Annotated in this window: 54 protein-coding genes and 2 pseudogenes (2 of these 56 cut by a window edge); 21 read left to right on the forward strand and 35 right to left on the reverse strand. The window is 33.7% G+C overall.

Annotation, left to right across the window (positions count from 1 at the left end; translation table 11 throughout):
- From AAGU22_RS06945 to AAGU22_RS07005, 13 genes are all read right to left on the reverse strand, one after another.
- On the reverse strand, positions 1 to 273 hold the 5' end (the start) of the coding sequence (locus AAGU22_RS06945; RefSeq protein WP_458721464.1) for a prephenate dehydrogenase/arogenate dehydrogenase family protein. It extends 687 nt beyond the left edge of the window; only the first 273 of its 960 coding nucleotides appear in the window; the start codon lies at positions 271 to 273; its stop codon lies beyond the left edge, outside the window.
- Between the two features lie 48 nt (positions 274 to 321).
- Complete coding sequence (locus AAGU22_RS06950; protein WP_458721465.1) at positions 322 to 1,836, reverse strand: aminotransferase class I/II-fold pyridoxal phosphate-dependent enzyme; 1,515 nt, start codon at positions 1,834 to 1,836, stop codon at positions 322 to 324.
- Positions 1,837 to 1,846: 10 nt separating this feature from the next.
- A complete protein-coding gene (gene aroC / locus AAGU22_RS06955; RefSeq protein ID WP_458721466.1) occupies positions 1,847 to 2,956 on the reverse strand; it encodes a chorismate synthase in 1,110 nt (369 codons plus the stop codon).
- A 101-nt stretch (positions 2,957 to 3,057) separates the two neighbouring features.
- On the reverse strand, positions 3,058 to 4,536 hold the full coding sequence (locus AAGU22_RS06960; protein ID WP_458721467.1) for a 3-phosphoshikimate 1-carboxyvinyltransferase: 1,479 nt from the start codon (positions 4,534 to 4,536) through the stop codon (positions 3,058 to 3,060).
- A gap of 507 nt (positions 4,537 to 5,043) precedes the next feature.
- Complete coding sequence (locus AAGU22_RS06965; protein ID WP_458721468.1) at positions 5,044 to 5,217, reverse strand: hypothetical protein; 174 nt, start codon at positions 5,215 to 5,217, stop codon at positions 5,044 to 5,046.
- Entirely contained in the window at positions 5,210 to 5,890 is a 681-nt protein-coding gene (locus AAGU22_RS06970; RefSeq protein ID WP_458721469.1) for a shikimate kinase, read from the reverse strand. Before AAGU22_RS06970 ends, AAGU22_RS06965 begins: the two co-directional genes overlap by 8 nt.
- A gap of 1 nt (position 5,891) precedes the next feature.
- A complete protein-coding gene (locus AAGU22_RS06975) occupies positions 5,892 to 6,788 on the reverse strand; it encodes a shikimate dehydrogenase (RefSeq protein WP_458721470.1) in 897 nt (298 codons plus the stop codon).
- Positions 6,789 to 7,322: 534 nt separating this feature from the next.
- Positions 7,323 to 8,045, reverse strand: coding sequence for a type I 3-dehydroquinate dehydratase (gene aroD / locus AAGU22_RS06980; RefSeq protein WP_458721471.1), 723 nt, complete (start codon positions 8,043 to 8,045; stop codon positions 7,323 to 7,325).
- Between the two features lie 82 nt (positions 8,046 to 8,127).
- Positions 8,128 to 8,916 (reverse strand): twin-arginine translocase subunit TatC, encoded by a 789-nt coding sequence (tatC, locus tag AAGU22_RS06985; RefSeq protein WP_458721472.1) that lies wholly within the window; start codon positions 8,914 to 8,916, stop codon positions 8,128 to 8,130.
- 103 nt (positions 8,917 to 9,019) lie between these two features.
- Positions 9,020 to 9,895, reverse strand: a complete 876-nt coding sequence (locus tag AAGU22_RS06990; protein ID WP_458721473.1) for a DNA-methyltransferase — start codon at positions 9,893 to 9,895, stop codon at positions 9,020 to 9,022.
- Positions 9,896 to 9,988: 93 nt separating this feature from the next.
- Positions 9,989 to 11,176 (reverse strand): 3-dehydroquinate synthase II, encoded by a 1,188-nt coding sequence (locus tag AAGU22_RS06995; protein ID WP_458721474.1) that lies wholly within the window; start codon positions 11,174 to 11,176, stop codon positions 9,989 to 9,991.
- Positions 11,139 to 11,930 carry a 2-amino-3,7-dideoxy-D-threo-hept-6-ulosonate synthase gene (locus AAGU22_RS07000; protein WP_458721475.1) on the reverse strand — a complete coding sequence of 264 codons (792 nt, stop codon included), beginning with the start codon at positions 11,928 to 11,930 and terminating at the stop codon, positions 11,139 to 11,141. Before AAGU22_RS07000 ends, AAGU22_RS06995 begins: the two co-directional genes overlap by 38 nt.
- Positions 11,931 to 12,007: 77 nt before the next feature.
- Positions 12,008 to 12,805: an NAD+ synthase gene (locus tag AAGU22_RS07005; protein WP_458721476.1), complete on the reverse strand. Its 798-nt coding sequence runs from the start codon at positions 12,803 to 12,805 to the stop codon at positions 12,008 to 12,010.
- Positions 12,806 to 12,942: 137 nt separating this feature from the next.
- Between AAGU22_RS07005 and AAGU22_RS07010 the strand changes: the two genes are divergently transcribed.
- The 7 genes and pseudogenes from AAGU22_RS07010 (at position 12,943) to AAGU22_RS07040 (ending at position 21,132) form a co-directional block, all read left to right on the forward strand.
- The gene (locus AAGU22_RS07010) at positions 12,943 to 14,130 is read left to right on the forward strand and encodes a citrate/2-methylcitrate synthase (RefSeq protein WP_458721477.1); all 1,188 of its coding nucleotides are present in this window, start codon (positions 12,943 to 12,945) and stop codon (positions 14,128 to 14,130) included.
- 70 nt (positions 14,131 to 14,200) lie between these two features.
- Complete coding sequence (purM, locus tag AAGU22_RS07015; RefSeq protein ID WP_458721478.1) at positions 14,201 to 15,289, forward strand: phosphoribosylformylglycinamidine cyclo-ligase; 1,089 nt, start codon at positions 14,201 to 14,203, stop codon at positions 15,287 to 15,289.
- 388 nt (positions 15,290 to 15,677) lie between these two features.
- Entirely contained in the window at positions 15,678 to 16,052 is a 375-nt protein-coding gene (locus AAGU22_RS07020) for a hypothetical protein (protein WP_458721479.1), read from the forward strand.
- A gap of 52 nt (positions 16,053 to 16,104) precedes the next feature.
- Positions 16,105 to 17,622: pseudogene (locus tag AAGU22_RS07025) on the forward strand (elongator complex protein 3); the annotation flags it as partial.
- A gap of 5 nt (positions 17,623 to 17,627) precedes the next feature.
- Complete coding sequence (gene lysS, locus AAGU22_RS07030) at positions 17,628 to 19,337, forward strand: lysine--tRNA ligase (protein ID WP_458721480.1); 1,710 nt, start codon at positions 17,628 to 17,630, stop codon at positions 19,335 to 19,337.
- Positions 19,338 to 19,390: 53 nt separating this feature from the next.
- A complete protein-coding gene (locus AAGU22_RS07035; RefSeq protein WP_458721481.1) occupies positions 19,391 to 20,731 on the forward strand; it encodes a hypothetical protein in 1,341 nt (446 codons plus the stop codon).
- A gap of 62 nt (positions 20,732 to 20,793) precedes the next feature.
- On the forward strand, positions 20,794 to 21,132 hold the full coding sequence (locus AAGU22_RS07040; protein WP_458721482.1) for a hypothetical protein: 339 nt from the start codon (positions 20,794 to 20,796) through the stop codon (positions 21,130 to 21,132).
- Here the strand turns inward: AAGU22_RS07040 and AAGU22_RS07045 are convergent.
- Positions 21,129 to 21,515 (reverse strand): DUF6659 family protein, encoded by a 387-nt coding sequence (locus AAGU22_RS07045; RefSeq protein WP_458721483.1) that lies wholly within the window; start codon positions 21,513 to 21,515, stop codon positions 21,129 to 21,131. The two genes, AAGU22_RS07040 and AAGU22_RS07045, sit on opposite strands and share 4 nt — an antisense overlap.
- A gap of 914 nt (positions 21,516 to 22,429) precedes the next feature.
- Between AAGU22_RS07045 and AAGU22_RS07050 the strand changes: the two genes are divergently transcribed.
- Together AAGU22_RS07050 and AAGU22_RS07055 are read left to right on the forward strand one after the other, a co-directional pair.
- Positions 22,430 to 22,996 carry a hypothetical protein gene (locus AAGU22_RS07050; protein ID WP_458721484.1) on the forward strand — a complete coding sequence of 189 codons (567 nt, stop codon included), beginning with the start codon at positions 22,430 to 22,432 and terminating at the stop codon, positions 22,994 to 22,996.
- Between the two features lie 932 nt (positions 22,997 to 23,928).
- A complete protein-coding gene (locus AAGU22_RS07055; protein ID WP_458721762.1) occupies positions 23,929 to 24,519 on the forward strand; it encodes a nitroreductase family protein in 591 nt (196 codons plus the stop codon).
- Between the two features lie 242 nt (positions 24,520 to 24,761).
- On the opposite strand, the gene AAGU22_RS07060 is transcribed toward AAGU22_RS07055, so the two are convergent.
- A complete protein-coding gene (locus AAGU22_RS07060; RefSeq protein WP_458721485.1) occupies positions 24,762 to 25,328 on the reverse strand; it encodes a hypothetical protein in 567 nt (188 codons plus the stop codon).
- Between the two features lie 365 nt (positions 25,329 to 25,693).
- Between AAGU22_RS07060 and AAGU22_RS07065 the strand changes: the two genes are divergently transcribed.
- Positions 25,694 to 25,930, forward strand: a complete 237-nt coding sequence (locus tag AAGU22_RS07065; RefSeq protein WP_458721486.1) for a hypothetical protein — start codon at positions 25,694 to 25,696, stop codon at positions 25,928 to 25,930.
- A gap of 141 nt (positions 25,931 to 26,071) precedes the next feature.
- On the opposite strand, the gene AAGU22_RS07070 is transcribed toward AAGU22_RS07065, so the two are convergent.
- The 9 genes from AAGU22_RS07070 to AAGU22_RS07110 all read right to left on the reverse strand — a co-directional run bounded on the left by AAGU22_RS07070 (position 26,072) and on the right by AAGU22_RS07110 (position 36,097).
- Complete coding sequence (locus AAGU22_RS07070) at positions 26,072 to 27,055, reverse strand: NAD(P)/FAD-dependent oxidoreductase (RefSeq protein WP_458721487.1); 984 nt, start codon at positions 27,053 to 27,055, stop codon at positions 26,072 to 26,074.
- A 53-nt stretch (positions 27,056 to 27,108) separates the two neighbouring features.
- Positions 27,109 to 27,339: an Lrp/AsnC ligand binding domain-containing protein gene (locus tag AAGU22_RS07075; protein ID WP_458721488.1), complete on the reverse strand. Its 231-nt coding sequence runs from the start codon at positions 27,337 to 27,339 to the stop codon at positions 27,109 to 27,111.
- 98 nt (positions 27,340 to 27,437) lie between these two features.
- Complete coding sequence (locus AAGU22_RS07080; protein WP_458721489.1) at positions 27,438 to 28,274, reverse strand: TIM barrel protein; 837 nt, start codon at positions 28,272 to 28,274, stop codon at positions 27,438 to 27,440.
- Between the two features lie 60 nt (positions 28,275 to 28,334).
- Positions 28,335 to 29,771, reverse strand: coding sequence for an alkaline phosphatase family protein (locus AAGU22_RS07085; RefSeq protein ID WP_458721490.1), 1,437 nt, complete (start codon positions 29,769 to 29,771; stop codon positions 28,335 to 28,337).
- A gap of 1,447 nt (positions 29,772 to 31,218) precedes the next feature.
- Positions 31,219 to 31,755 (reverse strand): hypothetical protein, encoded by a 537-nt coding sequence (locus tag AAGU22_RS07090; protein WP_458721491.1) that lies wholly within the window; start codon positions 31,753 to 31,755, stop codon positions 31,219 to 31,221.
- A 131-nt stretch (positions 31,756 to 31,886) separates the two neighbouring features.
- The gene (locus AAGU22_RS07095; RefSeq protein ID WP_458721492.1) at positions 31,887 to 32,822 is read right to left on the reverse strand and encodes a UbiA family prenyltransferase; all 936 of its coding nucleotides are present in this window, start codon (positions 32,820 to 32,822) and stop codon (positions 31,887 to 31,889) included.
- A 33-nt stretch (positions 32,823 to 32,855) separates the two neighbouring features.
- A complete protein-coding gene (locus AAGU22_RS07100) occupies positions 32,856 to 33,692 on the reverse strand; it encodes a sugar phosphate isomerase/epimerase family protein (RefSeq protein WP_458721493.1) in 837 nt (278 codons plus the stop codon).
- 165 nt (positions 33,693 to 33,857) lie between these two features.
- The gene (locus tag AAGU22_RS07105; protein WP_458721494.1) at positions 33,858 to 35,045 is read right to left on the reverse strand and encodes a 6-bladed beta-propeller; all 1,188 of its coding nucleotides are present in this window, start codon (positions 35,043 to 35,045) and stop codon (positions 33,858 to 33,860) included.
- A gap of 452 nt (positions 35,046 to 35,497) precedes the next feature.
- Positions 35,498 to 36,097, reverse strand: coding sequence for a hypothetical protein (locus AAGU22_RS07110; protein ID WP_458721495.1), 600 nt, complete (start codon positions 36,095 to 36,097; stop codon positions 35,498 to 35,500).
- Positions 36,098 to 36,571: 474 nt separating this feature from the next.
- On the opposite strand from AAGU22_RS07110, the gene AAGU22_RS07115 reads away from it, so the two are divergent.
- Together AAGU22_RS07115 and AAGU22_RS07120 are read left to right on the forward strand one after the other, a co-directional pair.
- A complete protein-coding gene (locus tag AAGU22_RS07115; RefSeq protein WP_458721496.1) occupies positions 36,572 to 36,718 on the forward strand; it encodes a hypothetical protein in 147 nt (48 codons plus the stop codon).
- 246 nt (positions 36,719 to 36,964) lie between these two features.
- A complete protein-coding gene (locus AAGU22_RS07120) occupies positions 36,965 to 37,138 on the forward strand; it encodes a hypothetical protein (protein WP_458721497.1) in 174 nt (57 codons plus the stop codon).
- 524 nt (positions 37,139 to 37,662) lie between these two features.
- Here AAGU22_RS07120 and AAGU22_RS07125 read toward each other — a convergent pair.
- Positions 37,663 to 38,448, reverse strand: a complete 786-nt coding sequence (locus AAGU22_RS07125; protein WP_458721498.1) for a hypothetical protein — start codon at positions 38,446 to 38,448, stop codon at positions 37,663 to 37,665.
- Between the two features lie 225 nt (positions 38,449 to 38,673).
- Positions 38,674 to 39,102: a hypothetical protein gene (locus tag AAGU22_RS07130; RefSeq protein ID WP_458721499.1), complete on the reverse strand. Its 429-nt coding sequence runs from the start codon at positions 39,100 to 39,102 to the stop codon at positions 38,674 to 38,676.
- Positions 39,103 to 39,757: 655 nt separating this feature from the next.
- Here AAGU22_RS07130 and AAGU22_RS07135 point away from each other — a divergent pair.
- Both AAGU22_RS07135 and AAGU22_RS07140 read left to right on the forward strand, forming a co-directional pair.
- Positions 39,758 to 40,015: a hypothetical protein gene (locus tag AAGU22_RS07135; RefSeq protein WP_458721500.1), complete on the forward strand. Its 258-nt coding sequence runs from the start codon at positions 39,758 to 39,760 to the stop codon at positions 40,013 to 40,015.
- Between the two features lie 412 nt (positions 40,016 to 40,427).
- Positions 40,428 to 40,946, forward strand: a complete 519-nt coding sequence (locus AAGU22_RS07140) for a hypothetical protein (protein WP_458721501.1) — start codon at positions 40,428 to 40,430, stop codon at positions 40,944 to 40,946.
- Between the two features lie 635 nt (positions 40,947 to 41,581).
- On the opposite strand, the gene AAGU22_RS07145 is transcribed toward AAGU22_RS07140, so the two are convergent.
- The 3 genes and pseudogenes from AAGU22_RS07145 to AAGU22_RS07155 form a co-directional block, all read right to left on the reverse strand.
- Positions 41,582 to 42,061: a DUF2299 family protein gene (locus tag AAGU22_RS07145; protein ID WP_458721502.1), complete on the reverse strand. Its 480-nt coding sequence runs from the start codon at positions 42,059 to 42,061 to the stop codon at positions 41,582 to 41,584.
- Between the two features lie 802 nt (positions 42,062 to 42,863).
- Positions 42,864 to 43,420 (reverse strand): annotated as a pseudogene (locus tag AAGU22_RS07150) (NAD-dependent epimerase/dehydratase family protein).
- 599 nt (positions 43,421 to 44,019) lie between these two features.
- Complete coding sequence (locus AAGU22_RS07155; RefSeq protein ID WP_458721503.1) at positions 44,020 to 44,829, reverse strand: TatD family hydrolase; 810 nt, start codon at positions 44,827 to 44,829, stop codon at positions 44,020 to 44,022.
- A gap of 69 nt (positions 44,830 to 44,898) precedes the next feature.
- On the opposite strand from AAGU22_RS07155, the gene AAGU22_RS07160 reads away from it, so the two are divergent.
- The gene (locus tag AAGU22_RS07160) at positions 44,899 to 45,969 is read left to right on the forward strand and encodes an alcohol dehydrogenase catalytic domain-containing protein (RefSeq protein WP_458721504.1); all 1,071 of its coding nucleotides are present in this window, start codon (positions 44,899 to 44,901) and stop codon (positions 45,967 to 45,969) included.
- A gap of 194 nt (positions 45,970 to 46,163) precedes the next feature.
- On the opposite strand, the gene AAGU22_RS07165 is transcribed toward AAGU22_RS07160, so the two are convergent.
- Complete coding sequence (locus tag AAGU22_RS07165; RefSeq protein WP_458721505.1) at positions 46,164 to 46,553, reverse strand: hypothetical protein; 390 nt, start codon at positions 46,551 to 46,553, stop codon at positions 46,164 to 46,166.
- A gap of 113 nt (positions 46,554 to 46,666) precedes the next feature.
- Here AAGU22_RS07165 and AAGU22_RS07170 point away from each other — a divergent pair, with 113 nt between their 5' ends.
- Entirely contained in the window at positions 46,667 to 47,440 is a 774-nt protein-coding gene (locus AAGU22_RS07170; RefSeq protein WP_458721506.1) for an SIMPL domain-containing protein, read from the forward strand.
- A 557-nt stretch (positions 47,441 to 47,997) separates the two neighbouring features.
- Positions 47,998 to 48,417 carry a Trm112 family protein gene (locus AAGU22_RS07175; RefSeq protein ID WP_458721507.1) on the forward strand — a complete coding sequence of 140 codons (420 nt, stop codon included), beginning with the start codon at positions 47,998 to 48,000 and terminating at the stop codon, positions 48,415 to 48,417.
- A 297-nt stretch (positions 48,418 to 48,714) separates the two neighbouring features.
- Here the strand turns inward: AAGU22_RS07175 and AAGU22_RS07180 are convergent, their stop codons facing one another.
- Positions 48,715 to 48,885: a hypothetical protein gene (locus tag AAGU22_RS07180; protein WP_458721508.1), complete on the reverse strand. Its 171-nt coding sequence runs from the start codon at positions 48,883 to 48,885 to the stop codon at positions 48,715 to 48,717.
- 131 nt (positions 48,886 to 49,016) lie between these two features.
- On the opposite strand from AAGU22_RS07180, the gene AAGU22_RS07185 reads away from it, so the two are divergent.
- Entirely contained in the window at positions 49,017 to 49,259 is a 243-nt protein-coding gene (locus AAGU22_RS07185; protein ID WP_458721509.1) for a hypothetical protein, read from the forward strand.
- Between the two features lie 380 nt (positions 49,260 to 49,639).
- Here the strand turns inward: AAGU22_RS07185 and AAGU22_RS07190 are convergent, their stop codons facing one another.
- Positions 49,640 to 50,437, reverse strand: coding sequence for a protease inhibitor I9 family protein (locus tag AAGU22_RS07190; RefSeq protein WP_458721510.1), 798 nt, complete (start codon positions 50,435 to 50,437; stop codon positions 49,640 to 49,642).
- Positions 50,438 to 50,820: 383 nt separating this feature from the next.
- Positions 50,821 to 51,105, reverse strand: coding sequence for a hypothetical protein (locus tag AAGU22_RS07195; protein WP_458721511.1), 285 nt, complete (start codon positions 51,103 to 51,105; stop codon positions 50,821 to 50,823).
- Between the two features lie 329 nt (positions 51,106 to 51,434).
- Between AAGU22_RS07195 and AAGU22_RS07200 the strand changes: the two genes are divergently transcribed.
- A complete protein-coding gene (locus tag AAGU22_RS07200) occupies positions 51,435 to 54,320 on the forward strand; it encodes an Ig-like domain-containing protein (RefSeq protein ID WP_458721512.1) in 2,886 nt (961 codons plus the stop codon).
- A 455-nt stretch (positions 54,321 to 54,775) separates the two neighbouring features.
- On the opposite strand, the gene AAGU22_RS07205 is transcribed toward AAGU22_RS07200, so the two are convergent.
- Both AAGU22_RS07205 and AAGU22_RS07210 read right to left on the reverse strand, forming a co-directional pair.
- Positions 54,776 to 55,060 carry a hypothetical protein gene (locus AAGU22_RS07205; protein ID WP_458721513.1) on the reverse strand — a complete coding sequence of 95 codons (285 nt, stop codon included), beginning with the start codon at positions 55,058 to 55,060 and terminating at the stop codon, positions 54,776 to 54,778.
- Between the two features lie 536 nt (positions 55,061 to 55,596).
- Complete coding sequence (locus tag AAGU22_RS07210; protein WP_458721514.1) at positions 55,597 to 56,343, reverse strand: hypothetical protein; 747 nt, start codon at positions 56,341 to 56,343, stop codon at positions 55,597 to 55,599.
- 248 nt (positions 56,344 to 56,591) lie between these two features.
- On the opposite strand from AAGU22_RS07210, the gene AAGU22_RS07215 reads away from it, so the two are divergent.
- Together AAGU22_RS07215 and AAGU22_RS07220 are read left to right on the forward strand one after the other, a co-directional pair.
- The gene (locus AAGU22_RS07215) at positions 56,592 to 57,044 is read left to right on the forward strand and encodes a universal stress protein (RefSeq protein ID WP_458721515.1); all 453 of its coding nucleotides are present in this window, start codon (positions 56,592 to 56,594) and stop codon (positions 57,042 to 57,044) included.
- Between the two features lie 304 nt (positions 57,045 to 57,348).
- Positions 57,349 to 57,671, forward strand: the beginning of a protein-coding gene (locus tag AAGU22_RS07220; RefSeq protein WP_458721516.1) for a cysteine hydrolase family protein. It continues 427 nt past the right edge of the window; the window shows 323 of its 750 coding nt (coding positions 1-323); its start codon is at positions 57,349 to 57,351; its stop codon lies beyond the right edge, outside the window.

Genomic DNA, 57,671 nt, shown 5'->3' on the forward strand with positions numbered 1-57,671 from the left:
GATCTTAAGTGTTTCCTTTATAGGAGTGCACAAAATGATAATGTTTGAATCTTCAACAAATTTTGTGATACTTTTGGAAGTATACACATTCAGGTCTTTTGAGATATCAATGTATTCAACCTTGTTGGGATCAACTAGAAAGATCTTTTCTACCTTGATCGTTTTTTTGATTAAGTCTCGATCTTCAGATTGCTCCTTACGTAAATTAATAAAATAATCAAAAAACCATTTTCCCATTCTCCCGGCAGCTCCAACTATCAAAATGTTTGACATTTTAGTTTTTTCAGTTCAAAAAGGACATTATAGCCGATACAGTAGTAGTTAGAGTTTATTAACCAAATCACGAATAATTTCCAAACCTTCGATCATTTTCTTTTCCTCTAAACAAGTTGACAATCTTACGTAATCAGAATAATTTGATCCGAATCCACTTCCTGGTGCAACTGCTACTCCATGATTTAATAATCGCTCTACTAGTTTCAAGTCAGTTAACTTCAATTCACTGTTGATTTTTGCAAAGACATACATTGCTCCCTCAGGAAGTGTGAATTCGAATGGTAATTTTTTCAAATATTTACACATTAATTCTAATCGCCTTTTCATTATCTTGTTATTTTCCTCGGGATCAGAATCCAGCGCTTGTAATGCGCATAATTGCATTGGTTCTGCTACCGAGGTTAGAGCCAATGCCTGTATTTTTATGAGCTTGTTTATCAACATGTTATCTCTAGAATATACAAAACCGACCCTAAATCCAGTCATTGCAAAAGTTTTTGAAAACGAACCAACAAGTATTGATTTATCGTAGTCAAAATTTACAACGCTGCGATAAGGTTCATAAGCATAATTAGAATAAACTTCATCACTGAGTAAATAAATTTCTTTTTTGCGAGCTACGTCTATTATATTGTTGTAGGATTTTTTACTCAGGATTTTGCCTGTTGGATTATTAGGATAATTTAAGCAAATTATTTTTGTATTGATATTAATTTGACTTTCTATTTCAGAAATATCGGGCTCCCAGTTTTGTTCCAAATTAGTCTTTACTACTCTATTTTTAACACCCAGGTAATTTGCACAATCATGACAAGCCGGCCAAGCCGGCTCAATTGTAATTATTTCATCACCTGGTCTCAACAATGCAGAAAATGTACAAAATATCCCGAACCTGCCTCCCGGTGTAACAATTATCTTGTCATGACTCACTGGTTCGAAAATATCAAAACCGTTTTTTGCTGAAAAACTAGAAATATGTTTTGACAAACCTGTCCGCAAATCTTTGATACCAGCAGTCTGCGTATAATGAAACTTGCGCATTTCATAAATCTTAGTTAATTCATCCTTAACTTCTAAGGGAGGTAGAAAATCAGGTTCTCCTACCTCCATGTGAATTATTCTATGTCCTTGTAATTCTAGATTTTTTGCTGCATTAAATACATCTAAGTGAGACTTAATTTCAAATTTGCGAACCTTATTTTGATCCTTCAAATGTGGTGACTGGGCGAATTGAACCTGAGAATTGGTTATAGGATTATTTTTTTCTTGTCCAACCTTTATTTTACTTTTTTCCAAATTCTGGATTCTGATTGATTCGTTAATTAACATGTTAACAATTCTTCCAGAAAATTCTGGATCTAAATTTAAACATTTTGAGTTGCTAAACAAATAACTCTTGATCCCTAATTCCACTTTATCGTCGATAATGTCAAGATCCAAATTGGTTTTTATCGTCCCGATTTTCCTTGCAATTTCCATCCTTTGATTGACAAGCTCCATAATCTGGTTCGTAATTTCTTTCATGTCATTTCTTAAGATATTAACTTCTTCTATCGACATTTTCGAATCCCTATTGTATTACTCTTGGTATCAGATTAGATTTAAAGCAACAATCTAGCAATATGATGGCAGCGATGCTATCTACTACGGGAGGAGCTCTTGGAACTACGCACGGATCATGTCTACCTGTTACAATCAACTGAGATTCAGTCATATCCTTCAAATCCACAGTATTTTGGGGTCGTGATATAGAGGCAGCTGGTTTGAATGCAACCCTAAATACAATTGGCATCCCATCAGTAATTCCACCTAATATTCCTCCAGATTTGTTAGTTTTTGTAATAATGCTACCGGTGGATTTATCTACCACAAATGAATCATTGTTTTCGGAACCTTTCATCGTTGAACCTCGAAATCCAGATCCAAATTCAAGTCCTTTTACAGCTGGAATGCTAAAAATACCTCTTGATATCTCCGACTCTATCGACTCAAAAATCGGCTCTCCTAATCCTACTGGCACACCTCGTACTATGCATTCATTTATGCCTCCTAATGAATCGCCCTCTCTTCTAGCAGACAATATCAAATCCTTCATTCTCCCAGCTGCTTCTTGATCAGGACAACGTACATCGTTCAAATATCTATTTTTAGAGAGTGAATCAAAGGGTATTTCAGCAGATTCCATAGTTATATCCCCAATTGATTTGGTGTAGCTGATTATTTCAATATTTAGAGATTCCTTTAATATTTTCAAGGCTACTGCCCCGCCCATCACAATAGTCGCGGTCAATCTTCCTGAAAATCGTCCGCTTCCCCTGAAGTCATTAAAGCCACCATATTTCATGTAACCCGTATAGTCAGCATGACCAGGTCTAGGTTTTGACATGAATTCATCATATGATCGAGAATCAGAATCCCTGTTCCAAATAATCATGCAAATGGGAGCACCAGTCGTGAACCCTTTAAAGACACCCGAAAGTATTTCAACTGCATCAGTTTCTTTTCTTTGAGTGGTAATGATTGATTGCCCAGGCTTCCTTAAATCGAGTAACGGCTGAACATCTGCTTCCGATAGACGTAGGCCTGCTGGACAACCATCTATAATAGCTCCTATGCATTTGCCATGACTTTCACCAAAACTTGACACAGTAAAGTAATTTCCAAGCGTATTTGAAGGCATGAATAAATTTTTAGTTGTAATTCTGATATATTATTATTTTTAATATTTATCCTGCTGCTGATAAATCATTCTTTTTCACCGACAAAGCATACTCGATAATTTCAAGTTAATACATACTCAATTTGAGCTCCAATTCCCTTTAACTCACTGATAAAATTTGGAAAAGAAACATCAACTGAATCTGCACCATCAATAATCGAGTGCTCCGTAGATAGACTAGCAATCGTAAACGCCATAAAAAGTCGGTGATCGTCAAAAGAATTGATTGCTGCATTTCTCAATTTATCTGGGGGGCGAACAGTGATTGAATCGTTATCTTCCTTTATGTGAGCTCCAAATTTAGTTAGTTGAGATGAAATATTAGAAACCCTGTCAGTTTCTTTATATCTTGCATGCGAAACACCAGTTATTGTTGTTTTATTCTTAGCTTTTAGTGATAGAATTGCTACTACCGGGAGTAAATCAGGCGTCCCAACTAAATTAAAATTCCCTCCATCCAGTTTGGTCGACCCATCTATTTTAACGACTCCTTTGTTCCTATGGACCTCAATTCTGCCTCCCATTTCTTTGATAATGTTGATTATTTCCATATCTCCCTGTGGCATTGTAAAGTCCAAATTCTTAATCATCATCACACCTTCTGACATTATGGCCGCGGACATTAACAATGCAGCAGTCGAAAAATCCCCTGGTACCCGAATAGTTTGGGATTTATAGTCATTTTCGACAGGCAGTTTATATTCCTCAGAAATTGTTTTGGCTACTTTGGATACATTTGAATCCCCTAAGTCACCAACTAAATGACTTGAGAATAATCCATTTGATGAATTCTCCACTTTGACTCCAAATTTTTTCATTATAAATATAGTTGAATCTATATATGGTTTGGAAACTTGGTTGCCTAACACTTGGATGGTAATTGGTGTTTGAGAATATATGCCAGAAAGAAGTATTGATGATATGAATTGGCTAGAAATTTCTCCATTAATCTGAGTAGTACCTCCTTTCATACCACCACCCTTCACAACAATCGGAGGAAAGTAGTTTCGATTTGTGGAAAAACAATTGACCCCCAGCTGATTTAACGCTTTGATTAGATCTCCCATGGGTCGTTTTCGAAGACTCTTATCACCTGTCAAAACGCTATAGCCGTCATTTACCAATGAGCACATCGAAGTAGCTATTCTAATTGTTGTACCGGAATTGTCTGCGAATAATATATCATCTGGTGTTCTAAAACCTCTTCTACCTCCATTACTTTCCACTATGAGATCCTGTGTACTGGTCTGATTACCCCCTCCCCTGTTTAAGCCACTATGGGGACTTGCAGGATAATTAGCGAGCCTATCGATATTAGAATCCACACGATCATTAGAATTTTTATCCAAAGAGTTGAAGCTTACTCCTAGCATTTTAGCACATTCTATCGATGCAAGGGTGTCTCGGGAAACTAATACATTCTCTATGTGGGACCTACCGGAGGCAAGGCTCGATATCAATATTGCTCGGTGACTATAACTTTTACTTGGAGGACAAATAACCTCACCGGATAATTGAGATTTTTTTACTTTTATTTCCACCTAAATGACCTGCTATCTTATTCACAGAAAATTAATATCAATATTGCTATTGTTAATGGCCTAGCTCATACATTCCCTAGATTATTATGGATATATTGAAACCTTGACCATTTTAAATAATATGCCAGGGTGGGTTTACTTCCAGTTATCGAGGATCTGGTAGTAATGATTCAACTTGTTTGCATATAACACGGAGTTTGAATTCTGATTTAATCAAATAATCTATCCTCTAATTCCTATCTTTTAGAAAGCAATGAGTTGAATAATCCTCTAATTTATTCTTAAGAAGATGTGCTAAAGAATATCTCATTTGCTTGCCTGTCTGGTTGTTTTCTACATACAAATTCAACTCAATTAGGTTCATATAATTTTACTTTCCTTTGCTGTAGTAATACCACCAGTATATATGGTTAGTTTATTGAATCGGCTGTACTTGCAATCTGCCAAATAGGCCATTCAGCACAACCAAGACCTCGAACCTAGATCTAAATACAATATCAAATATTATTATTCAACTGTCGCTTTGGTGTTGTTGACTTTTGCTAAGATTATTTTTCCATCAAATTTTTCCATCGAATTCACTAAATTTTCAACATTATCCTTGTACAATATCGCAGCAATCGCTGGTCCATTTCCCGAATGACTAATGCCTAAACAGTGGTTTTCGAAGGCATTAATCATTGGTGCGTAATTGTTGTATAGTACCTGAGTTTACTAGGACACCGTTGAGATTCATTGCTTTCCAATAATCTCCTTTCAGGGCCAGTCTAAAGGCGTGGTTGAACAAGTCTTTATGAATTCTTAACTTAGGAACTTCACCTCTCGCAACGCCTGCAGGTAGATAAATAACCACAGCAAGATCGTTATTTACCACGTCCCTTTTTATTATTTTCTTATAATGATTATCAGTTAAGATTACCCCACCATAGTAACAAGCACATGCATCGTCAAATGCCCCAGTCATGCTCACCTTTGCCCATAAAGACGAATTGACTGCGGTGCTTAATACAGCTCTGTCATAGATCTGATCATCCAATAACTTGTAACATGCAAGGGATATAGCATTTGAGACCGCACTAGAGCTCTTCAGGCCCCAACCAGCAGGTATTTCAGAAACAAGGTTGATTGATATAAAATGATTTTTTATGATGCTAGCTGGTAGTATACTCCTGATAATTTTATTTGCCAGTTTATCATTTACAAAATTTCTGGATATACCATGATGTCCTTCCTCAAGTGATATTTTTACCCTGACTTTTTGCGAAATACCAAATGTACAGCCCTTTCCTGTTGCAATGGCATTTACAATAGATACGGCACCAAACATAGTAACAGAGGCAGAAGAATTTTTCATCTTAATTTGGTTCACCAAATATACCAAGTAATGCCTTTCTCATAACTTCCCTTGGTGCATTCACTCCTGTCCATATTTCAAATGATTTATAACCTTGGTTTAGTAACATTTCGTATCCAAATATTACCTTTGCATTGGCGCTCTTTGCACACTCCAATAAATCAGTCATAATTGGTTTGTAAATTATGTCAAAAACTATTGATCCATTACCCACAGATTCTGAGCTTAATAGACTTTTTTCATTTTTAAGACCTACTGAAGTAGTGTTAATAATCAATTCACAATGCGAGGAAATTTCAGATAGTTTTTTATCATCTGAATACTCCATGGGAATACAACTTAATCCCAAGGTGCTGCCCAATTCAATGACTTTTGACAGTTTTTGTTGATCTCTATTCACAATATATACTGACTTTATGCCTTTTTTTCTGGATAACCCCACTAGTGCAGCCCTACTTGATCCTCCCGCTCCAAGAATTAAGATTTCTGCACCTTCAAAATTTGATAATCTTTCTTCTATGGGGGCCATTAATCCGTAAATATCTGTGTTGTAGCCCACAAAAATTCCATCTTCGTTTTTGACAGTATTGACTGCACCAGCCAGTGAAGCATCATCACTTAACTTGTCAATATATTTTATGATTTCTACCTTGTGTGGAATGGTGACGTTGAACCCGGCTACATTAATATCGCGTAATGATTCCACCGATTCTTTCAATTCGTTTACTTTTACCTTAAACGCAATATATGAATAATTTAGATTCAGATACTTAAACGCAGCATTATGCATTAATGGGGACAATGAATGTTCCACTGGATCTCCTATAATACAAAAAGTCTTTGAAGATTTATCTACGGCTACTTGCCGATTAGATGTATCCACTCTAGGACTACTCATGACTCTAATCAGAATAGTTTTTAAAGCATATTTATTCTAAAGCAAAATATCTTAATCATCTTTTCACTCTATTAATTCTTGCAGAACTTTTTTTAGTCATTTTTCAATTTAACATATCTTGTATGCTCTTCTTAGCACCATTAAATGAAATGATTAATTTAATTAGGAATTTTAATTTGCTATTTTGAGCTATAAAAGAGCGTTAGCAGGTGGCAATAACCAGCAATTTTATTTTTGTATTATACGTTGGACAAGGCGTAATTCTTTTGATCGATTATTTTCTTTCTACATCAAGAAAATCTAAAGCATCATCAGAATGATATTTATTCTCTAATGCTTTTTTGAAAAATTAAGTTTTTGATTTCTCTTGATTCTAATTTGTTGCGGTAATTCAAGTGCTAATGAAACCATTTATGAAAACTATAACTGGTTGTAGAACGATATCCATAACTTGCATTTTGCAAGTTAAAAACATGTAAAATGGAAAAATAGGAAATTAATAAAAGAAAATTTCTAATATACCATTATTCTTTATCAATCCAGTTTATTTTTAAACAAATCATAAATTGATTTCATTTGGTTTACTGACAATTGACCTGGGGCCAAGGCAGTGCCAATGGACGCATACGTAAAGGGGGCATCCCCGACTATAGTGCAAAAAATTCTACTTAATACTCCCATTTCACCCATTGCGAAAGCGATCAATTTAACATGAGTATCAATTGATTGATAAATACTTAAAATCTTGATCGAGTCGTCTATGGATGTTGCGGTAGTAACTATTTTTACAAATGGGCTGTAAATATGCATATTTTTTACTTGTTCTAAAAGGTGATCAATTTCAGGAGTATAAGAAAAATTATGCCAACTTACTAGAATTCTAGTATTTTCATTTTCAACCAGATCAGCAATAGAGTCGTTACTTGAAATTAATTTGTATTCTATATCTACAAAGAGTGGTTTTCTATGGATAAATTTGTATATTATTTCAGCTCTTTTTTTAGTATCATTAGAAAATTTCCCACCTTCATTCTCTGGTCTGATTGTATAAATGCATTTGTCCTGATATGTTGACAAAATATCTAGATAATGATCTAAGTTTTCGAAACTACTAAGGTAATCAAATCGGCACTCAATTATATCTGCTCCCTTCTTTAATGCCTCATTTATTTTATTTACGGTTAAAGTCAAATCTTTGCTGTCATCAAAGTCCTTCGTAACAGGGATCGATGCACATAATTTTCTATTGATAGACAAGTTTAGATAATTAATGAACTAGCATGATAACTTTATGTCTTTCTCAGTAATCACATATTTTAGATAAGGCTTGAAGTATCTCTTATTTGTAAATCTCTTTTAATCTTATTATTGCTATCCCAATTAGATAAAGAGCCAGCATTGGTCCTGTGATACACCACATCGTTATTCCACTACCATCAGGAGTAATTACCGCACCAAAGATGATCATTATCAGCAATGCATACTTAAGATTCTTTATCCAAAATTTTAAACTTACAAGACCACTTGCTGATAGGATAAACATAACCAGAGGTAATTGAAAGGAGATCCCAAATGCTATAAAAAACTGTAGGACAAAATTAATGAAATCCGAGATGTTTAGAAATGTAAGGACACCAATTGTTTGTCCATATTCATACAAGAAAGTTAGAGTGATTGGAATGGCCAAATAAAAAGAGAAAGCCATTCCGCTTATGAAAAGAACTGATGTCGGTAGTAGATATATCAAGAAGGCTTTTTCCCTACTTTTAAAAGACATCGCAGGGCTGATGAATCCAAAAACTTCTCTAACAATCAAAGGGATTGAACAAGATACTGAAATAAGAATTGCAACATAGATTTGCGCGTAAAGGGCTTGTCCTGGCGCTGTTTGAATCAAATCGACACCGTTCGGGATCAGGTTGTTGCTTAGGAATAAAGTCACCTGACTTGCGATATTATTATAGACCGTCGGGACTATGAAATAAAAGGAATAATTATTCACAGTCACCAAGTGAATGCCAAAAACTGTACATGTAATCATTATTGCTATTGTAATAATTAAGATCCTTAGAAATCGATTTCGTAGTTCTTTTACATGATCAATGAACAGCATATCGCCATGTGCCATTTACCTTAGACTATTGTACAAAAAAAAGTAAAAAATATAAACTATACTTAATCTAACCTGTTGAAAAAGTTCTAATCATGAAATTGTCCTTTTTGTTTCAATTCTATACAACATGCGATGCTATTTTTTTCCAATTTGCTATGAGGGCTTCAGGTCTAATGTGTAAATCCTCGTTCAAAATTCTTTTTTTTGCCAAGTCGACATATTCCTGCTTAATATCTATACCAAGAAAATGTCTATCAAGATTGTAGGCCACCTTCGTAGTTTGACCACTCCCATTAAATGGATCAAGCACTATGTCACCATTATAAGAGTAAATTTTAAGTAAACGATAAGGTATTTCCTCGGGAAAAGGACATGGATGTTCGATATAACCTGGGGGTACCGGAGCTATATGCCATACGGAATTTGCTATTTCTTTGGTCCACTCCTCATGTGTAGCCGGTAGGATTTCTCTTCTTTGATTCCTGCCGCTCTTCACGTCACCCTTTCTTAATACTAAAATGAACTCATGCATAATATTTGCCCTATAGTATTTTGGATAGGGGTTTATGACAAACGAACCATACCTATTAGTTCCTCCAGTTACTTTGTGCCAAATTATTTCTTCATGAAGACTCCAGTTTCCCCCTGGTGTCACTAATTTGGAAAGTAACAAATGGGGCAATGGTATTAATGTCCCATTAACAACTTCGTTAGCGATTACAATACAGCAATAACCACCTTCCTTGGTTACGCGATATACCTGGTCATTAAAAATAGTAACCATATTTTCTAAATATTCATCTAAACTGACCTTTTGAATCCCTCTATAATACTCTGTATTTTTTTTTGAGGTGTGTAAATCATAGTCTATGGCATTCCCGTAAGGAGGAGAGGTCACAGTCAACTGGATACTTCTACAGGGAACATTTTTTAATATCTTTTCACAGTTACCTAGTAAAATTTTATCGTATAGAGATTCGGACCTGATTAGCACAAATTCTGATTTTGGACAAGGTCCATAATCACATTACTCTAAAAATTTATACAGATTGATAAAAACATTTAACAAAATCACAAACCAGTTTTATCATTTCTCGAGGATGTACTCTTTTGAAACTTCCATGCCGAAATGTCTACCTACGGATGGAATGGAAAATACCAATATCTTATCACCCCGTTTTGCATGAGTGACTGGCAATATTTGACCTCTCTCATTCAAAAATCTGATAGTTTCAGCATTTTGAACTATAATGGTTCCCATTTCATCATCATTGATTGCTGCTCTAAATAGTCGTAACGGTCGAGATTCTATTTTAGCTCTCCCAACACCGACCATTCGAGCCTCCCCCTTGGTGTTTACTATTAATATCTGACTTCCAGATTCAAGTTCAGACAAATACTTTGTTGTCCCATCTGGAGTTATAGTGTAGCAGTGTACTGCACCAGCGTTCACTCTAAAAGGACGAGGTGATGTAAAAGATGAACCTATTGATTCGTTGTGGATCAGGAACAAAAAATTCGACTTGTTTCCAACCAGCATTCCCTCCCCCTCGGCCAGCATAGATACCGTATCTATGCACACTCTTTCTCCCATTCCCACCTCCTGCACTTCTCTTATTTCCGCAATTTTTATTTGAAACGAAGATTTCTTGATGATATTTCTTGCTCTAACTATTTCCTCTTCGCTATTTGTTGACATTAGTACTCCGTCTACCCCCAATTCTAAAACGGTGAATAGAGTTTCGACTTCCTCTATGGATTTTGCGACAGCGAATATTTCGGCCCCGGTATTTTGGAGAGAAGCTATAACATTTTCAAGTGGTATTACCCTCCAATCATCCAAGTCTATTATAACAAATGACAAATGAAATTTATCTATTAAACGCTTCAATTCATCTATATCCTGATTGCTGGTAACCTTTTTGTAAACTCCAGTTTTCCTGCCTCTAGTCAGATTTCCTGAGTTGATTTGGTCAAGCCGTTGCTCTGATTCAACAATCATATAATCCGCATCCTTGGAATTAAAAATAGTTTTAAATTTAGTTGAATTTTGGTCCAGTCCTTCAAGCTCCAATGAAGGATCGATATAAATCAAATCAATTTTGTCTTTTATCCTGGTAATAAAACTAGCAAATTCATCAAATTCATTTCTTCCACCTAATTCAGGGATACTAGAAAGATCAGAATTAGAATAGAATAATGGTTTTAATATTATTTTCTTGGCTTTTTGTTTATTCTTACTTTCTTCCGCCTTTCTTGGATTTGATTCTGCCATAGTGCTTGTTCTCTATAATAATAGCATACAAAGCTTTTATTATTTCATTTGGATTATCATGCTGAAAAATATTTCTGCCAAAAGTTACGCCAATAGCTCCCGCCTTCATCGCATCATTACACATCTGTAATATTTCAAGGTCCGTATTTGCTTTTGGTCCACCTGCAATTACAATTGGCACAGGACATGATTTTATGACTTCTTTAAAGGAATCTATGTCACCTGTGTAAACAGTCTTTACTATATCAGCCCCTGCTTCAGCACCGATTCGAGCTGTATGAGCAACTATAGTCGGATCGTGGGGGTTTGGAATACTGTCTCCCCGAGGATACATCATCGCGATTAATGGGATATTCCATTCATTACATTCATCAGACACTTGGCCCAACTTATAGAGCATGCTAGGCTCCTCTTTGGAGCCAATATTAATATGCAAAGAAACAGCATCGGCACCTAACCTTATTGCTTCTTTCACCGAGCCCATCAAGATCTTGTTGTTTGGATCTGGACCAAGGGAAGTTGCGGCTGACATGTGGGCAATTAATCCTATGGAGGGTGGCGCAGGGAGAGATTTTATAATACCTTTATTTACTAGAAAACAAGTTAACCCAGAATCCTGGGTCTGGTTTATCAGTTCAGTTATATTTTGAATGCCCTTTAATGGGCCACTGCTTATTCCATGATCCAGCGGGATGCACAACATTTTTCCCTTTTTCAATATACGATTTAGCCGGATTTCTTTCCCCAGGACCATAATACAAGAAAAATTATAAACCTAGTTAAAAGTGATATGGTTGATATACCAAAAATTTTGCATCTCCAATCCTGGTTTCATTTTGAAATTTTACAGATAGGTGGAAATGTTAATTTATGCTGATTATTTTTCATCCTGAACTGAACCTCTTCAATAATCTCTATTGACGATCCTGGAAATTCATCTGATAAAGCTTGTCTATCATAGTGTACATTTTTAGATGACTCAAAGAATTGAAGTATTTTATCTAGTTGGTTGAATGGCAAACCCAGTTCGTCTTCGGTGAATTGGTTGGCCCATAATCTAGCGCTGCTCTTTTTGTCTAATACTGAGCCAGGAATTTCAAGATACTTTCCTAAACCGAACAATTGGGTTTTATATATGTCTCCTAGGGGCAGTAAATCGGCAGCCCCATCTCCGAATTTTGTAAAATAACCAAGCATTAGTTCGGTCTTATTCGAGGATCCTAATACCAGCCTCCCCATTAAACCGGAGTAATAATACAACACACACATTCTGACTCTAGCGACAAGGTTTCCGGTCAACAGAATATTATCAGCGTGTTCAATTATTTCTAAGAAACTATTTTTTGGTTTGTTTATGTAAATTTTTTCACTGTCAATTTTCAAAACTGAACATATTCTAACAGCATCTTCGATATCCTTTGCGGGGGTTACAGTTTCATCTGGTAATATCAATCCCTTTACATTCTCTGGCCCAATCGCTCTTGTTGCTAAAAATGCAAGCACTGTGGAATCAATACCTCCAGAGATTCCCAAAACTACTCCGTTTGATTTTCTAGATTCTGTTTCCTTTTTTATGAAATTCATGATTTCCTGGCTTACTGATTCAAAGTTCATCGAATTTGAAGTCATTATTATAAATATTATATTAATTTTGTCATGTAATTATTCTCAGATTATACAGAATTATGAAATTCCATCAGAGAAAAACCTGCTTTGTATTAATAGAATTATTTTAATATGCAGGATCAATATTAGAATTTAGGTCATTGGATACACGCAATATAGGTTTAAGGAATATCGAAGTAGCGGACACAAAAATATGTTCTATCGATGGTGAAAATGGAAAATTAATCTATAGGGGTTATGACATACTTGACCTAGCCAATCATTCCACTTATGAAGAAACAGCGTTCCTCTTGCTGTTTGGAGATTTACCTATAAAAGAGGAACTTGATGATTTCAACTCAAGATTGACTGCGTCTCGAAGAATTCCTGATTCAGTTACCAAGATTATGAAAAATAAACCTGTTACAGCACATCCAATGGATGTATTACAATCTTCCATATTAGACTTGGCGGATTATGACCGCAACAGGCTAGATGAAGGAAAAAATGCAAACATTGAAAGGGCTATATCGTTAATCGCAAAGATCCCTACTATAGTTGCTGCATGGGATAGGGTCAGAAATAACAAAGATCCCGTAGAGCCACTAGATGATAATTCTCATGCACATAATTTTTTATATATGCTAAGAGGAGAACACCCGAAGCATGAAATATCCAAAATATTTGATATCAGTTTAATATTACACGCTGAGCATAGTTTTAATGCTTCAACTTTTGCTGCTCGGGAAATAGCATCAACGCGTGCAAGTATATATGCAAGCATAGGTGGTGCGGTGGGTGCATTGTCTGGGGAGCTCCATGGCGGAGCTAATATTCAAGTGATGAAGATGTTGCTTGAAATTGGCGATGTGAAGAATGTGGATAAATGGGTCCAAGAAAGGCTCGCAAAAGGTGCAAGAGTCATGGGGATGGGCCATGCAGTGTATAGAACAACTGATCCAAGGTCAGAAGTCCTTGCAACTCTATCTAGGGCTATTTCCAAAGAAAAAGATTCAAAATGGTATGATATAACCGAAAAAATTGAAGAAGTCACAAAGAAAATCATGTATCAGACAAAGAAAATGTTGATTTATCCAAATGTTGATTTGTATAGTGCCTCATTATACTATACTTTGGGAATTCCTATTGATCTAAATACACCGATATTTGCTATATCAAGAATAGCGGGATGGAATGCTCATATTATTGAAGAAAAATTTGCCGAGGCAGCTCCAAAGCCAGCTCTTTATAGGCCAAAGGCAGTGTATGTTGGTAGATATTGTGGTCCGATGGGTTGTGAGTATATTAGCCTTATTGATAGGAAAACTCAAAATCCACCAACTTCGTAATATTAAATTCGTTTAGAAAATATCATGCTCTTAAATTTATAAGTCCATCAAATTTCTCTAATTCATAACGTTGAAGTCCTCAAGCAAGAACAATGTCAAATATAGTGATGTTGGGATAGACGTTGACAAAATAAAGTCAATCCAAAATTCTATTGGGAAAAGTATTATGAGTACTCATCTTTTACCAAAAAAAGGTAAAGTAATTTCTGGATTTGGTCACTATGCCGGACTCATAGAATTCAATAAAAATATAATGACATTGCACACTGATGGTGTGGGTTCAAAGATTTTGGTGGCTCAAGCCATGAATAAGTACAATACAATTGGTATCGACTGTATAGCTATGAATGTTAATGACACCGTTTGTTTAGGAGCTACTCCTATAGGATATCTTTCCTATGTCGCTCTGGAAAAAACTAATGATAATTTATTAAAGGAGATTACTAAGGGCCTGGTCAAGGGAGCTAATATGTCAAAAATAGCAATAGTTGGAGGGGAAACAGCTATACTTGCAGATATTATTACTGGACAAAAAAAAGACCATAATTTTGACCTTGCAGGAATGGTTCTTGGGATATTAGAAAATAAGAAGAAATTGATACTCGGGGACAATATTCGACCCGGTGACGTAATAATAGGAATAAAGAGTTCTGGAATCCATTCTAATGGATTAACGCTAGCAAGAGAAGTCTTGTTAAAACAGCATAGTATTGACGATAAGCCTGATTTTATTAATAAATCGATAGGAGCTGAGCTATTAACCCCTACCGCTATATATTCAAGTGTTATCCTTAAAATCGTAGAAAAATTTGGAACAAGAATACATGGACTTGCGCATATCACAGGAGGTGCATTTACAAAGCTAAAAAGATTGAATAAACGTGTTGATTACGCTTTAGATAATTTGCCTCCTATTGATGGGATATTTAAACAAATTATGGTGGATGGGAATATTTCAGAAAGGGAAATGTATAGGACCTTTAATATGGGAATAGGATTTTGTATTATTGCAGCAAGAGAATCAGCGGATGAAATAATTGATACCATTAATATTGAAAGAATGAAAGCCAGCGTAATTGGGAGTATTAAAAGAAATGGAAAGGGTAATTCATTTATTAAACCATCAAATGATAAGGGAAACATAACAGTCCAACTATAAGCAATAAAATATTTATTGTCCCATTATATTATTATATCTTGCTTGACTTTGAAAATCGGCTAAGTAAATACTAGTGGATTGAACAATTACTGAACAGTATTGCCTCTAACGGAACCTAGTTTCATTATTTTGAATAGAGAATCAAATATATTGAAATGATTTTCAAATAATTTGCCATTTTAGACTGTGATTTTGGACCGTGATTAGATAGAGACAGAAATTAGGAAATATACTGGTTTTTTTAATAACTTTGCACCTATTTTTCTCTTACCACGCCTCCAGGGTATGAGCATAATTTCTTGCAAATTAAAGGAAAATTTTTCATAAAAAGTAGGAAGAGATATTTAGTCGAGGGAATAGATAGATTTTCAGAGGGACATTCGCTAGATTGTTTGTAAATGCGTCTCGATATAATGCTAAAGATATTAACCAATATCAGCAGATATGCAAAGAAATAGCTAATGATATCTTATCTAGGAAGGATAATAGTAATTTAATGAATCTAAGTGAGATCAATAAACTAATAAAATCGAAATCCTCTCGGTACAAATTACCTAGTATCCCAAAATATGCTGAAATAAACCGGTATATCCCTATCACCAGTCAATATAAAAAACTTTTAAGGAAAAAGCCTGTAAAAACTCAATCAGGAATTGCAGTCATCACAGTTATGCCTATGCCTTACGACTGTCCTCACGGGAAATGTATATACTGTCCTGGTGGGAAGGAATACGATACCCCCCTTAGTTATATAGGGTACTGAACCTTCTACCAAATTTGCTCAAAGAGTAAAATATGATTCTTATGAACAGGTTCGTTATAAGATAATGCAATTGATGGAAGGCGGTCATGAAATTAGTAAAGCAGAATTAGTAATAGTTGGGGGAACGTTTCCATTTTATCCTAAGGATTACCAAATTCATTTTATTAAAAGATGTTATGATGCTCTTAATTCTATCAAACATATGGATATAGATTCTCCAATCCAATCACACTTCGAATATTCAAGTAAATCGGATGAGATCATGATCCTTTCGACAGATAGTTCTCTAGAGAAAAGTACATTTGGATCGAAGTCGAACTCGCTCTTACTATCACTTAATCATGCTAAGGAACATAATGAAACCGCCTTTGTAAGGTGTGTTGGACTCACCATTGAAACAAAACCGGACTATTGCAAAATGGATCATATCAATTTGATGCTGGAACTTGGAACAACTAGAATTGAACTAGGAGTCCAATCACTAAATGATACCGTTTTAAAAATGATTAATCGAGGTCACACTATCCAAGATGTTTATAGATCTTTTTATGAGGCGCGGAATTCAGGTTATAAAATTGGGGCTCATATGATGCCAGGTTTACCCGGCTCTTCTTATGAACATGACTTGAATGACTCAAAGATTTTGTTTGAGGATGAAAGACTAAAACCAGATATGCTAAAAATCTATCCCACCCTCGTAGTACGAAACACCGGACTCTATAAAATGTATAAAGAACAAAAGTACAAAAGTTATTCAACAACTGAATTGGTAGAACTTTTGGTAGAGATAAAGAAAATTATCCCTCCATGGGTAAGGATAATGCGGATACAGAGGGAAATAGAAGCTCCTGACATCATATCAGGTCCTAAAATGGGAAATATTAGGCAATTAGTGTTAGAAGAATTAAAAAGGCAAGGAGTAAGGTGCAAATGTATACGTTGTAGAGAAATAGGACTCAGTGAAAATAAGATAGAATTTTCAAATGATGAAATCTTGTTGTTTAGAACAGAATATAATGCATCCATGGGTAAAGAAATTTTCCTATCTTTTGAGTTAAAAGATAGGATGCTTCTTTTAGGTTTTCTCAGACTACGAATGATGTCTGATCCTCTAAGAAAAGAATTACAAACAGAATTAGATACTATATCAAGATTCAATAACAACGATACTACAGATTTGAAAGTCGAATCATTTACTTCAGCAATTGTACGAGAACTACATGTTTACGGGACAGTCGCAAAAGTGGGCGAACAAGTTGCCAATAGACAACCTGTATCTATCAATACTAAATCTGATATTATGTACATGAATGGTGATAATAGCAATGATAGAATTCAAAGTAAGTTTAATCCTCCTGCTAGTGATTGTGATGGTGGTTTAGCTCTTAATAATCAAGTTAAATATCAACACAAGGGTCTAGGACGAGGCTTATTAGCTGAAGCCGAAAGAATCTGCAGAGAAGAATATGGTTTGAAAAAAATTTCAGTAATAAGCGCGGTAGGAACCCGAGACTATTATAGGAAATTTGGATATACTAATAATGGTCCGTATGTTACAAAATCATTATAGGATATATGAGTAGTTCTCCTGAAAATATAATTGGAAAAGGAACATGGATTGATAAAATTGCTTATACAATAGTCGAACGAGAAAAAAAACTCGGCAGGTCAACAGAAAATATTAAGGTTGAAAGTGGTTTAGGAGCATCTGGGATTCCCCATATTGGTAGCATGGGGGATGCTGTGAGAGCTTATGGGATTTCTTTAGCTCTGCAGAATCTCGGTTATTCATCAGAACTAATTGCCTTTTCAGATGACTTAGATGGATTAAGAAAGGTGCCAGTTGGCCTGCCCGAATGGCTGGAAAATCACATTTGTAAACCTGTGTCTACTATACCCGATCCCTTTGGTGATTGTCACGATTCATACGGTCAACATATGAGTAGTTTATTATTAGAAGGGTTAGATTCGGCAGGAATAAAGTACACCTTTAAGAGTGGTACACAAACCTACAAAAGTAAAATACTAACAGAGCAAACTCACAATATACTTTCCAATAGTAAATTAATTGGTGACAAGATTGCAGAATCTACTGGCCAACAAAAATACCTGAAATTTCTTCCTTACTTTCCCATTTGTGAAAATTGTAACAGACTTTATGTTGCAAACTCTATTGATTATTTAGAAAATGAGAGAGCAGTAACTTATTCGTGTAACGGAAACACGATTGGAAAAAAAATAATCCAAGGATGTGGGCATACAGGTCAAGTCAAAATAGATAGCGGAAATGGAAAATTAGCTTGGAAAGTTGAATTTGCAGCAAGATGGCAAGCCTTTGACATTAAATTCGAAGCCTTTGGCAAGGACATCATGGATTCTGTAAAAATAAATGATTGGATATCTGATGAAGTTTTAAAATTTAATCATCCTTTGCATGCAAAGTATGAAATGTTTTTAGACAAAGGCGGCAAGAAAATAAGCAAATCCGCTGGAAATGTCTTGACTCCACAGATGTGGCTAAAATACGGATCACCTGAATCACTTTTATTATTGCTATACAAAAGAATCTCAGGAACTAGACATGTTGGTATTGACGATATTCCTGCACTCATGGATGAGTACGATTTATTCGAAGATATATTCTTTGGGAAAATAAATGAATCAAATGATAGCAAACGATTGAAAATTAAAGGAGTATACGAATATATCAATCACCTTCATCCACCTGCTGATAATTCCTCGTCTGTACATATACCTTATAGGATATTAATACAGCAGGCAAATTTATTTAAGAACCAAATCCGGGAATCAGACTTGCTACAAAAAACCATATTTGATAGGCTAAAGAAATATCGTCTGGTAAAGGAAGAAGACATCAAGAAAAAGGAGCTGATTGATAAAATAACCCTTGCGATAAATTGGGTGGGAGATTTTAACGGCTTGACGGAAGGTGATGGTGAAGACGACGGAAGTACAGCCGGTGAAAAAGTTGTAATGAGCAGTATTCATAAAGAAGTGATATTTAAAATTGGAAATGATTTATCTGCATTGGCATCAACCGTAAATAACAGAAGCGAAGATGCTAAAACTAAAGACGACGATTTGGCCCAAGACATACAAACCATAATTTTTAACAATGCAAAAAATAACAATCTTCAACCAAAAGAGATCTTTAGATTATTATACGTGATTTTAATAAACGCAGAAAAGGGTCCGAGGCTTGGGAACTACATTGTAGACCTGGGAATAGACAACGTGGTAAAAGTAATAGAAAAGAGAACTTGACCTTATGGAATGGATTGGTTACATTAAATTTTTGTGTGAATGGAAGTTTTACGATGTCAATTATTTCACTTCAGGTTTTTAGGGATATCCTTTATAGGTATCAAAATTTAATCATCGTAATTGGACTAATTATCTCATTTTCGGGAGGCAGTTGGGATATAACGTTCCATATTCTGAGCCAGCCTGAGAGTTTCTTCTCCTATCCACACACCTTGGTATATACTGGAATATTAATAGTAATCAGCATATTTTTTATTAATTTTGGAAAAAACATCTCAAATAAAAATCAGGATAGAAAAGATAATTTCCTAATATTAATGGGTTCTGTTTTAATTCTTACAGCAGGACCATTTGATTTCTCTTGGCACTTAAAGTTTGGCTTGGATGGTCTTCTTAGTCCACCCCATGTCATATTATTGACTGGATGGTTGTTGGTAGGGTTGGGCAACCTTCGGATCACAAATTATTTGATTAATTTAATCCTCCTCCAGACCGAAAGATCAAACAGGAGCAGATCTGTTGATGGAGAAGAAGTAAACTATCAGGATAAGTACAAAAATAATCATGAGAATTCAAGCACAGTAGATAATACAAGCAATCTGCTGGACAAGAAAGGATTACACCTTCTTAAAATTCAACTCGTTCTTAATCTTTCTATTATTTTGGTGATTTTGTCTGGATTTATCTATTTTTTTTCGCTACCATTTTCAGAAACTCAATTTTACAATTACAACCCAGATCCACTAATTGCCTTTTTGATCTATAGTTTTGGGTTCCCATTTTTGCTTTCTAGTTTTTTTATAAGAATACTGAAAAATTATCCAGATTTTGATGAAATGACCCTTTTGGTAGGAAGCTTTTATGTAATAATCATGCTTTTAACTCAGATCGTCTCAAATCCATTTTTGTTCGGCTATTCATCGTATTATATATTAAATATAACACCATTTGTGATAATTTATTTAATTAACAAAAAACAAGTAAGGAAAACATTTACCAAAATGAATGTACCACCATCACCTCCAGCTTCATGGGATTCAAAGGCCAAGATGAAAAAATACGTAAATCCAAAAATGTATGTTTTATATGCTTTAATCCTAGCTATTTTTTCATTTACAATTTGCTTCCCACTCAATACCTACATTTTGAATGAAGAACTCTATGGATATTTGGTATACCAGAATGTAGTTGTCAAAGTATACACTCAGATATTAGACGACTACTTCTTTATCATTGTGAGTATATCTATAGTTGGCGGGCTTTTAGGATATGGTCTTAGTATGAGTAGCGGGCTTGTCAAGCCTTCAAAGTACAAGAAAAATCAATTGTATCAATATTTTACAGAGCATAGAAAAGGAGGGGATAAATCCTTTTTTAATTCTAAACAAAAATAGAATATGAAAATTTTGGTAAAAGTGATAATAAAATATATTTTGTGCGCCTCTTATGTCCAATTATGAGAAATAACATACTACCATCCATTTCTAATATCATCTCAGAATCCAAGGAAGAAAGGATTATTTACTACAGAAAATTCTTTGCTGAACTGAGATTAAATAGGTTACATTTTCAATTAACAATTTTAAATTATTTCTCTAACCTGGATACACCAGAAAATAGTCAATCTTTTGCTAAAGAGCTTGAAACATATATTTCTTTTTTTAAGAAAATGGATAGTTGGTTGGAAACTCTAAAAAATGAAGGGTTATACCCCGAGTTTCAAGAACAATGCTTAGATGAGATTAAAGCCATAGAACAGATTATCCAAAGCTATGAGGGCAAGATGAAAAACTAAACACTGGGTTTATCAAATGACCTAATGTAAGCAAGGACGGTATTAACTATTTTTTCGTGATCTGCCTCTTTCTCAAGTGATAGTCGAATTATGTGTCCATCGATTGGGAAAGAAAGCATTTTAATTTTTTTTCTGACTGTTAGTGAATAGACTACTTCCCCTAGTTTAGAGTCAAAGTCAGTATGTAATTTTGAAATTAAGGCAAATTCCATGTATATTTTTACAGATTCAGTTTCAGATTCTAGTGAAATTTTTCCAGGTCTCATTCCACCATATGCCAATCGCCCCATATCATCAATTAATCCTACAAATCTGATATCTGGGTCAAGCCCAATGATATAATCATAAATGGCTTTATAGTTTAATTTATCATCCTTTATCAATATTTTCACCGACTAATTTCAAATGCCAGACCAACATATTTAGCTTTGGAAATAATCGAAATAGCTCCTCACTTAAATGTCCCCACTATACTCGTGGACTGATATGACATTCATCTTGAAAACAAATTTTTTGCCAGGTTACGGGAGCAGCGATACAGAAAAATAATAATAACAATTTTCTTGAAAACATTTAAGAAAAAATACAGTATTTTATTTAGCAGGATTTGCTTTTAACAGCTGAGATAAATAACAAAAATTTGATTAAATAACAATCTTTTGGTTTGTTTTGAACTATAGATGGAGTTACAGTCAAACCAACTTCTTGTATCAGAATCTGATTTTAGTATTTCAATCATATTAAAAAGTAAAAGTGAGGTGGGCTGACTATGGATTAAAGCACTACCCCACTTTTACTGATGTTTGCCGATCATTCGAGACCAGTTGTATTCTAGAATATTTAATAAAGTATAAATACACTGATCATTTTTTCGGCAATTTATCGCGAAATTCTTCACAGGCCATCCAGCATTAAGGAGAAATAATGTGAGCAGTCTCCTAAATTCATTACAAGCCCTAAAAGGTATGATAATAAATAGTCAGTGTAAAATAACTTTTATATTTATCCAATTGGACTTCGCTTTTTTAAGCGATGTTTTGAAAGCGGAAATTATATAAATAATTTCTTGCGTTTATGTATAATGTTTTTTAACCGTTAATTATTAGGGAGATATAGAGTGCATTTACCTGAAATCTATAATATCACAATTTGAATAGATTTTTAATCTTTTGATCGATAATTTGCCTACATAGATTTTTTCAAATCTAGTTTTTTCATATATTCTTGTTAGGAATCAACTGAATTTGAGATGCACTACAGATTATATTTAAGGATCATTCAAAGAAATACAATTCAAATGCAAAGAGGATTTATGGTTTTAATTATTAGTGGTGCTCTATTTTTGTCTTCAATAATAGTGTTCTTCATGTGGGGGATGACCTTTAGCGGCATGTTCGTTCAGAATAATCCAAGTCTCACTACGAATCAAATAACACTTGATCCCTCAACGGCCTATAACTCTAGTATTTTTATTAATTCCACGGACAAGCTGCTTACTATTACCATTGATTCTACGGGCAATGATCACAATGTCCTAAATGAATTGGTAACTGATCCAAATGGAAAAATAGTATCTAATTCTACTTTTCAAAAAACCTATTTTTCAACCATAACTCCAAATGCAACTGGGAGGTATGATATTTCGTTGTTCAATATGGATCAAAACAATAAGGCGTCCGTTTATCTATTTTTTGGTAATTTACCCTTTTTAAAGGAGAATGGTGAAATAGACCTAAGTAGTTTTGGTGGTTTAGTTTTTGGAGTAATATTGTTTATTGCAGGATTAGTATGTTTTGTAGTAGGAATTGTTTTATATCTTAAAGATAGGAACAAAGAAAAATACCATGGTTACATACCAAGGTAGAACTTACAAATTACGATCTTTCAAACCAAACAATATCGGGTCAACAAAACGAGCAGAAAAAAACAAGCTTAGAGGGCTTTAAATATATTGAGCCAGGCCCAATTTAGGAATACTCAGTTAAGTTACAGAATTTTATTTTTGTTCCCCTGATTTTTTGAAGATAATTATTGTCTATATCATGTAGCTAGTATAAAATATGAAATCAGGGATTAGTATATTTAAAACTCTATACATGACTTTTGGGATCGTAATTTATTCATTATAAGGTTGATGAGTCAGTTATAGGTCAAGAAAATGTCTATAGGTACTTGCATTAAAAAGATAAAAAATAAAATTAGTCGCTGCTACTTTGGGCTAAAACATTGTGATCGAAGTTTTGTTGGTTTTGGAAGTAGATGTTGTTATCAGATAAGAAATTGCCGCCGCCGCTGATTGATTGGCTTTTTTGTGAGCTTTTTTGGTTTTCTTCAATTTTATGACTTACTTTATTACCACCACCTGTTAAAGCATATCGAGATATTGCTATTGGGGCTACAATTAATGCAAATGCAATTATGACTGTTCATGTGTATCTAATTCAGAATAAGACATAAATATAAAGTTTATCAAATTGGAAATTAAACCCAAACTTGAATCAAGTCCTTTATTTAGGATATAAGATAGAACCTACTACCTGTAGAAATGACCATTACAAATTAAGGTAATTATTAAACATACATTTGTTTATTTAAATTAATTGCAAAACTTTATCATTTGTTTTCAAATGGAACTTTGTTACCTATTGGTCCAAGGTAACTTGAATAGTACAAACGTAATTGATAATATACAAATAAAATCGAATATCAAAACTGAATTTATTTATTCAATCTAGAATCTTTTTTAATAACTAATGGTTATTACTTGTATTGGAAGATAATAGAATTTTGGATAGTATGTTTCCTTCCGATATACTTCCAAAAGTTTACCCAAAAGAACCAACCCCACAAGAAAAGTCTGAAATGGACGATGTCTTGGATAGTAATATTTTTAATGTTATGCTCAACAGGCGCTCACAGAGGAAATTTGACGAAAGAGAAATAGAGGGTTGGAAAATAGATATCATTTTTGCCGCTGCTGACACAGCACCCACTGCGGGTGGGTTCCAGGGTTTTGAAATTTATCATCTTAAAAATACCCAGCTGAAACAGAACCTAATTAAAGCCGCTAATAACCAGCCATATGTGAATGCACCATTGGTTTTAGTATTTTGTTCTAACCCTTCACGAATTAAATTAAATTTTCATTCAGAGGTACTACATAAATTTTCTATTCAAGACGCTACTCTTGCAGCTGGTTATGCCCAATTAGCTGCTCATGCTTTAGGATTGAGCTCCATTTGGATAGGCATGTTTAATGAACAATTACTTAAAGAAGTGGTAGGTACTGATTTGGAACCTTCCTCGATCTTATGCATTGGATATCCAAGGAAAATGTTATTTCCCAAACCAAAGAGAAATCTTACAGATTTAATACACACTGTATAGCTGATCCATTTCAAAATACTACTATTTTATTGGTTGGTATAGGTATTACATTTTTTTTCAAACTAGGAATAACCTAAAATTACATTGATCAATCTAAGTTTTCTATCTCATAGATCAATGTCGATATCCGTTGGATTTAACATGTGTTCAAGATTAAAAATCTGAATCTATTTAAAGCGAATCGTTACGATAATAATAATTAATTAAAAAAAATTTAAAAAAAGGCTTGGTGAAGTTTGAGTTCACTGGTTCTTGTAAATTGCGGTATAGGGTAAATCAAATGATTCGTATAATTCTGAAACACCAGCATTTGTATTCTTGTCAAATTGGTCTCCTAAATCCAATTTATCTTGAAATATTAGGTTTGGTGAAGATTCGGCGGACTGTTTTTGCATATCATTGTTTGTTTTTAGTGGCTCGTCTGAATCTGTGCCCTTATTTAGGTTGATTGGTTTAATGATGTGATCATCTTGTGATGCTACTGCAGGACCGGCAGTTAGAACACTATCAGTCTTACTCTCTATTCCACTACTTTGATCAGCATCATCATCATCATTTGAAGATGCAGAATCGTCATTTTCAGATTTGATATCCGAATTTTTTGATACTTTGTTTTCATTTCCATCACACGACATTTTATCTTTCGTGTCAAGATTATTAGTTCCATTTGCAATTCCTTTGCAATCCAAAAGCTCGTCCAGGGCCATTGCTGAGGACACCTGACTTAATCCCATTGAGATTGCTATGGAAAATATTGCTACTACGAGAACACCTGCGTTTTTTGTAGAAAAACTTTTAGTACTGGTCATAGACATTAAGGATTTTATTTTTATAATTTATATCAAATTTGAAGAATGTAGCAGTAAAAAATTGCTAACTAAATTTATTTATTAATTCTTCTTATGAAATCAATCATGTGGTAGTATATTTGTACCATTGTCCAGATTTGAATTGAGGTATATTGGGATGTTGGTATATACAGATCTCATTGTCCGCCTAGAATTGCCTATCTCATTTCTGTCCAAACAAGACCAAATACCCAAATTCTAGAAGCATTAGCTCTGTTTTAACTTATTGTTAATCGAAACTTCAAAATTATAATGGATTCATCAATAAAATCTTTATATAAATTTACCCAGATTAGGATAAATACTAAATAAAGTACATAATCCAAGTGACAACATACACAAACTTCAGTATTAGTATAGAAGAAGAAAAGCTAACCAAATTAAAAACGATAGTTAAGGACCTGTTTGAATCTGGGTCAATAAACTCAAATGAGATTGAGGAGTTTATCAAATTTACATTATTTATCGTTTTTGATGAATACGAAAAGAACATTCCTTCATTGAAAAAATTTTATTCAATGAATCTAACGAATTATCTAGATACCAAAGATCGTCAAAAGTAGGAAAGGGGGAAAATAATGATTTAATAAAGTCTTGATATTACCAATAAAAAATGCAGTTTTTATATAAAAGTATGTAGTAAAGTATCTTAGGAGGTGCTTAATTTAAAAAGAATAAGTAAAAAAGAGCCTCACTATCTATCCCTAATAGTGAAACACAGTATCACCAATAGTTTTCTTCCAATCAGAACGGATACCAGGTTTTCCTTTTAATTTCTCAATATAATTAAATGCAGAAATTCCTGCAGACGCACCGTCACCGCATGCTGCTACGATTTGCTTATAAGGAATGTTTGTTGCATCGCCTGACGCAAAAATTGCTGGGTGAGTGGTCTTTCCTCCATCAGTAACCTCGATCTCACCTTTTGTGTTAAGTTTAATAAGATGTTTTACAAAATCTAGATTTATCTTGGATCCCATTTCGACAAATAAACCATCAACGTCTATCATTTTCTCTACACCCGCATTATCTTTAATTTGAATTTGCTGTAAAGAGTTGTTACCTGAAACTAGGGTAACTGAGCTATTTGGAATGAGTTCTACGTTATTTTTCTTTTTAATAGATTCTATCATATCCCTATCTCCTCCTAGCTGACCACCACGATAAATAAGGTATACTTTTGATGCCATTCTAGACAACAATATGCCTGATTCTAAAAGGTAGCCCCCAACTCCAACAGTAGCAGTAGTTCTGCCTTGATAAAAAGGAGCGTCACATTTTGTACAGTAATGAACGCCTTTGTTTTGAAATTGGATTTCATTTTCGACCCCTAAATTATTTGGAACTTTTCCTGGTGCAAGAATTAGTGCTTTTGTGAGATATTCAGAACGTCCTGTTTTTACCTTCAGGTCTGTACTGCCTTCAATTTGATCGACCTTTTCTACAGTATCATAAGTCATTTCACCATTAAATGTTAAATACTGATTTTCCAATGTTTTAGCAAGGAGTGGTCCGCTTGACATCATGGTACCGGGATAATTCTCAAGTTTAGGAATCAGGTTCATCTGTCCACCCAAGTCCTTTGAAATCAAAAGACATTTGGTCCTCTGTCTTGCTACAAATATACCCGCTGAAAGTCCTGAGGGCCCTGCTCCTACTATAATAACTTCATACTCTTCAATTGACATTCTCAATCATTTCTCCAATATTCTACCTTTAACAAAACAAGCCTCGTCTTCTTTTATGAAACAGATATCAAAGTGGTCATGTTCTCTATTCCTTCAATAAGAGGTAACTTTTCATCTATTTCGCTTTTTACTTGTTGCAAATTATCGGACTCAAAAATGATCACTAGATCATAAATTCCATAGACAGATTTTACTGCCCTTACTGTAGATAACAGCTTTAATTGATCTATTACTTTGGATTGTTTCTTATAATTAACATTCAATAATACATAGGCTTCACTCAAAATAATCTGTAATTATGCTATTGCCTTTATTAATAAAGATTGATATACTGTGGAATATTTTCATATTAAGTAGTTATTATTTCAGAATTTTTATATATTTAATATTTTAAATCAAGTTTTTTTATATGGTCTAATCCAAATTTCACAGCAGAATAATAATTTTTATTCAAGATTGTGGGTTCAAAACTAATTTTGCCATCATATGAAATTTTTTTTAAGGCTTTTATTATCGTATTAAAATCGATATGGCCAAAACCAGGCATCTTCCTGTTGTTATCAGCAAAGTGCATATGGGAAAGAATAGGGTGGGAATTTGAGATCGCATCCTCAAAAGAATCTTCCTCTATATTCATATGAAAGGTATCTAACAGGAGTTCTAGTTCATCACACTTTTCATTCAACGAGATTACATCTGAATAAGTACAACAGTAAGGTGTTGAATAGCGATTTAGTGGTTCGACCATCAAAGAGACATTTTCTTCTCCTGCAGTTTTTAAAAGACGGTTCAACAATGGCACACAACGTTCTAACACTTTAATCTTGTTGTTTTCATTAACGTTTCTATGGGTTACATCAAAAGAATAAATAGGATCTGAAAACAAACATAAATTAATTCGTTTTCCTCCAAAATAGTTACATAACTTAATACACTTTAACACATACTCTTCAGAATATTTCAGTATGGATTTATCGTTACTTAAAAGACGTCTTTTCCATCCATTCAAACTCGACCTGCCCCACATTCCAGTGATACCTATTACCCTCACATCAAATGAATTCAAAAGATCCTTAAGGGATACCGAGTTTACCTCATCTGGTTCTCCATACAATTCCAATTCAGTCAAACCGAGTCGGCTAAGGTTCTCTAGAGTTTCTAATTCGTTTTTTTGTACGTTCAGAAATGAAGATAATGTAATAGAATATGAAAATGCCATTTCCTTTGATTCTTATTTTCTATTATTATATGCTAATATGCTTCTAATTTTCCTAACTTCTTAAATAAAGTTCTTTTTTACAATGTCAAAAATATCTAGGCAATTTATTACTGGACACCCGTCAAATTTCTCTTTTTTGATGTGTTCAATCTTTTTGTTTGATATGAAGGCTGATAATCCCTCTCCCGATTCAATATTATATGGTCGTCCATGGGAACCCTTTATTAGACGGGTATCTGTGGAGATGCATTTTCTTTTTGGGTCTATGAAAAGATCTAGAGGATCATAACCGGGTTTTCTGTGAATATCCACTGTTTTAGTAAAGCTAGGTGCATTGTCATTGCCATCATCAGTTTCAGTTTTATCCAAATTTGAGCTCTTATTTTTCTGTTCATCGTACCACCAATAGTAACTAAACCATTTATCCATTTCCGCTATTGCAATAAACTCTCCACTTCTTGAATGGTTTATGTGGAGTTTTTGTTTTTCTTCCTCATCACAAACTTTGTCGATTCCGGGAACACCTTCAATAGCAATCTTAATTTTTTCTTTGCTCATATTGTTTCTGTTGTTGATATAAATGTGCGCTATCTGATGATCTACCATTGCAAACGCATCACTATATTCATAGTCAATATACTCTTTTCCATTAATTGTTCTCACCTGAAGCAATCCCTTTTCTCTTAATATTCTATTTATTGGTATTGCATCTTTGACATCGTTAAATCCGTACTCAGAGAGCAATAGAAAATGAGTTTCATCAAGAATATCTGCTTCCTTGACCTTTTCTATAATGTTACCAACATAAATATCTATTTGCTTTAAATCATCGGTTACTTGGGAACTAGAATGCCCAGATTTTTGCGCAGTATAATCGAGTTGTGGAAAATATGCATACAACAAATTGGGACGATGGTTTTTGATAGTGTATTGAACAGATTTTGATATCCATTCTGAGGACTTTATGGATGCAAATGGGCCCCAATAATTCATCAGATTGAATTCGCCAACTTCTTTGCTTATTTCCTCGTAATAGTTAACCGGTTTAGAATAACACCACATATCCATCTGTCCATTTTCTAAATGGATAGGACGAGGAGTGACAATATAGTCATTGTTCGAATACATAGAATTTTGCCAGAATAATAGGGCTGTCTTAAGCATGTTATTTTTGTTTTTTAGTGTATCCCATATTTTTTCAGATTGTACCAGATTAGTAGATTGCTCCCAGAACAAAGTCTGGAAGTTTTCTCTATCGAAAAAACCATTTGAAATAATGCCATGTTCCTTTGGATATTTTCCTGTCAAAATACTAGCCTGTGCGGTACATGTAACTGAGGGAAACACTGGTTTCATGTATCCATATTCACCGTCGTTCTCAAACAAACTGGATATGTTAGGAAATATTTGTGCTGAAGATTCAATACGAGAAACTTCTAATCCCACGATATCTAAAATAACAAAATATTTTGAATTTTTATTGGTGTTGTTTGTCAAACAAGTGAATATATTGGTCATAGTATTTATTAATCAATACAAAATTCTGCTTGTATAGGTAATACAATAAAGACTAGGACACTAGTTTGCTTGTCCAATAATAATTTCATCGCCGTCATTATAGAGGAATACTAAATAGTGAATTTTACAGTACAAATCCATTTAATCCAATATTGTCAAAAAGAGAAAATTGGATGACATTAAAAAAAGAAGACCCGAAGACAGATCCAAAATTCGTTAGTTGTCTATGAAATGTGTATTAATCAATTTTTTGTATTTTTAAAAGTATCTCGCACTTGGGACAACTCAAGCCTAAGAACTTGAATAATAGGTCCCCATCCTCAAATTCTTCTGTTATTAGTTGGCTTAGATTTATTGATTCCTTACAAGATGGACATTTTGCCATATATAGGAGATATCGTAAGTTCTTATTTAAAACTAGTGAATTAAATTAATATAAACAATAAAACCAGGTTTTTTATGCTTGAAACATATACAATCGGTTTAATTCTTGTTGATGATATTATTACTTTTGATAATCAAGAAATTGTTTATATTATAGTTAGGTGCACCTAATATTGCATCTAATAAAGCATTGTTGTCAAGCAAAAACAACATCCAAATCCCTTGCTTGATATCCCAATGTCTTACCTTCAAACCAATACACGTCTGGAAAATCTGGAAGTTGTTGAAAGGGTCGGCATCACAGTACACCACGATTGGTATTATGGCGGAAAAAGGGTTGATATTTTAAATGTCACCCAATTTTCAACTTTCAACACATTCATTATTAAAATTAATCTTTATCTACTAAAACGGTCTTGTAGAGGGGCACTTACTAAGATGATAGGAAGAGCAATAGGATCATGACTTAATTACTATTCTCTACATACAAAAATATGAAAGGCTATCAAAAGCTAACTATTATTACAGCTATTCTAGGACTCATTATTCCCTTTATCGGGCTCTTTTTGTATTTTCTGATAAATAGTCTTTGTTGGAATCCCAATATTAGCCCTTTTTGTTGGTTGGGCTCTACTAATAGCAATAGCTATAATAACAATAAACGTAGGAGCTATTGTTGCTGCATTTAAGATTAAAAATAATAAAATCGTTGGAGGTATCTTGATAGCGTGTGGAGTAATGCTTTTCGCTCTTATTCAATGGTTCGCAATACCAGCATTGGCATTATTTGTTATTGCAGGAATATTGGCCATACGAGAAAAAAACCCACTAAGTAATCTCAAAAGGGACAATATAACACCATAGAAAGTTCTTTTATCTATAGGTATTAGTATTTTGCGAACCTTCACCTTATTTTTTTGAAATATACTATGAAAAAATGCGTACCAAAATTCTATTGAGTTGATGTGCAAACAAAGAATAATAATAAAATTACCGTACTTTATTTACTATTAGTTCTTAAAGTCAAACCAATGATTTTTTTCTATTCTTCACTCATTTCCTTTGCAGCATCTTCACATTCAGACATTTCCCCGATGCCTGATGATCCTTTCTTCTCACTACAATTATTGATATTATAATAGTGAATTCCGTTATTGTCAGTTAGGTATTTGCCTCTTTGTGGAGAATCCGATGAGGTATCATTATTTGTACCTTCACTACTAACATTTTCCTTTAAAGTATCATCAGAGGAGGTAAAATCACTTTCATTTTTCACTAAAGGTGAGCTGGTATTAATAGAGGACAATGCATTTGTTTGATGAGAACTTTGCCCAGTTACATTATTATTCTTACTATTAGAATTTGTAATTAAGTTTGAACCCTCATTTGGAATGATAATTGTCGTTATTGGATTACTTTCAAAACTACTTGTTGAAGAATTTGAAAATGTTGAATTCTTCTCAGGTAAGAAAGAAGAAGCATGACTGTTGGGATCATTTGGTGGCCAGGTAAAGATAAAAGCCGATGTTAAAAAACAGCATAGAGTTACAAGTAAAGTCAAATTAATAGTTCTATTCATGTTGAATACACTTCGTGAAAGCCCATTTAAAAAAATTTGTAATTTAAGCACTTTAACTGATATACTTATATCTAGTCAGATCGTAAATTAGGATGAAAAATAAGAAATTATAATTTAATCTATGTACTCCCTCAAGTCATGCTAATCCATTTACCAAGTATTATGCACGGAATTGTAAGTAATGCTACACTTGACCCGCTGAGTAGACCAGCTTCACCAGCTATGAATGCGCAATCCAGAATTATAAGCAGAATTAGCATGTGTTTGACCATGAATCTTATCACTGATTCGCCTTGGCTGTGGTCCATTTTGGAAGCTCGATTAAAAAGTAAATTGATCAAGACCAAGAAGAATAGGATGAAAATCAGGAAATCCAATTTATAGGGTATTAAAATTATTGCTAGTGATAAAGAGAAAAGCAGAAATACAAGATATATGATTTGAATTTTTTGAATATTTAGGACTTTTTTGACTCTTAAAAATTCTCTTGTTGTTTCGCTTTTGCTAAGAGAGGTCAGGATGAAGATATGAAAATACACGGCACAAGATGCCAAAGCAAGTAATAGAAAAGAGCTAAGACCCGTGCTATAATTGGATAGGTCAAATACAAAACTGGCGCCATAAATAACATTCAATGCTCGTATTCCTGCCATCAAATATGGTCTGAAAAATCCATTCTTGATTTTATAATTATAAGATATTATACCTATAATGAGTAACAATGATATTCCAAGAGCAGACTGATTAACAAATGATGCAAGGATTAATCCCAAACTAAACATTAGGATGGTCAAAAGTAATGCATTTGTTTTTCTTATACTGCCTGAGGGCAGTGGTCTAGTAGGTCTTTCTAGTCTATCCACTTTGATATCAAATATATCATTTGAGACCATACCTCCAAGGTATAAAAAAATGGAAGAAAAAATCAAAATTACGAGATCGGAAATACTGTGACCAGTCGAAGAACTTAAGTTGGTGGATACTGCTAAAAATCCTACAATAATGTCTGGTGGAACCGTGAAAACATTAGAAATTCGAAGGAGCTTTAGATAGGGATTTTGAAGCATGATCGTTCATCCAAATATTTTAAGTAACATAATCTAGATTGAATTAATATACCTTATCGATTCTAAAGCAGCATCAATTGGGTTAGTCTTATAAGGGTAGAGTTCGACAGTTACATATCCATTATAGCCTATTTCGACCATTTTCGCAAAAACAGATTTGAAATCAATCGATCCATGACCAGGGATCAAATGGAAATGTTTTCTGTTTTTTATGTCGGCCATATGAAAATGTTCGATATAGGCTTGCAATTTGAGAATTAAAGCACTTGGGTCCTCATTCACACAGTAAAAATGACCAATATCAAAATTTAATTTCAAAAATTCAGAATCAAATTCCTTCATAAAATGCAAAAATTCAGTCGAAGATTCAATCAATAATTCAGGTTCTGGTTCAATTAATACCTTTATCTGCTTTTTTTCAGCATGAGGAAGAACATCTCTTATTCCCGTCGCAAAAAGATCTAAATACTTGTCTCTTTTTGTATGCACCTCGATTGGTCCCCCTGGCTCTATAGAAATATTTTTTGCACCTAGTTTTTCAGCTAGGTTAATGCAATCTACAGTATGTTTTATGCGGAGCTCACGGACGTCTTCTGCATTTTCTATCCAGGAAGGATGATATGTATCACCTAAACCAAATAAAGTAAAAGCATTTAGATTGGAAATTTCTATTCTATTACGAATTAGCGAATTACTGATTTCCTTAATTTTATTTTCATTCAATTTTGGTGGATATGCATGAGGAACGTCACACAATATCTCGACACCATCATAACCTATTTTGGAAATTTCTTCTATTGATTGGGTTAATGAATAATTGGTAAAGGCGTTAGTGCTAAAAGCAAACTTCACAAAAAAAATTATTTTCATTGGGTTAAATAGTTATGTAGTAATTAAGGTAGAGTATCATCTTTGAATATTTAGACCCATATTTGCTCCTGTATAAAATAGATTATCTAATATTTTGTAAAAGGTATAGACATAAAATGAGAGTTAATAAAACCAGTGTTTAATTAATAAAATTAGTGAAAAATATTACGATACCACAATACTGTGAGGATCAAGAAATTGATCGTTATTGCTTCCTCCGGATCCCCATGTTGTCAAGAATTCACCATCGCTATCAAATTTTTGAACTCTGAAGTTTAGTTGCTCAACTACATAAACGTTTCCTTCAGAATCTACCGCCACATCATGGGGGCTAGCTAGTTGTCCGCTAGCTGATCCTTTTGATCCCCATGTTGTCAAGAATTCACCATCGCTATCAAATTTTTGGATTCGACTATTGCCGGCATCTACTACATAAATATTATCATTTTTATCTATGTCCAGGCCAGCAGGCTTCTTGAATTGACCTTCATTTTCACCAGTAATACCCCATTTAGAGATAAAGTTACCTTCGCTATCAAACTTTTGAACGTTATTATTATCAGTATCTGTAACATATATGTTCTCCAAAGAATCTATAGCAACTCCTTCAGGGGCATTGAATTGACCGTCGCCAGTACCGATGGAACCCCATTTATAGAGGAAGTTACCTTCGCTATCAAACTTTTGAATATTAAAGTTTGCCATATCACTTACGTAGGAGTTGCCAGCAGAATCCAATTTGATGGTATGAGGATGCATGAATTGACCGTCGCCAGTACCGATGGAACCCCATTTATAGAGGAAGTTACCTTCGCTATCAAACTTTTGAACGTTATTATTATCCATATCGACGATGTAAACATTCCCTTCTTTGTCCACATCTACTCCATGAGGTACTCCAAATTGACCATCCGCTTTGCCTTTGGTGCCCCATTTAGATATAAAGTCACCTTGATTATTGAATTTCTGAACTCGAATATTAGCATAGTCGACCACATATACATTACCATCACTGCTACTGGTAGTAGGAGCACTTTTTTCTCCAATCCCATTACCTTTGGAATCAATGGCAGATGAAATTTTATCTTTTTCTTTAGTAGCAGATTTTTCTAACGGATTCTGAAATGTTGGTTTTATTATTTCTTTCACTTGAGAATCTACTTTTTCATCTATATCACCTAGTTCTAAAAGCGAGCCTTCCATGTTTGATGGCATGTCTGAATATGGAGTGCTAAAGGATAAAGATGGTAATTGGAAATCAGTGCTTTGTGCAAAAATATCATCATAACCGAATAAAATCAAGCTTCCACCTACTATGGAATATAGAAGTAACAATGATACCAGAATATTCACAAGGATTTACTGTTAAATTTATTATTATATGATTGGGAATAAAACACAATTATTATCCATATGACAAATTTTCGATAAAATGGATTATTTAAATGAGTTAGGAGATTTTGCGCTAACATTCTAATAGTCATCATTTGATGTCTTTGAATGTTATTGAAAATCGCATGCTTTTAGGGATGGTGTTTTCGTATAGGTATTTGAAAATGGTTGCTATGAAGCACATGAGAAAGATGTTTTTTTCATCCTAGGGATTAGAAAAACGGTATATAATGGTGAATAAGTCTCGACAGAACAATGTTAATTTTTCTTTTAGACTAAGAATCTAATTAACAAAATTGAGATGCAGTAGTTTTGCAAGAACAATATAGTTTGGATCTAAGGCTTAAAATTTAAACAAATAGATTCTGATAAAATTTGTATTAAAGGAATTAAGAGCTAATAGAAATTCGGTATTAGGGAAGAAAATAGATCGAAACTAAATCCTGATGATTGTAATTGTAATTAACATTTGATGCAGTTTGAACGTAGTTCTGGATAGCATCAAATCCAATCGAATGGGCAGACATGCTTCCACTACCTCCACTTGCAATGATATTTAACATAAATAGTGTCAGTATAAAACCAGCTACTACAGCAGCTAGAATTATTATCTTAAATTTCATTGTTCCAAGTGTCATTTTACTTTTCTGGTCAGGAGAGGATGGTGTAGAAACTGGAGCACTAACTGTCCCATTATTGGCGGGAGTAGAATCCTTTAATTCTTCTTGGAGAACTCGCATTCTCTCTGCATGCTTGGATGTATTAAGCACTGGAACCTTTTTAACCATCGATCCATCAATTTTTGATCTGTGTATCTCATAAAGTATTAGATTTTTCCCTTCCTTTGACCTCTGATTAAATAAATCTAAGGCCTCTTCATAATTTGGAAGTTCTATGGTAGAAATATTTTTAAATTTCCCAACAATTTCTATTAAGTATTTTTTTGTTATCTCAGTATCATCTTTAGGGTCCAAATTAGAATCACTATTATTTTTATCATCGATCCCTTCCATTTTTCATTTTCCTACCTTGTCTAATATAAAACTAAATATATCTAGTATTTACGCTAATTGGATTAAAAAAATTGATAATTGTATTCTTGCGTGAGATTGGGAAGAATGGAAACAAGATAAAGGAAAGATTGTATGATAGTGAAAGACTGCATATCTAGAGTCAACCTGCAGTATTGAGTTATTCGGAAGATAACTGAAATGATTTCAACGATATTGGTCATAACGTCATAGCCATTTTTTCTCTGAAGAAATGGTATCCTTTCAAACATCTTCAAAATGAAAATAGTAGTAAAATTGTTAAGATCAAATAATAAATTTTTGCTTATTGAAGGAAGGTTTTACTCAAAAACATAAAAATTTAGAAAAATATTAACCCATCAAGAGTATGCAAATTATAATTGTTCGGCTGCTGGACAGATCTTCTTAATCGACCTATTTAATGCTTATATTTACAAATGCTGTATAGTTGTTAATATGGGGACAACTGGCGAACCAGCTAACAAACCATCTTCTGATAATACATGCCACCTTTGCGGAATTACATTTAGAAACAAGGATGAAAAAGAAGAGCACATAAAGCTTGAACATTCAGAACATAAACAGCCTAGTGGAGTTTCTTAAATTTCATCCTCATATTTTGATTATTGAAATAATTTATTTTTTCCCTTTTAGGAAGGGCCACCTTAAATTAAGAATTTGAACAAATTGGTGGAGATGAGACTCCATATGAAGACTTGAAAGGTTAATTAAATCGATAAAATTGAGGATTTATCTATATTATACCTTTATTCCCTGAGCTATCAAATCCTTATTGTTTAATTTGGTAAAAAAGTAACCAGTTTTATAGTTTATTGGACTAAAACGAGCATGAAAAAGCAAAGAAAAAAAATCAAGTTAGGTACAGTAGGAGGTGAAGAAAAGTCATTACAAAAAAACTCAAGTATTGAAAGACAGGGTTTAAACCCCGTCCATAGCAAAAGACACGATTTGCAAACCGCAGACGAAATACTGCAATATATGCAGGAAGAGGAAAAATACTAACCAAAATTCTTCCCTTTTTTAGTGAATCGGTAATATCCCCTCCCCTCTAAAAATGTAGTCGAACTAATCATATTCACAACTTTTTATTTTTTGCAAAAATTTCCTAAAGAGAATCGCGAATTACATCAAAATTGACGATATTAAGAGAATTATTAGTGATTCATTATTTCGTAAGTGATACCCAGGTCATCATCTTTCTCTTCGATAATTATCAAAAATAATATAAAAATCAAAATTAAGTCAAATAACCTTTATTCGTCACCGTTGTTTTCCTTTTTATTGTTTTCCTCATCTTTGTTTCTTATTATTAGTACATTAAAGATTATTGGATTCAGTCCCGCAGCAGTCAACAATTTTTTATTTATTTCTTGTTGGAGATGTCGGGTTACTTCAATTGAAAAAGACGTTTGTATAAGTGATTCAGATTCGTTACTGCGTCGGAATAATATTCTTCCAACTCCTGCTTTTTTACCTTTACTCTTTCGATTTGTATTTTTAGATTATTAGAAATGGACGTACTCTGATTAATAGCCAAATGAATATTTTTTAAACTCTAATTTTTCTATAAATCGTTGCCAGTATTCGTTCCCATTAAGGGTACCATTTTTAATTACACCGTTACCATTCTTTCTAAGTGCAAGATCATCAATAAAATTGGAATTCTTGAAAGATAGCACCAAACTATTTATGTTAAGAATGTCTTCGTTTGTTACACCACATCTGTTAAGATGGATAATGGTTAGGCTTACAACGCCCTGTAATTTTAAATACCATTCATATTCTGGAACTTCAGCCTGAAGTTTCTCCATTCTTGCCTTAAGATTATTTATTGTGCTTTCAAATCCTAGTTTATTATCGTATTGTTTTTCCACATCGTTGAGAAATCTGGGCAATGCTTCCCAGTCAGTTATTTTGTTAGCTCTAGAGATTTCTCTTAATGTGTTTAATAGCTTTTTGAGTTCCTTAAGTCCAAGGCCTCTCTCAAGTAATTCCTTATAGGTATTCAAGGACTGGGTTGAATACCTAAGGTTTTCCTGTAGAGAGTCAATTTCTTCGAGGAGGATATCTCTTTTGTGTGTATTCAAATCAATTATACTTTGAACTTTCTCTTTCTCTTCTCTCAATGATTCGATCTGTTTATAATCTTTGATATTATCGAGCACATTGTAGTGATATGTCTTGAAATCTACAATTGCCCTTGCAAAGGAGCCGAATTCCTCTCCGATATCTATGCCGTATTCATATTCTAGTTCTTGCATAAGGGACTTATACCATGAATAATACTTCATGATATTTCGCTCTTTTATCATAGTTTTTTCTAGGTTAGAGACAATAGTGTTCTTGTGTTGAATTGCCTTTTTGATTTCTCTCGAAAGTTTGATCCAGGCTTGTTGCAGTCTTTGAAATTCTAGCTTCCCCTTTTCAAGATAATGTCAATTTTAGAAATTAAGGATATTTGGTTTTTTTTGATCATTACGATACTATTTTTTGGAAAATTTGTTGCGTCATCGATAGGTGTACCGTCAGCATTCGATTCAATTGTATTGGAATTGAAGGCAAAAAAGCCAAATTCTAACAAGTCGTCCATCTATCTTACTATGATAGCGGGATCTATGATGAATTTTACAATTATCATAAAGATTACCTACAAAGTGATAAAAACTGTCTCTGAGGGTTGCGGCATCTCTAACAGATTTTTTTCCAGCACTTTCATCATCTGTAATCCCTGTATTCTCCTCCAGGCGGGTATATTTAAAATGAGTATTATCATCAAAATAAAGCGCCTGACCAATATCTAATTCGTCTGAGAATCCGAAGCTAGACAAGATTTTGATAAATTTAACCCCTTGAACACATTGATCTATGGTCAACCCTGATTTGGTTACGAAGACAGAGAATTCTCGTATAGAATCAATAGCTGGGACAGCAATCCGGTCCTTCCACCTTTTAATAATGTTAAACACGGTTCCCTTTGAAATTTGATTCTGTTTCGATATTTTTTCATAGAAATTTCAATTCAGATATCCTTCTATAACGGATTTTTCTGATGCTTTCAAATCGTCACTCATATAAGTTGACATTTATTTAAAGTATTCAAATTCTTGTTCAATTTGTTCAAATAATTACTTAACCTAAAATCTATAGCAAAGCAGAGGATTGAAGCCCACCAATAATACTTGCAGATCATATCAATATGAAAGTCTAGACATGTTCTCTCCTGGTGCCTACGCAATGATTATTACATTACTAAAATCGGTTTTTCTACTCTTGACAAAATAAAGTAGGATATTGCCATGTACCTTATTATCTTTCTTGGAAATTTAGCTTTTATCATGGTAAGGATATTTGACTAAACCGACATCAATATATTTAGGCACAAGAAAATTAAATATTTGATTTTGTTTTTTCTATCTAAATGATTAAGCTGTTAGAGGAGTAAGATGGATATAATCTGAGAATTCAACGAGTAATTCCCATCAATCAGAAAAAAGTGATGAGGTAAAATATTACCAGTTTGTTTATGCTTGTTGACATTTGATATATGGGAATTAATTATAGTAAGATTATTTCAGAATCTGCTTAAACAATTCACTTATACAATACTAAGAACATACACACATGAATAATAAAATTCAATTATCGATCTTGTCAATCTTTATTGCAGCAGCATTAGTGGGTTCAACAGTAACATTTGGAGATAATATGGCATTTGCAACCAAAAAAAGTAGCAACGACGGAGCACAATTTTTAGGCCAATTATCAGAAACAGGTCAATTTTCAGAATGTGCAACAGACAACAATACGCTTGCATCATGTAACAACGTAGGCCTATCTATAAACGCACAAGATGGTAACAACGCAGCAGGCCAACAATAACCTTTTATTTTAAATTAGTATTGCCACATCTTATTTTTTTAAACCCAAAAATTTTATAATAGAATCAAAATCATCAAAAATAGAAAATCTTGGATATACAATTAGAATATTTGAAATAATAGTATTAGATTGATTGAGTTCTATCAAGTTTATCAGTAATTCAACCGCCAGAAGTAAGTTTCTTTGAGAGCAGTCCCTTATTAGTGAATAATTAGTTAGGAGTTACAAGATCCCTTTTTCATTGATTACCTAATACACGGAAATCCATTTGCTTAGTCTTTTAAGTGCTATATAAAGAAATTCTAAAACTATTCCATAACAAATTAATGAATAGAATGAACAGAAATAATTACTCTGATAATCTTAACAAATTGTTATATCATATTTTCATAATATACAATATAAGACTAAAATGTTAAGGTCAAAGCATACAAAAAAAACTGCACTATTAGTTGTAGCAGTATTTGCGACAGTATTGATTATGGGTCCATCTATATCCGGAATAAATAGCGTATTAGCGAAACAAAAGTACAATGATTGGGAAGACTGTAGAGATGATCACAGTAAGAACTGGTGCAAGAATTACTTTAGGCACCATAACGATAATAACAATGGTAATGGTAACAAGGCTTCTCAAGGATTAGGTCAATCACAGTCCTCTAGTCAAAATTCTCAATGTGTTTCCGGCGGCAGTACTAGTTCTTCATGTAACAACATAAACGTCCAAAACCAACAGAACAGTGGAAACAATGCATTGGCACAAGATGGAAATGGAAAGGGTGGCAACAAAGCTAGTCAAGGAATAGGTCAATCACAGTCCTCTAGTCAAAATAGCCAGGTTGTGTCAGGCGGGAATACAGTCGGTTCTGGCAACAATTTTAATTTCCAAAACCAGGTCAATACCGGCAATAATGCATTAGCACAAAGATAAGCCTAGTCTCATCTCCTTTTTTTTGAAAAAATTAATCCTTTTTGAGGAATATCATATAATATTCTAGTTTAAAGACTGAACACATCAAGCCAATTCATAAAAAAACTTAGATACAATTCTTCTAACAAATTTGAAATTTTACTCATGTACTTCTAAATAGGATTGATCATATCATTAAGCTCGAAAATAATTAATTTATCGAAAAAACCTCACAATTCAAATCGCTGATAAATACGAATTGATTGTTAGCAGATAATTTATTAATGGCTTTAATGGAAGTGATTAAGTAGATAAATTAGTAACTATTATTAAGCAATAGACTTATCAAAATTAGGGAATCAAGTTTTTTTAATTCTTGTTTCTATCCATGTCCTTATTTCCTTATTTCCTTATTTCCTTATTTCCTTATTTCCTTATTTCCTTATTTCCTTATTTCCTATTTTGAACATTCAATAAATTCAAATTAAAGCAAAACATCAGATAACAAGATTAAATCCGGAACAAGTCTGAGTTTTGGATTGTTTTATTTCCAAATGTCATCAGATTTATGTGATAGACCAATGCGATTCAAAAAAAGGTTTTCCTAATAATGAATTATTTAGGCAACAGAATAACTACAATTTAACATTTTGAGGCTACTCTTGATAATCAAGAGCAAACTTATCAAATTCTAGAGCTGTTATCAAACATGCTCTAGCTACGGTATGGACAGCCTGCATAAATAATTCCCGCGTCAGGTTATCAAAGAACAAGGGGTACAGCAAAGTGAGACCAATGGAATTACCCTCATTGTTAGTTTGTAATGAACAAAATACACCCACCTTCAGTAAATCCATCGTCAATTGTGTTTGAAAATCATTAATTACATCATTAGCCCTATTTTGTAGAATTTTACCGTCCTCAGTTAGAAGACGAGGTCTAGATATGATTTCAATTCGCCCCATGTCAGTTTTATAAAGATAAACACTGATTTTGAAATCTTCGAAATAACTCGTATTAATAATGGATACCGTATTATCATCATCTAATGTTTCGTCCACGTTACAAATTGGGTCCTTTTTGAGCCAATCTACTATTTTCTCATAATGTGGATTAACATTTTTTGCTTCAGACATTATTATAGTATGATATTATACTATATTAAGAACTTCTATTTGTATTGAGGCTAGCTCCCACTCTGGTATACTTTTTTTTGAATAACAAACAAAAATTGTCACAAGTGATTTTAGAAACCCCCATATTTTTTTTTAGTTCCCACACTATTGATTCTTGATTTCATTTACTTGGTTACAGAACATTTATGAGCCATTAGAATAAAATTAGGGATCTAAGGTAAATTCTTTCCGCCTTTTTTATTTAGGGACTAAAAATATTGATTTTTTGTTGTGAGCGAATTCATGTTGTTTCTAATGTATGATCTTTATTTATAAGCAAAGATGTGAAAAGGATTGAAATATTTCTGTATTGATGCACCTTATGCAAGGAACTGGACGTAAGCGAATACAGGTATACACATTGCATTAATTGTGATACAGTATACAAATTTTTTTGTCTAAGGGATTGAAATCATCATATATAGAACCTTCGAAAAATAACAAGTCAAAAATAGTATCTCTACATAATAATTTGCTAAATCATAGACTCCTTTGCGATAGTGTATTGTTGAAATTTCTCTGTTTGATAGGATTGACTTCAATAAAAAAAATACAACCAAGAAGAAATATCAGGATAACTCTTTCTAAATTTTCCTACTAGCTCTTTGGCAATCTATTGCAAACCCATAATAATGTTCTAAAAATGCTATGAATTTGTTCAACCTAATGATCTAAACATGGATGAGCGATGAAGATGAATAAGATCTCACAAAACTTTCAAGTCCATCTCGGAGATCTATTCTTGGATAGTTCCTAACAAGTTTCAGGCTTTAGATATATCCGAAAGATTTCTAAGAATATCTCCCGCCCGAGCGTCAGTGTACTTTGGATAAATTTCTTTCTTGCCAAATGTGTTCTTTGCAATCTGAACTAGATCTAAAATTGAGGTAAGAACTCCGGTTCCGATATTAAAAATATCACCCACAGGGTTGTTAGACTCCATAGAGAGAATATTGGCATATATTATGTTTTTGATATTTACAAAATCCCTAGTCTGGGACCCATCGCCATAAATAATAGGGGCTAGATTGTTTATCAACCTATCAATAAAAATCGTTATTACTCCGCTATACTCATTATTACTTTGTCTAGAACCATATACATTGAAATATCGTATGAGACGCATTTTAGCCCATAAGTTTTCCAATAACCATGAAGATAGTTTTCCACGGATATCTTTGAAGCCCCATATGGAGAGGTTGGTTTGCAAGCTAATTCTACCCTTAATACATCGTTGGGTAGATCCCCATAGACAGATGAGGATGATACAAAAAAAATCTTTTTTACACCATAATTCACACAGAAATCAATTACCTTCATAGGGATGCTACGTTTGAATCAAATACATTTTCAGGATTTTTGACTGATTCTGTGACACTTGTTATTGAAGCTTCATGAAATATGATATCTAAATCCTTTAAATCTTTCAAAAAATCATGAATTTGGGAAATATCTCCACGTAAAATATGCAACTTTGGGTTCGAAAAATATGTTTTAAATTATCCAATTTACCTCTAGAAAAATTATCAATTATAAATGTTTCAAATCCTCTCTTTAGTAATTCATCAACATTATAACTACGATAAATCCTGCTCCACCAGTAACAAGAACTCGTTGAATTGATCCCAAAGCTACATGTAGACTATTCGAATTATAAAAACGTCCTTATTCAGGATAAAATAAATTCAAATGTATTAAATCAATTATATTTTAGTTGGGTTATTCAAAATGTTCTCCATATTTATAATACTAATAGTACAATCATGTAAAAATTAGACGGTCGATCTATCTTAGATTTGGTAAAAAGATCGTGGTTTTTTTATTCTTATTCATGAGTTAAAGTTGATTTCACTTTATAAAATTGAGGGATGATCAAGATCACCATTTTATTACATAAACACATCTAGAGACTAAAGTCGTTAGGGTCTCCATGTAAATTTTTCTGATTGTTTATAGAATTCATATGCATTTAGGAATGTAACTCTTTCAATATCTAGTGAAGAACATTTATTTTTTCTCATTTCTCTTGCTGTCATGGGTACACTTAGTGGATCAGATATTCCCCAATCTGCTGCGCTATTAACCATTATGCGCTCGCTTCCGTTTTTATTTACTATACCGATGACCCGATCTGGAGATAGCTTCGAAACCGGATAAACTGATAGGCCAGCCCAAGCACCCATGTCTAAAGTCATCTTAATTGTCTCTTCGGTATTGTGATCAATCAGTATCTTATCAAAATCATAATTTCCATTCTCAAATATTCTCTTCATTTTTCTCATACCTTCAGCCTTATTTTGATGTGGCAAATGTATCATAGTAAGCATACTTTCATTTCTACAGGCTTCCAATTGCTTCACAAAAATTTCCTCCTCAAGTACGTTGATAAGGTTGTATCCAATCTCACCAAGAGCAACTACTCGTTCTCTTTTTAGGAATTCCCCCTCTATCATAGCATTATATGCGTCTATTGCTAAAGGTCTTTCTACCGATTCTTTTGGATTAACTGAAATGCAGGTGAAGTGTTCTATGCCATGCTCTTTGGCCCTTTTCGTTTCAAAGGTGATCATGTGCTCCCAATAATCTATAAAAGTACCAACACTTGTGCGGGGTGCTCCTAGCCAAAATGATGGCTGAACTATAACCTCGATACCGGCAGTTGACATTTTATCATAGTCATCAGTCGTCCTTGAATACATATGAATATGTGGGTCGAAAAATCGTGCCATTCTATATTAGTTCCAAATTAAATATATATACAATAATGACACGAGTAGATATAAAAAATTGATCTACCAATGAATGCCGCACTTTACTATGGACCTAATGATATAAAAATTGAAAATATAGATATAAATACGAAATCTCAGGACGAAATAATTTTAAAGATTCTAACATGTTCGGTTTGTAGCTATGATGTTAGGACATTCAGAAATGGAAGTTTTAAGGTAACTCCTCCTGTTATTTTAGGTCACGAGATTTGTGCTGAGACTCTTTCTGATTATAGAGGAAAAAACTTTACTATCAAGTCCAATTCGAGAGTATCCATTTATCCAATAGTCCCATGTTTTGAATGCTGGTTTTGTAAGAATAGGAAATACAACTTATGTTCAAACTTAAAGGAAATTGGCTCTACTATTAATGGTGGATTTGCTGAATATATTAAAGTTCCAACTAAAATATTTGAAATCGGAGGAATAGTACCAGTACCTGAAGAAATATCTAATGAGGAGGCTTCATTGATTGAACCTCTGGCTTGTTGTATAAATGGCATTAATCAGATAAAAAATTTGGACTTTGAGTCCATCATAATTATTGGTGATGGTCCCATTGGACTCATGCAATTAATGTTGTTAAAGAAAATATTCCCCAAATCAAAAATAACCATAATTGGTAAAATTAATCATAGATTAGAATCGGCAAGAAGGATTGGAGCTGATAAAATCATACAAATCAAGGATAATTATTTAGATCACGATTTGGCCTCAATAAAGGAAATGAATGGACACAGATCTCCAAATTTAGTTTTTATTTCTAACAATAATCCAAACTCAATAAATCTCGCTTTAAAATTAGTCAATAAGAATGGGAAAATTATGATTTTTTCAGGTATAAAAAAGATAGATGACAAAGGGACGACCAAATTAATTAGTATCGATCCCAACTTTATACATTATGAACAGATATCAATTTATGGTAGTTTTAGTTCAAATCCAGAGAACTTGCGAGAGGCAATGAGTCTTGTAAGTAGCAATGAAATAAGATTGAAGGAATTGATAACTCATATTTTTACTCTAAAAGAAATTGAAAAAGCGATAAAAACGGCCGAGTCTTTCGAGGGACTGAAGTCAATAATAAATAAATTTTGAATCAATATATTTAATGTAGTCTCTATGAGAATCCCTGAATCATATTCCGATTATTCCTCAACCGGGTATATTAATTTTGGCATTGAAACCATGAACTAGTCCTCTCACATAAGAACGCATTTCATACTGTTAGTTAATGAAAATGGGCCAGATTTGATTCAAAGGTCTATATTGAGCATAATTGGAAGAAAGAATTATCTTTTCCCTTTAGATCTTATTCCATAATACCTTCTTACATGAGGTCTGTACATATAATAAATGATGATAGCGTTATACAGTACTCCAAAAATGGAAACGAACTGTCCATTTACAACATTTAGTAAATACCCAGCAGCACCAAATCCTGACAATACTAGCAGTAGTTTCCATGACCAGTTTTTCCGCATATACAACCCATAGGCAGTTAGTAATGATGCTGCTCCCAAAATTAACAAAAATGTGGGTCCCATAAGATAAATTCCGCCTAGCGGCATTAACAGATTAAATGCATAAATGGACATCATTACAAGCAATGCACCACTAATTATCGTAAGTATAGTGATTATCAAAATTCCTCTAGGAAGCTTTTGGTTTATTTTTTCCATTTTTTAATCTAAAAGTTGTGGGAATATAACTTTTTAACAAATGATTCAAAAATCTTCTAATAAATTGATAATAATAATAAATCTTAAATAAGAATAATATCACAATTTTTTTTATGGATTTTAATAAAAAATTATACCCGATTCTAACGCTGATTATTATACTTCCGATTTCTGTGATGACTTCAAATATCTCTATCGTTGATGCTCAGAGTTTTGTAATTCCCGAAGAAAAACCTACAATTTCAACAACTGGAAGCGCAGAAAAAGAAATTCCTTCTGATGAGTCTAGAATATCTTTGGCAGTCGAAAATATTAATGCAAATCCCAATACAGCTAGAAAAAATAATGCTGACAAGATGAATACAATAATAAATGTCCTAAAGCAAGCCGGGCTTTCAGATGAAAACATTACTACATCTAACTACCAGATAACACCTAATTACGACTATGAAAACAGCAATTATGACAGAATAATATCCTATACCGCTCTTAATAAAATAGAACTAAAAACCTTAGCAAATGCAAATATCTCCAAATTCATTGATCTAGCCGTTAATAATGGTGCAAATAGGGTTGAAAACATTGACTTTGTAATTTCAAAGAAAACATTGGATGAGAATAGTATGGAATTATTAAAAGATGCTTTTAGAAATGCCAAACAAAAAGCCGAAATTTTGGGTACGGAAGGCAACTTTACAATCGCAGGAGTGAAAAAAATTGATACAAGTTCTGAAGGAGGATATACCCCACCAGTCTATTTCTACGACAATTATGCTGGAGACGCTGCCAAAAAAATGCCGTCACCTTCCACTCAGATAATCCCTCAAAAAAACCAGATAACTGTAACCCTGCCTGTGATATTTTACATAGGTAACCAGACCCAATAAGCAACGCGTTATTCTCTTTGGTCGGATCAAACTTGGGTAATGACCTTGATATTGGAGAATTCGGGCCAAAATAATATTTCATTTCCATTATCCGCCGGTTTTAGTCCGCGAGGTAACACGGGAATATTTGAAAAGCCGATAACTACCAACTAAATAAATTACTATGCAACTCCCCATTATAGAAAAAATCCATAGATTTGAAAAAAGGAGAAAATAACCCGATTCTCTTAGATATACCATTAAAAAATAAATAGTAGATTTATCCCAACAATCAGAGTCTATGCTATTGATTCATTTTTGGTTCTTTCATATCGATAGGTTAGGTGACGACTCAAGATGTTCTTTTTATACGTAGAATGAATTGTATATCAAATGGGCATAACAATGCTTACAGACAAAAATACATGTTAAAAAACGACCGTAGAATGTTTTGTAAATCGCGGCAAATACCACAGCCTACCATACATTAAAGATAATCGTTCCAACTTCCTAGTTGAAAAAAGGATGTGATCAAATATTAAATAATTAAATTATATTATTTCCCATTGTGAATAATCATGAATAAAAAACTCTTAGATATTCTTGTATGTCCATTTGACAAGGTATCTAGTCTCGAGCTATTTCAGTTTAAGGCTAAAGCAAGATTTGCTAGTGTTAATACAATCTCAAATAACGAGGGTAAAGATACTAAAAATCCCTTAACAAGTGAGAATGAAAATGGTAGAAAAATGAACGATGCAAGTACAAGTCCAATAAGTAATTCTGCTTCAGATATGAACAAAGGGGCCACTGAGATTGTTGAGGAGGGCCTGTTGCTTTGTAGGTCATGTCTTAGATTTTATCCCATAACTGAAGAGATCCCAATAATTCTACCAGACGAACTTAGAGATAAGAAAAAAGACTTGGAATTTTTAAAGACATGGAGTGAATCAATTCCGAATGATCTCTTAAAGAATCTAAAACCATGGACAGTATGAAAGTAAAAAAAGCGTATCCGGAAATCTAAGCTTCAAATTAAATACTGTTGCCATATTTCTATTATTCATAGAATAACATCATAATCTCAAAATGCAACTCGAGAAAAGAATGCTAAAGGGATAAAGAAAGACTAAATCTCACCCACATCACAAATATTTGTCAGGTTTATTCATCGTGACGTTTGTTCTCAGCGATTTGCTCTCAGTGATCATTGCGAATTACATTCAAAACCTGACTTAATTTTATTCTCTCATTTTCAAAAATGTCCTTGTCATCCTCTTTTTCATATGGAAGTTTTAATAGTCTTTGATAGGCTTAAGATGTGCTTGCCGTAGTTCTTCCTTATTCAAGCATAATGCTTGAGCGGATTCTATAAAGTGGTAAGTAATATTTCTGTTTTTTCTGTAATTACCACCAGTCGATTTGGCTTCAACTAAAAACGGTATTTCTGTTTTGATTATGTTCATACAAATTGCACCGTTAAAAAAGTTCAACTTAGTGTATAACGGTAGTCAAGGATCAAAATTTTTTATACCATTTGATAATACATCCATTATTGCACAGGATATTAATTCTATCAATATTCGGCATCCTAGTTTTGTCAACTTTTCTTGCATCTTACTTCGAAAACAACTTTCTTACCATTTCAGCATCCATCGTTAGTGCCAAAGACCAACTAATGCCATTTGACTTGAAAGATATGGTTGATGTAGGACAGGCTCAAAATGAATCCGCAGAGAATTCCTCAGATACAGGTACATATGACGATCAAGACAATACGGTAGATTGCGATATGCCTCCATGCCCACCAGGACAAGCCTGCATACAAAGCTGCCCCTGATTGTTTGAATCCTGCTGCGCCTACAGAACTTTAATATTTTTGTAATTGCCAATCGTTTTATAACAGAATGTATCAGGTGATACAGGAGAAGACTATTTTTCACAAAAAAAGTGGAAATTAATGTTCACTTTCATCACATGCACAGTACCCGTGTCCAATTCCATCGCAAGAATGGATAGATTAGAATCCCTATCAGTTAACAGTACACTACCAGTAGTTAAAAGCCTGCTAAAGGATAGTTAAAGTAAAGGATCGAATGGCTATCAATTACAGCAAAAAAAAATTGTCAGCTGAAGCAGCATTTGTTGGTAATTCATAAATTAAGTAAATATCTGAAATATGCATTAATTCTAGAACTAACCTGTACTAGTCAAAATTAGTTAGGATTTTGTAGTTTTGGTGTCCAATGATAGGACCTCTAGTACCGCACTTGGTAAAGTTTGTGCAAAAGCCTGAGCCATCACATCCTTTTCTACATAGTCAACAATCGGAAGTTGCTCTATGGTTTGGACAACTTTATCATTTGGGGCTCGAATTGTCAATCCGTTTAGCACATTCTCATAGACCTGCAGCAATTCGATGTTCTGTGTGTCAATTTTACTTGATAGCATTGAAAAAAAGTCAGAGACAGTTGTATCATCGTTTTTAAATACAACAATATATTGCCCGGGGATTACATCATCATCAAAAGTCATTGTATCTGAGAGAAAGGTAGATGGAGCGTCAGAATAATCACCAACTAATGGTAAAGTATCTTGGAGTTTTAATGGCGTTTTATTGATATCATTTGTATTTTCATTTTCGTTACCATAAACTGAGTTCATCATATTTGCTGGAAATGGAAGAGATGCAGAATTAGGTTGAGTAGCCTCATCATTGGACTGTCCTTTGCTATTACTGCTATAAGAACGCCCTATATCAGATTCTGAATTATCCTTCCCGCCATCTTCGTCGGAATGGGATTGTGGAATATTATTTGTGATTGTACCCAAATCAAAAATGGATGAACTATCTTCTTTAGGAGAATTATTGTCAAAATTAAAATTAAGGAAAGGAATATCAGGTAAACCTATACTAAATGCGTCAACGCTTTGAAATACACTTGTGCTAAAAATACTCAAAAGTACTATTAAAGTAAGGATGTATGATTTAGCATGTTGACGGCTTTTGCTATTCACATATTAGTATCGACGGTAGATCATTTATGAAATATTGAAAATTTTATCTTCTCTTAGTTTCAGATCTTGATTATACAACACTCGACAAATATCAAATACTGGTATAGTTTTATGATAGATAAAATTACTAATGAGGAATTAGTTTATAGATAGTATATTAACTTCTGGTATAGTTTTATGATAGATAATATTACTAATGAGGAATTTAATTTAACTAAATAGCATGACCTAAGATAAGTAATTCGTAAAGTTCATTATCAGAGTAACAAATATTTTTTTCAAATCTACAAAACCGAATATTATATAAAAATTATATTATAATTAGAGATATTGGAATATGGAAAATTTGCTGAAAGTCAGATTTTTAAAAACAAAAAGAGGTCTTATTGTTGACCTAATGCGTTGTTACCGTCATTTAAGTTAAATGACAAGGCTACGTTGTTACATGATGCAGTTGTATCGTTACCAGAACCACAGCTTGATGCTTGGAATGTTTCGGTATCTTGACCTATTCCTTGGAATGCTTCGTTAGATTTTTTCTTCTTTTTGTCACCATCGTGATTATCACCACCTGCGAAGGCCATGTTATCACCATAGGTTGCTACAGAGCCAATCAAGGCTGCTGCAATAAAGATTGACAAGATTGACAATTGAATTTTTTTATTCATGCAAGATAAAGTATCGTATTATATAATTGGATTGTTAAATCAGATTCTGAAATAATCTTACTAAATATCATTCTTTAATAATAAATCTCGTTAAGATTTATCCAAATTTTGCTAGTTGATTTATTGTTATAGATACCAATGATTCCCAATCTCCAAACTCAAATTTATTGATACAGATTAGACAGACATATAATGACTAAAAATAGTATTTTGAAATTGCGAAAAACTATAGCAATTAAGTCACGGTGAAAAAATTAACATCTCTTTTTTCCTCAGAAGTTGTTGTTATCATCATATGACTTAAATAGCTGCCCTTTTTTGATTTAATATTGAACAAGAATTTCCTACTTGTGTTTGTATTAATATTATCAGCGACCGTATACATTAATTATTCATCCTGGTCTGACGTATACGCGCAAAATAATGGCTCTGGGAATGATGATGATAAGGATCCAATAATCAATGTTCCATCTAGTCCAATAATCGCGGAAGCAACAGGACCACAAGGTTCCGTTGTTTCCTATACCGTTTCAGCATCAAATGCTACCGGGACTCCTCTAGATGTTGGCTGTACACCACAAAGCGGAAGCATGTTTGCCATAGGAACTTCAACGGTAGATTGCACCACTGTGGATGAAGCAGGAAATGATGCAAGGGCCTCGTTCGAGGTATTAGTACGAGATACCACCCCTCCCACAACTGAGCTTGGAGTTGTTAAAACAGGTTGGATGGGCATTCTAGTTAACAACGATTTTACGAATTCTGATGACATTGGATTTGCATTTTCAGGTTCTGATCTAGTAGGTGTCAAAGGCTTTGAATGTAAACTAGATGACGGGAATTGGCGTCCAAGTACGATAGATTACCATGGAAATAATAAATCTGGATGTTATTACATGAACCTTGAAACAGGAGATCATTCATTTCAAGTCAGGGCAGTAGATACCTCAAACAACAAAGATCCAAACCCCCAATTCTTTTCATGGACAATCATATCCCTTGAGGATGCCATTGTAAATCTTCGTGATTTCGTATCTACAATAATTATGCCTCCTAACTTACAAGAAGAATTATCAGATTCATTGAATAATGCAATTGGTAATGTTCAAGATGATGGGAGTTATGATCATCTAATTTGCGAATATCTAGATTCGTTTAGTTATAGTTTTTCAAAAGCTTCCGTGTTAGATTTATTTAATCAAGACGTTACTAATTTTGTTGATAATTCATTCACGTCAATTAGGGATAGAACAGGCTGTAACCCACCCATTGTGAGTTTAGAAAATGAGATCACCGTCGATGAAGGAGTTAATGGTGTGATATTGGACGCATCGGGTAGTTTTGATTCAAGAGATGGGAAAAGTCTAGAGTATGAATGGAGTCAAATTGCAGGTATGAAGGTAGATTTGTTGGACATTTATAAGTCAAAGGCATCATTTAATGCTCCAATTCTTGGAGGAACTTCAAATCAAGTTATGTTTTTCAAAGTAAAGATAACTGACAAAAATGATTTATTCTCCGAAAAAACCATTAAAGTGATAGTTCAAAATTTGCAGCCAGTCAACGATCCACCAGTAGCCGATGATCAGCAGGTAACTGCAAATACGGCTGATCCAACAGAGATAACTCTCACGGCTACAGACCCAGGTGGCAATGCTTTGACATATGCTATAGTTTCACAACCAAAATCAGGCACCATCACAGACCTTGACGAAGACACAGGTAGCCTAGTCTATACATCTAATGCCGGATTTACAGGACGGGATAGTTTTACCTTCAAGGCCAATGATGGAACAGTTGACAGTAATACAGCCACTGTAGCAATAACAGTAAGCGCGACCATTGATCCACCAGTAGCCGATGATCAGCAGGTAACTGCAAATACGGCTGATCCAACAGAGATAACTCTCACGGCTACAGACCCAGGTGGCAATGCTTTGACATATGCTATAGTTTCACAACCAAAATCAGGCACCATCACAGACCTTGACGAAGACACAGGTAGCCTAGTCTATACATCTAATGCCGGATTTACAGGACGGGATAGTTTTACCTTCAAGGCCAATGATGGAACAGTTGACAGTAATACAGCCACTGTAGCAATAACAGTAAGCGCGACCATTGATCCACCAGTAGCCGATGATCAGCAGGTAACTGCAAATACGGCTGATCCAACAGAGATAACTCTCACGGCTACAGACCCAGGTGGCAATGCTTTGACATATGCTATAGTTTCACAACCAAAATCAGGCACCATCACAGACCTTGACGAAGACACAGGTAGCCTAGTCTATACATCTAATGCCGGATTTACAGGACGGGATAGTTTTACCTTCAAGGCCAATGATGGAACAGTTGACAGTAATACAGCCACTGTAGCAATAACAGTAAGCGCGACCATTGATCCACCAGTAGCCGATGATCAGCAGGTAACTGCAAATACGGCTGATCCAACAGAGATAACTCTCACGGCTACAGACCCAGGTGGCAATGCTTTGACATATGCTATAGTTTCACAACCAAAATCAGGCACCATCACAGACCTTGACGAAGACACAGGTAGCCTAGTCTATACATCTAATGCCGGATTTACAGGACGGGATAGTTTTACCTTCAAGGCCAATGATGGAACAGTTGACAGTAATACAGCCACTGTAGCAATAACAGTAAGCGCGACCATTGATCCACCAGTAGCCGATGATCAGCAGGTAACTGCAAATACGGCTGATCCAACAGAGATAACTCTCACGGCTACAGACCCAGGTGGCAATGCTTTGACATATGCTATAGTTTCACAACCAAAATCAGGCACCATCACAGACCTTGACGAAGACACAGGTAGCCTAGTCTATACATCTAATGCCGGATTTACAGGACGGGATAGTTTTACCTTCAAGGCCAATGATGGAACAGTTGACAGTAATACAGCCACTGTAGCAATAACAGTAAACGCAATTGATCTTCCGCCTGAGCCTGAGCCTGAAACTGAACCTGACAATTCAGCTGAAGATAGCACACCTCCAGACTCAAGTAAAGATAGCACACCTCCAGACTCAAGTAAAGATAGCACACCTCCAGACTCAAGTAAAGATAGCACACCTCCAGCTTCCAAATCTAAAAGTCTGAATAGTACAAATATCAGCAGTGGTGGTGGCCTTTTTTCTGATGGGTTCCCTGGATTTACAGATAGTATGAAGAATTTATTCGGCAACTAAGTAACAAAAATACATGGCCAAGTATTGATTGATAATCTAGATATTAGTATTCAAACAATCTATTTTTTTAATTAAAAGATTCAAACTTATTTTATTTTTTGACAGATGACTCCACCTAGTATAAAAAATTTAGAATATTGATTGCATGTTAGCTAGGAAAAAATCATGATTAATTTGTCCGTTAAAAAGCCTAGGTCGGTATCCCTCTATATTACTATGGCAAAATAAGATAGTATAAGATTTAGTTAGTATTGTGATTAATTAATTAGGTCATAATCCTATAAGAAAATGGGAAAATTGTATCATAATCGACTATCACATTGTTTATTAATCCTTAATTTCATACCAGTATTTCACTTAGATCAAACCATTATTGGAATTAAGAAAAAAGATATATAAAGTATTTAGCGTTTTTTTAGATATAATAAATTTTTGTAAGAAAAAAAGTAGGTCTTTTACTCTTGACCTAATGCGTTGTTGCCATCATTTAAGTTAAATGACAAGGCTACGTTGTTGCATGATGCAGTTGTATCGTTACCAGAACCACAAGATGAATCTTGACCAGTTCCTGAAAATTGTTCTAAATCTTGGAGTGCTTCATTTGATTTTTTCTTGTTTTTGTCACCATGATGATTATCTCCACCTGCAAAGGCCATGTTATCACCATAGGTTGCAACTGAGCCAATCAAGGCTGCTGCAATAAAGATTGACAAGATTGACAATTGAATTTTTTTATTCATGCAAGATAAAGTATCGTATTATATAATTGGATTGTTAAATCAGATTCTGAAATAATCTTACTAAATATCATTCTTTAATAAAATAGTATTATAAAATTTTTTTGTAAAATATCAGCATAATTGGTTGGACATGAAATACTGTTAACGATGCTATTTCATACATATCATAGCCATATTGCAAATATCGCTCATTTATTACAAATACCAAAGCTAATATACCCAAAAAATGCCTTTTAAAGCCGCATTCTGATGAAATTTATTTTTGTCTGTAACAAATGAATGACTTTACTAAAATTGACCTTTGTATTCTTAAATGAATTACATGGAATACAAACTTTTTATTTCTCTGCTATAGTACAATCTGTAAAAACTTATCTATCTCTAAAAGAGGAATAGAACTGGGATATGGACAACCAAAGTTAGACAATTGAGAAATCAAAAAAAATTATGATCCTAATATCATACCCTCGGCTAAAAAGCACTTTTAAAAAAAAATGAATCTTAAAATTGCTAACTCTTTACCAAAGGTCACTACCCTAATTATTTGCTCTCAGTGAGCCTGTGCCATTTGGATATAGTTTTACATTAGTTGACGTATCCGAGAATATTACACCACCAATTTCAATATTTTCTACCAGATTTGGACTGTTAATAATGGTTTTAGATCCGTCTGCGTTCTGAGTTGTATTTACTGGATTTGAGAATACTTTTATGTATACAGGTAGAGCGCTAGTGGTTGAATTGTCTAATTTAACCGTAGCTCTCATTGATATAAGAATATCAGTAATAGTGATTTCATCACTAGTATCATTTAAAAATTCATATGTTAATGGAACGCCGTTAACCAATAGCAATGGTTTGCCAACAATCAAGTAATCTGTTTCAAGTCCCACTGGTTTAGATGAAAAATTAGCAACAAGAGTTACATTTTCTGTCCCTGTCAACTGTGTATCGTTTACAATTGACCCGCTAGTCCCAGTTACATTGGTTAAATTATCCATAGTGGCAAATTGCTCACTCAACGGAGTGTTATTAATTAATCCCAAAGTAGAATTAGAGAGATTGAGATTAAGGTCAAGAGTTGATATATTTGTCAGAATAGATGAAGATAAAAGAGAAGAGTTTGTAGAGTTTGTTCCCGACAATGTTACGGAAGTATTTTCGTCAGTAGAAGACACGCTTGAAAACGCTGGATTTGACGATGCAAGCATTAAAACTATTGAAAGTGTTATGCATGAAATTATGCTGTATTTAGTTCCGGCCAAACTATATAAATAGTGCATTAAAAAAATACATAGATCATAACATAATTAAGTTTTTACATAAAAAGTATCCCAATCCAGTATTAAATTGTGCATTTGAATTAGGTTTCTCAATTCCTTTAATTAAGATAAATTCAACAAAATGTTAGATCAAGAAATATGCCTCATAAAATTAAACTAAACAAGAATAGAGGTAGATCACCTCTTGCTTTACTTGCTTGCTTGCAATACAATTGAAACTTTATAAAAAATTTTGCATAAGAAAAAATGTGAGTAAAGTTTTCAATATTTCTAAAATTTTGGTTGGGATTGACGGATCTGAGTTTTCACTAAAGGCCCAAGAATTCTCAAACGACTTGGCCTGTAAATACAATTCTCAAATTATAGCATTTACTGCATTTAATATTCCAAATATGTACAAGATACTTGAAAAAAATGGAGAAGATTACAATACTATCTCTATTGAAAAAGAAATTCGAAAATCAAAGAGATTATTATTAGATATATCAAAAAAGGCAAAAGAAGAAGGAATAAACTTGAAAACAAAATTTTACGATACAAAATCATCCCCAGATCGGGCAATGACCGAATTTGCAGAAAGCGAAGGGGTAAGCCATATTGTAATTGGCTTTAGAGGTAGATCCTTTGAAAATCTATTAATCGGTAACATAGCAACTTCAATCGTAAAGAATTCTAAATGCTCAGTCACTATAATAAAGTAAGATGATTATCTAATTTTCTAGAATTAAGGCTATTGAAAACTTTTGCAAGCCAAGCGAGGATCAGAGAACTCTTTTAATAATTCAAATTAGTTATAAAGAGGTAGGGATTACCGGACGCTATAATGCTTGAAAAGTATTCAAATCATATTTATCACATCCTCTTCTAGACTCATACTCAGCTCAATACGATTTTAAAGATCTATTGTACCCCTATGGATGCTAATTATTCCCTATTCTCCAATCCTGCGTTGAATTAAAGAAAATCGAAAAAACAATTTTAATAAGGCAAAATAGTCTAAGATTAATGCTTCAAATACAGTATGGTAGTAACCTTATCAGTTTAGGATTGGTAATAGTGGACATGCAAAATGGGTTCGTTAGCAAAGATGGATCCTACGATAAACTTGGCATGAATATCGAAAATTACCAACAAGTTGTTCCAAATATTAAAAGGTTGATTAGTTTTTGCAGAAATGAAAAAATACCAATCTTTTATACCGAAGCAATTAGAGAACCAAGCGGAATTGATTTACTACTCCACATTCACAATATTCTTCCCAGAGCAAGGGAGGAAAGACTTCAAAACAAAAAGATACCAATTTGCATGAGAGATACTTGGGATGCACA

This window comes from Candidatus Nitrosocosmicus sp. R (assembly GCF_054408505.1).

Excerpts from the sequence above, each read along its gene's own strand:
- AAGU22_RS06950 (WP_458721465.1), bottom strand. The coding sequence starts at position 1,836 with ATGTCGATAGAAGAAGTTAATATCTTAAGAAATGACATGAAAGAAATT.
- aroC (WP_458721466.1), bottom strand. The coding sequence starts at position 2,956 with ATGCCTTCAAATACGCTTGGAAATTACTTTACTGTGTCAAGTTTTGGT.
- AAGU22_RS06965 (WP_458721468.1), bottom strand. The coding sequence starts at position 5,217 with ATGATTAATGCCTTCGAAAACCACTGTTTAGGCATTAGTCATTCGGGA.
- AAGU22_RS06970 (WP_458721469.1), bottom strand. The coding sequence starts at position 5,890 with ATGAAAAATTCTTCTGCCTCTGTTACTATGTTTGGTGCCGTATCTATT.
- AAGU22_RS06975 (WP_458721470.1), bottom strand. The coding sequence starts at position 6,788 with ATGAGTAGTCCTAGAGTGGATACATCTAATCGGCAAGTAGCCGTAGAT.
- tatC (WP_458721472.1), bottom strand. The coding sequence starts at position 8,916 with ATGGCACATGGCGATATGCTGTTCATTGATCATGTAAAAGAACTACGA.
- AAGU22_RS06995 (WP_458721474.1), bottom strand. The coding sequence starts at position 11,176 with ATGGCAGAATCAAATCCAAGAAAGGCGGAAGAAAGTAAGAATAAACAA.
- AAGU22_RS07000 (WP_458721475.1), bottom strand. The coding sequence starts at position 11,930 with ATGGTCCTGGGGAAAGAAATCCGGCTAAATCGTATATTGAAAAAGGGA.
- AAGU22_RS07005 (WP_458721476.1), bottom strand. The coding sequence starts at position 12,805 with ATGACTTCAAATTCGATGAACTTTGAATCAGTAAGCCAGGAAATCATG.
- lysS (WP_458721480.1), top strand. The coding sequence starts at position 17,628 with ATGAGTAGTTCTCCTGAAAATATAATTGGAAAAGGAACATGGATTGAT.
- AAGU22_RS07035 (WP_458721481.1), top strand. The coding sequence starts at position 19,391 with ATGTCAATTATTTCACTTCAGGTTTTTAGGGATATCCTTTATAGGTAT.
- AAGU22_RS07040 (WP_458721482.1), top strand. The coding sequence starts at position 20,794 with ATGAGAAATAACATACTACCATCCATTTCTAATATCATCTCAGAATCC.
- AAGU22_RS07050 (WP_458721484.1), top strand. The coding sequence starts at position 22,430 with ATGCAAAGAGGATTTATGGTTTTAATTATTAGTGGTGCTCTATTTTTG.
- AAGU22_RS07055 (WP_458721762.1), top strand. The coding sequence starts at position 23,929 with ATGTTTCCTTCCGATATACTTCCAAAAGTTTACCCAAAAGAACCAACC.
- AAGU22_RS07060 (WP_458721485.1), bottom strand. The coding sequence starts at position 25,328 with ATGACCAGTACTAAAAGTTTTTCTACAAAAAACGCAGGTGTTCTCGTA.
- AAGU22_RS07070 (WP_458721487.1), bottom strand. The coding sequence starts at position 27,055 with ATGTCAATTGAAGAGTATGAAGTTATTATAGTAGGAGCAGGGCCCTCA.
- AAGU22_RS07080 (WP_458721489.1), bottom strand. The coding sequence starts at position 28,274 with ATGGCATTTTCATATTCTATTACATTATCTTCATTTCTGAACGTACAA.
- AAGU22_RS07090 (WP_458721491.1), bottom strand. The coding sequence starts at position 31,755 with ATGAATAGAACTATTAATTTGACTTTACTTGTAACTCTATGCTGTTTT.
- AAGU22_RS07095 (WP_458721492.1), bottom strand. The coding sequence starts at position 32,822 with ATGCTTCAAAATCCCTATCTAAAGCTCCTTCGAATTTCTAATGTTTTC.
- AAGU22_RS07100 (WP_458721493.1), bottom strand. The coding sequence starts at position 33,692 with ATGAAAATAATTTTTTTTGTGAAGTTTGCTTTTAGCACTAACGCCTTT.
- AAGU22_RS07110 (WP_458721495.1), bottom strand. The coding sequence starts at position 36,097 with ATGGAAGGGATCGATGATAAAAATAATAGTGATTCTAATTTGGACCCT.
- AAGU22_RS07115 (WP_458721496.1), top strand. The coding sequence starts at position 36,572 with ATGGGGACAACTGGCGAACCAGCTAACAAACCATCTTCTGATAATACA.
- AAGU22_RS07120 (WP_458721497.1), top strand. The coding sequence starts at position 36,965 with ATGAAAAAGCAAAGAAAAAAAATCAAGTTAGGTACAGTAGGAGGTGAA.
- AAGU22_RS07125 (WP_458721498.1), bottom strand. The coding sequence starts at position 38,448 with ATGATAAAAGAGCGAAATATCATGAAGTATTATTCATGGTATAAGTCC.
- AAGU22_RS07135 (WP_458721500.1), top strand. The coding sequence starts at position 39,758 with ATGAATAATAAAATTCAATTATCGATCTTGTCAATCTTTATTGCAGCA.
- AAGU22_RS07140 (WP_458721501.1), top strand. The coding sequence starts at position 40,428 with ATGTTAAGGTCAAAGCATACAAAAAAAACTGCACTATTAGTTGTAGCA.
- AAGU22_RS07145 (WP_458721502.1), bottom strand. The coding sequence starts at position 42,061 with ATGTCTGAAGCAAAAAATGTTAATCCACATTATGAGAAAATAGTAGAT.
- AAGU22_RS07155 (WP_458721503.1), bottom strand. The coding sequence starts at position 44,829 with ATGGCACGATTTTTCGACCCACATATTCATATGTATTCAAGGACGACT.
- AAGU22_RS07160 (WP_458721504.1), top strand. The coding sequence starts at position 44,899 with ATGAATGCCGCACTTTACTATGGACCTAATGATATAAAAATTGAAAAT.
- AAGU22_RS07165 (WP_458721505.1), bottom strand. The coding sequence starts at position 46,553 with ATGGAAAAAATAAACCAAAAGCTTCCTAGAGGAATTTTGATAATCACT.
- AAGU22_RS07170 (WP_458721506.1), top strand. The coding sequence starts at position 46,667 with ATGGATTTTAATAAAAAATTATACCCGATTCTAACGCTGATTATTATA.
- AAGU22_RS07175 (WP_458721507.1), top strand. The coding sequence starts at position 47,998 with ATGAATAAAAAACTCTTAGATATTCTTGTATGTCCATTTGACAAGGTA.
- AAGU22_RS07180 (WP_458721508.1), bottom strand. The coding sequence starts at position 48,885 with ATGAACATAATCAAAACAGAAATACCGTTTTTAGTTGAAGCCAAATCG.
- AAGU22_RS07195 (WP_458721511.1), bottom strand. The coding sequence starts at position 51,105 with ATGAATAAAAAAATTCAATTGTCAATCTTGTCAATCTTTATTGCAGCA.
- AAGU22_RS07205 (WP_458721513.1), bottom strand. The coding sequence starts at position 55,060 with ATGAATAAAAAAATTCAATTGTCAATCTTGTCAATCTTTATTGCAGCA.
- AAGU22_RS07210 (WP_458721514.1), bottom strand. The coding sequence starts at position 56,343 with ATGCACTATTTATATAGTTTGGCCGGAACTAAATACAGCATAATTTCA.